A 49,773-nucleotide genomic window follows, 5' to 3' on the forward strand; every position below is an offset into this window, starting at 1 on the left:
GACATCGTCCGCCGGGCGATCGAGGCACCTGTGCGTCAGATCGCTGAGAATGCCGGCGCCGAAGGCTCGATTATCGTTGGCAAGCTCCGGGAAAAGACTGATCTGTCATTCGGATGGAACGCGCAGACCGGCGAGTACGGCGATCTCTATGCCCAGGGCGTCATCGATCCGGCGAAGGTGGTTCGCACTGCCCTTCAGGATGCGGCCTCTGTTGCCGGCCTCCTGGTGACAACGGAAGCGATGATCGCCGAAAAGCCAAAGAAGGACGCCGCGCCCGCCCTGCCCGCCGGTCCGGGCATGGACTTCTAAGGAAGTTGTGGCCCACCCCATTTGTGGGGTGGGCCATTTTTTGGGGAGATAAAAAGTGCTAGCACCGATCTCGAAAGAAGATGCGCGCTTTTGTGCGGGTGTGGTCAAGGAGGTCGCGCGCGCTCAAGGCGTCGTGCGGGATCCAGCTGCGATCGGCAGGCTGACTGCAGTGGTCGCAAAGCTATATAACAGAGGCGTGCATGATCGCGACGAGCTTCACATGGCGGCCGCACGGTCTATTCAGATAGAACTAGATATTCCAGTGGAGCCTAATGAGAAAACGACCTGAGGGCCTGCCCCCAGGCGTATGCACCGGAGCGAAATGAGCTAACGCTACCATCCTAAGCTCTTTTCACAACGACAGATTCTGCACTTCGAAAATTGGGCGCGTCGCAGACAGCCTCGATATTATTGCCATCTGGATCCAGCACAAAGGCCGCGTAATATCTATCGTGGTAGGGCCTTAGACCAGGCGCTCCGTTCGACCTGCCCCCGGCTCTTAGGGCGAGCCGGTGAAATGCGTTGACGTCATCTTGCGACCGAGCCTGGAAAGCGAGATGAATTCGAGACACATACTCATCGGCGGCATCGACATAGATCTCGTCGATGATGAAGTGATCAGCCGAACTCTGGAAAACTTCTTCTAGATGGAGCGCGTCACAGACGGCTCGATAAAACCGCCGGCTCCTTTCGAGATCTGACACCCGAAGATGCACATGATCAATCACGCGGCCTAGATGATACATCATCGTCCCCTGAAGCTAATGGATGAGGCGTTCATCGCGCTCATAAATCCACTATGAAAAGCCTGGATCATGCCAAAGTTCCTTCGGGGCGGTCAGGATGGCTGTCTGCGGCCGCCGTCAAAGATCGGTGCGGTGTCGAAGCCTTGCGTTCTACCATTGTTTCAAGAACTATCATTAAAGTATTGGCCGATCTTCCGCCTTGGAGTGGCCGCCGCGGCATAGGCGTTCAGCAATTGATAACCTTCTTTATTACGCCCCTCGTTAAATACTAGGTGTGGTGCCTGCCGATGTCAGGGCGGTTAAACTTGGACATTTCTTCCTTACCCCACGGAACTACCCCAGTTTGGATTAGTTACTGATCGCCCACCTGTTCGGGCTATGGAGACGAGGGCTCGCCATCTACCCTGGACGAGCCTTTGCCTTCCGAAATTAGCCCAATGTTTGGGCTGCCGAAACCGCAGGCCCAAGGCTTACCCCTCTGCGGGAGAGGTCAGCGCTCCGACCCGCCGTCGTCGCTGGCCTCGTTGTAGGACGTGGATGTAAGGGAGAATGGGGCGCCCCCGCTCAGTGCAACTACGCCCCCGCGCTCCATCACCGGGAGCATCCAGAACGACCGTGACAGCGATCTGAAACTAGATACGCAGCTGGGCGGCAAAGCCATGGCGGACAACCAGGAATAATGATGATGTCCGGACGGTGTTGCTTTGAACAAACGGATAGCTAGCACGTAGCGACTGTGCGAATGATGATTTTTATGGAGACTCCCATGCGCATTCCTGCACTCCTTGCTATCTTGGCAACTGCGACTCCTGTTGTAGCAAAAGATCCAGCCATAGAAGTGACGCAGACCGACGGGGTTGTGCATTCCTTCCGGGGTTTGTCCCTGAAGGGTGACAGAGTGACTTACGCAGTTAAAGCGTCAGATACTGGCTCGATACGGTTTGAGTTTGGCGGGAACAATGAAAATTGCGGAGCTGAAATCCAGACCACTTCACAGCTAGGGTACCTTCCTAAATTGGATCGCTTTCCAAGTGAGAGAGCTTTCAAGACGATCCATGGGGAGACCTTCACTCTTTCCTTCTTCCAAAACCGCATTGCCCGGATGAACGGAGTCGAGTGTGCATTTTCTTTCTCTGTTGAATGAGAAATCACTCGCTCTGATCGAGACCCTCCGGGCGGTGGGCTACTTCACATCGGAGCCCCAAGCTTATGGCCGATGTATCATCTGCGACATACCTGGTCGTGCCGGCCGCGCCAGACGCCATCCGCACGAATACGGAGGGAATTTCCCGGATCGTCGCATTGTAGCGATGCGGATCGCGACGCACCCAGAAGCCGTCGGGGATCAATGTCGATGTGGCGCTCTGATGAACCTGCGCTGTGCCATCGTCGCCAGTGGTTCTTGCGATCGCGCCGGTAGGAGCGGGTGCCGTCTATCGTGGTTGCGCTTCACGGTCTCGATTGTTGATGTCCCAAAGGGAGCGGGTTGCCGTGGTGCGGTATACGGTGTTTCGCCACCAGGATGTTCGGATCATTGTTGGTCCCGGCGCATATCTCGCCTGAGTGCTGGTAGGTAGAGGTCGCGAAGGCCTAGCGCCTAAGCCTTCCCATCTGGCCGTCTTGCAGGCTTGCCACGGCGGAGTGTTGCTACGGTACTTGTGTGGGCCTTCTCGCCGGTCTGCCGATCAGCGGCTTGATGGCAACGAGCGGCTTAATCGTCCTGAGCTTCGTCAACGACGATCTCGTTCTCGATAGTGAGCGGTGATGCTTGGTGGCTCGGAACACTAACGAGAAACCAGCGGCACGAAACTGACGGCTGACGCATTAACTCCTACGCTTCTCTAGCCGTGAACTTTGCAGTCGCTGATCAGTTAGATTCTTCTTCTAGGAGGAGACCGCGATGAAGCTCGCTCTGGCAATATTGATCTTAGCCGTACTCGTTTCAGCAGTCATAAAGTTCGGGCTACCGGACCATGAGGCAGAGCAGCAGCCATCGCCTCGTGCGATCGACCAAAACAGATGACCAGCTGAAGTGCTCTCGTTCGAGCTCTTACGGAGAATGGCACGGCAACGTTTTCAAACAGATTGTGACGTCCACTCCCCATATGGTTGTCGGCAACACTCCGCAATTTTTCGAGCCTCCCGACGATTCTGAAAGACGAAGCCCTGATTGCAATGGCTGCGGAGCAAACGCTTGCCGATGCGCAAGTCCGCGAGCCGAAAAGCCTAACATCCTGCGCTGGGGCGATGAAGTGGCTGGAGAGCACCAATATGCCGGATGTCGCCGTCATCGAACTTTTCTTGCGAGAAAGTGAATGTGATGAGGTGGCAGAGATCCTCGTGGGAGGTGGTGTCCAGATGATCATTCACGCTGGACGCAAAGCCACGGCGAGCGACAGCGATCGCGTATTCCTCAATGGGACCCGGATCTGCAAACCCTGCTGAGCCCCACAAAACCTGGCAGCAGCTGTGAAGGCTGACTTCAGGGTTCGCCTGTCGCCGCAGCTTGAGCGGTGCCCTAAGACGGCCAGCGTCATCCCCGGACCTTTATTAGGGCTCGTAACGCCTCATGCTCAGGCCCAATAGGTCTAAGTTCGAGGAAGGCCTCGACGGCGCTGGTTGTCTCGTGTCCGCCCGACGCAGGATTGGAACGATGCAGCACAAAGCGGCCACCGTGCTTGCCGTCCCCGCACAAGAACCAACGGTCGCCGTTGGAGCTCGCTGCAAATTCGATCTGCGCTTTCGATTTTTCGCTTTCCGACACAGGATCGTTCAGCGAAGGCGCCTGCTCGGACGAGATCGTTACTTGATCCGTCGGCTCACTTTTCAGGCCGGTGGTGCGGGCGGCCGGGTAGTCCTCCAGCGCGATCATCCCAGACCGGATCTGCTCGATGAGAACGGTCTCGGCTAAGTGGTTCGTCCCCACCTCGGGCTTCAGGTCGAGCGTGGCATAATCCGCTCGCTTCAGAAGCCTTCGCAAAAGCGTTTGCTTCAGGTCGGATATGTTCACCAAAGCCAGCCCTCCCCCATCAAGAACATGACAAAAACAAAGCTGATCACGGTGACGGCTACTGGAGCGGCATTGGAATAGCCAGACAGAAGATTTGTAGGAGTGGCAGTCATATCCGATCCTTCCGATTTATGCGCCGAGACTGCACTGGTCCGACCAAAGCGGTGTTGCCACCAGCTCCGGTCAAAGGTTGCAATCAAGCCGCTATTGCTGTCTTTCGGCGTCGCGTTGGGCGGACCGGCTTCGGCTCGATCGGCTGCGCCTCGCGCAACTGGCGCAGACGCGCTGTTTTCCGGGTCCGGTCGGCCGCTTCCGTTTCGATGATCTGGCGAGCGACCTCACTCGTGGTCGCGGCCTTGTCTCGTGCGGATATCTTTTCGGGCTTGAAGAATGCCTGCTTCGTCATAGTCATGATGATCTTCTTTCGGTCTGGTCCTCGGACGCATCCAAGAAGCCGGGTAGCATCAGACCCTTGGCCCGGTCCAAAAACAAAAAAGGCCGGGCGCTAACCCGACCTCTCACAGTCACTCAGCTCTGCTGCCAGTACATCCGTGGTCAGCGGGGCGAATGAAAACTTTAAGCTGCCTGAAGATTTTCGGCGGAGCTTTTCCCGGACTTGCGGTCGGCGCGCTCGACGGCGGATGAATGGACGAACACGTCCGTGCTGCCATTGTCAGGTCGGATGAAGCCGAAGCCCTTGGTGGTATTGAACCATTTGACGGTGCCAGTAGTCATGACGATTTACTTTCAGAACAATCGTTGTGGTTCCCGAGATGCTTTGCGGGATAAGATCGATGATTTGAGAGGAAATCCGACGGGAGCCAAGCTCCGGACCAACGTCACAACCAATGGTCGATGATCAATATATAGGCACAGGTTCTGGTTTTACAAGGGACGCATCGGATTTATATCCGGTTCGCGTATATCACAGCATTTCCGCCTGTCGTTCAGGTTTCATCAGCCAATGAAGGCGATGTCCACGGCGACGTCCATCGATTGAAAGGCGCCCGTGGGGCCGATGAACGTTCCCGAAACCGGTATGAGCTGGGTGATGTCGCGCGCGACCGCCACGGGGATCAGGTTAGCGCTGCCCATGCTCCTATTTGTCGGGTCGAAGGCGATCCATCCCGCACCCGGAAGGAAAACTTCAATCCATGCATGGGTCGAGCCTCCCGGCGACGAACCGACGAGGGTGTGCGCCGGGTCGTAGAGATATCAGGACACGATCCTCGCCCCGAGGCCAGAACCCGGACACTTTCGGCAAAGAGCGTCGCAAGATCCTGACAGCTCCCGCACCGCAATGAGATGGTCTCCAGCGGAGGCTGCGTTTCTCCTGTATCGCGCGCATTATGGGCGACACCGTTCGAAACCCCGGCACTAAGATCCTTCAACAGCGACAGCGTATCGGTCGAATTTTCCATGACGAAGCCCTTGACCCACTGCTGCAATTCGCCAAGGATCGGGATACTGGACACCCCTGAGGGCGCCAAGGTCTTTCCAATCCTATCCTCGTAGCGGAAGGGATAGCTTGCGCCCGACGCAGCGATATCGAACACGGGCCAGGCTGGTGATTTCAGATCGACATCCGCATGGCTGACGATCTCGAGCTGTTTGGTCGGCTCCGAGAACGTCACGGTCGCAACTGCGTTCCCGAACACATCGGTTGTCCAGAAAACCCTGTTTCCGGGAGAAGCTGCAATCTGGTGCCTTTTCAGCAAGAGCTCCGGCCCCTCGCGCGGTCGCAGCAGTAGTCGGTAAGGAGAGAGCTGAACAGGGCTACGGTAGCTGTAAGTCGTCCGATGGCGTATGGAAATTTTAGGCATTTCCGCTCCCCATATGCACAAACCCGACGGGTATGTTCAGGTATCGCTGGTTCGTTGCGCCGCCAACAAGCTCATCTCAGCCTCCCTAAAGGAAATCAGCCGCTGCCTTTTCTCATCCCAGAGAACAAGTTTGACGCAGGCCAGGCTGTCGCGAATGCTGATGCGGCCGACATCTGCAAGCTTGGGATGGTCTCGAAGCACCTCAGGCAGCCGATAGAACGGCACCCGGCTAGAGAGATGATGAATATGATGCATGCCGATGTTGCCGCTCATCCACCGCAAGGGGCGCGGCAGATCATAGTGTGAGGCTCCATGCATGGCAGCGTGAGGGAACGCCCAGTCCGGCGGTCTCGACCAGTGCGTTTCCTCGAACTGGTGCTGAACGTAGAACAGCCAGACGCCTGCGGATCCGGCAATGAGGACGATCGGCAGATGGATCAGGAGGAACGGGATAATCCCGACGGTCTATATCAAAAGTGCCGTCAACACGGTAACGGCGATGTTTGTTGCTATGGTCGAGACCCAGGGCAGTGCGCCCGAGCGCATCATCCCGAACGGTAGCCTCTGCTTGAGGAGAAACAGAAAGGCGGGGCCGATTCCGAACAGCACGAACCTATTTCGTTCTTGGGATAAGCGCCGCAGGCAGCAAAAGCCGGGAGACGGGTGATTACTTGATGCGGCGTGCCAGCGGATATGCCGGCGCGTCGTAAAGCGCCCGGATCTGTCTACGGTCGAACCGTGCCTCGTCGACTTCGAGGAGAGAACCCATATGCTGTGCGCCGGGCATGTCTTCAACCGCGAAACGCAGAGCCTCGGCGGCCGTCTCAAAACGTCGGTAGCGTGGCCACCTGCTCCCGCGGAGAGATTTGCCCGAATACAGGCCTCCCACGCCTGTCTAGTCGAACTGGGTCAAGGGGTTTTCCTCCACGTTGCGGAAGGAAACTGAGCATTGACCCGGCTGGCTTCCCTGACGGTACGCTCTGTCTCTCGCAGCTCGCGCCGTCGCAGCTGCATTCCCTTTCGCAGAACCGTGAGTTTTTCAGCGTTTGAGCCTGCCTCGGCAGCGCGAAAAAGCTTGTCCGCAGTTTGGCGGAATGTGGAGTTCATTATGAATCCTTCATTCGTGAGCAGGGCCTGCGGCAACAAATCTCCTGATCTGCTGCTATTTCTGCGGGCCATTTACGGCTTTGTCAGCTTGCTGCTCTTTGATTTCGTCTGTTGAGAGGTTGCGCATTCCGGTCTGATTTTAATGCCGTCGTCGGCGTTCGGGCTTTCCACTGAGACGTGGAAGAGGACCTCGTGCTCGCCAGAGGCAGCTTTCGCACGGTGGCCATCGTTAACACACAGTCAGCGATCACTGTGCGTTCATGATAGCCGAATGCACTTGTTCGCACCAGGTTTTGCGAGACACACGCGGGATAGTGATTGGAAGACATTTTGTCCTCCTTCTGTTTGGGGTAAGGCCGCTGAAGAATATGACGCGTACGGGAACGGCTAGGCCCGGCGTGTCTCCGGCGACACTTGCCGGACAGATCGATCTTTTGAAGGGAGATCCAGGCGGAGCCCTGCGCCCGCTCGACATGACAATCATTGGTCGACTAGAGATATGTAGTTACAATTCCCGCTTTAACAAGAGCTTCAGTTACGTCTGCTCTTTTGAAGAGAGCAAAGTCAAAGCTCAGGACGTCGAAGCGATCCTCGAGGCACCGGCAACCCTGGCGTCATTGGCGACGCGCCGCCTGCGCGATGGCCCTTCTCTTTAACTTGTTGATGGGCCAATTACTCGCCTGACGCTGCAAACCGATGCGGTAAACATGTCGGTGCTACTTGACGTCCTTTACGGGGCGGCCGTGCCGGTCTCGGCCAAACTCGGCCAAACTCGGCCTGGGAAAGCCAACAGGTACTGTAACAAGTGCTCGCTGCGAGTTACCAGTGAAGCCTGTCGTGGGCGTTATCTAGGGCATGATCCTGGTCAAACGCGTTTTTCTCCCCATATAAGGTACTCGCTGTTCTTGAGCATTAGCAACGCCCTCGTGAGCGGATGCTGGCGGTCCCACGAAACCTCGTCTGGACTGGCGCTCGGCACAAAAGAGAATAATCCATGCGTATTGCGCAAGTGGCACCCCTAGCGGAATCCGTTCCGCCTCAACTCTATGGCGGCACCGAGCGTGTCGTCTCCTGGCTCACCGAAGAACTTGTCGAACAGGGTCACGATGTCACGCTGTTTGCCAGCGGAGACTCGGAAACCTCTGCTGAACTCGTACGGGCTGTCCCCCAGGGTTTGCGACTAAGAGGCATTCGGGATCACACTGCTAGCCTCCTCGTGATGCTGGACGAGGTTCGCCGCCGGGCATCGTCATTCGATGTCATCCATTTCCATGTTGATCTGCTTCAGTTTCCTGCTTTTCGGGATTCCTCCACACGCTGTCTAACGACATTACACGGCAGGCTCGATCTACCGGATTTTCACCCAGTCTATCGCGCATTTACAGAAATGCCGCTCGTTTCCATCTCCAATGACCAGCGTTTGCCGCTTCCCAACGCGAACTGGTTGGCCAACATTCAGCATGGTCTTCCAGAAGGGCCTGCGCCTTCCAATGCGCATAGGCGTGATTACCTAGCCTTTCTGGGCCGCATAGCGCCTGAGAAACGGCCGGATCGAGCAATTGAAATTGCCAAGCGGACGGGCATTCCGCTGAGAATCGCTGCAAAAATCGATCCAGCGGACCAAGACTACTTCGATCACGTGATTCGTCCGCAGCTTGACGACCCGCTGATCGAGTTCATTGGGGAGATCGGCGATCACGAAAAGCGCGACTTCCTCGGAAACGCGATTGCTCTCCTCTTCCCGATTGATTGGCCCGAGCCATTTGGCCTGGTCATGATCGAGGCCATGAAAGAAGGCACGCCCACCATTGCTTGGCGTCGGGGCTCGGTTCCAGAGGTCTTGGATGAGGGGGCGTCAGGGTTTATCGTGGAGTCAATCGAAGAGGCCATTGTAGCAGTTCGCATGGCTGCTATTCTTGACCGCAAGACGGTGCGACAACGGTTTGAGGATCGGTTCACGTCCACTCGGATGGCGTCGAATTACGTCGCCGAATACGAACGCCTGACGGAACAGTCAGCGACGATTCCACATCACCATCGGGTTGGACACGATCTCTCTATACCTTTAGCGCCACTGCCTTCTACCATAAAGTCTACTGGTGGCGTGAGCCTATCCTCAGTTCATAGGTCCATCTCATGACGGTAGCTAATGTTGCATTAAACGATGGAGCGCACGCCTTCGACACCGCTCGCTACGATATTGAAGTGGAGACCTCGCTTGTCGGTGGGTCGTTACAAAACCTTAAAGACGGGAATAGCTTTGCCGTCCTGAACAGCCACGGCGATATTGGCGGTACGAATGCTGCAGAAGGCTTGTTCTACCGCGACACGAGATTTCTGTCGAAACTGGAGCTTCGTTTTCAGGGACGGAAACTTTTACTGCTCAATTCGTCTAGTCACGACGACAAGGCGGCGCTTTCTGTGGATCTCACGAATCCTGAAATCGATCAGGATCTAGAGGTTGTCCCACGAGAAGCAATCTTTCTCGAACGCACCAAATTTCTGTTCGAGGGGGTGTGTTACGAGCGGCTCAGCGTACGAAACTTCACGGCCTCCCATCGCACGCTGACAATCGACTATACTTTTGATGCCGACTTTCGCGACCTGTTTGAAGTTCGCGGCATGAAGCGGGAAAAGCGTGGGCAGGAGACGTCCCAAGTCGTCGCGCCGGATAGAGTTGAGTTTCAGTACACGGGCCTCGATGCGGTGAAACGGCGAACCTCGATCGTCTTCGCACCAGTTCCGAAACGTCTGGAGCAAAACCGTGCGACGTTGGAGCTTGTGCTCGGACCGGGTGAAAAGACCTCGATCTTTATGACTGTTGCTTGCGAGGAAGGCGGGCAGGCGCTAGTGCTGGATTTCTTCCGCGCCTATCGTGCTAGTCGTCGCGCCCGACGCACCCAGACGCGACGTATTGCGACGGTGGAGAGTTCAAGCGATCTCTTCAACGAGGTCGCGTGTAGAGCCACCTCCGACGTCTATATGCTGATCACCTCGACCCCACTAGGCTTATATCCGTACGCGGGCGTTCCGTGGTTCAGCACGATTTTTGGACGCGACGGGATTTTCACAGCAATGTTCATGTTGTGGATGGACCCGACGATTGCCAAGGGCGTCTTGTGTACGCTTGCTGCGATGCAGGCCCAGGAAGTTGATCCCGCAGCGGATGCGCAACCGGGCAAGATCCTTCACGAGATGCGCCATGGCGAGATGGCAAATACTGGCGAGGTTCCTTTTGGCCGCTACTACGGCAGTGTCGATTCAACACCTCTTTTTGTTATGCTGGCGGGCATGTACCTGGATGCGACTGGTGATTTGGAGACGATCGCCGAGATCTGGCCGAACATCGACGCTGCGCTGCGCTGGATGGACGACTATGGCGATCGCGACCGCGACGGTTACGTTGAATATCAAGCCGAAACGAACGGCAGCCTCAAGAACCAGGGCTGGAAGGACTCCCACGACTCCATCTTTCACGAAGATGGTACCGACGCAGTTGGATCGATCGCCTTGTGCGAGGTTCAGGGGTATGTCTTTGCAGCCAAGCGGTTTGCAGCGCAGATGGCTGAGAGGCTTGGGCACCACGTTTTGGCAGGAAATCTGAAACAAGGCGCCGAAGACTTGCGTCTCCGGTTCGAAGCCGACTTCTGGGACGAGGAGCTAGGGACTTATGTTCTGGCGCTCGACGGGATGAAAAGACCTTGTCGCGTGCGCAGCTCTAACGCCGGGCATGCCTTGTTCACGGGTATCGCTTCGCCGGCAAGGGCGAAGCGGGTCGCGGCCGCACTTCTGAGCAAGGAAGGATTTAGTGGCTGGGGCATCCGAACCCTTGCCCAGGGCGAAGCTCGGTTCAATCCAATGTCCTACCATAACGGCTCTGTATGGCCGCACGACAATGCCGCCATCGCCATTGGCCTCGTGCGTTACGGTCTTAAGGAAGACGCGGCGCGCGTTTTCCAAGGTCTTTTCGATGCGGCCAAAGAGCAAGAGATGCGGCGTCTGCCAGAGCTGTTCTGCGGCTTCATCCGGAAGCCGGGTCGAGGTCCGACGCCATATCCGGTTGCCTGCTCTCCGCAGGCATGGGCCGCCTCAGCTATCTTCGGCGTTCTGGGGGCGTGTCTTGGTCTTGAGCAGGCTCACAGCGATGATGAGATCCGTTTCCGCAATCCGATCATGCCTGCATTCCTCGACGAGATCGTGCTGCGGAACATACAGATAGGCTGCTCTCAAGCTGATTTTCGGATGCATCGATACGGGAATGACGTAGCGACGAATGTTCTGAACCGAAGAGGAAACGCCAGGATCCTCATTGTGAAGTAAGCCGAGCAAGTTTTATATTAGGCTCCCCAGCCGCTGGCGCGGCAATAGGAGCATCGCTTCAAAGGCAGTCCTTGCGGCGGTGGAGCAGTAGAGCAGGAGCCAACCATGACCAAACCCTGCTTCCGCTTGGTGCGGGTTCTGGATTATCCTTCAGATCCGAGCGGCCTGTGGTAAACGACGCCTTCCCGACGTAGCCCCGCTTTTTGGATGAAGATCGTGGCCATAGAATAATCATCACGCACGAGTCCGTGCTAGTACAATTTTGCGTTAAAGGAGATTAAATCATGGTAGGCAGATGGGATGTTTCTTTTGAAGAGTGGCACGCTCTTCTGCATCTTTTCAGAGCTGAAGACGTGGCGCTCTCTACGGACAGCGAACAAAGGCTCCTTAGTCTCGGGTTGATCGATCAAGGCGACGGCACCGGACTCAGCGCGGCTGGGAGGACGCTTATAGAGCACGAGCTTCTGTTGGAGCGGAGAAACCGCCTTCAGTACTGATTGCGGTCTGGTCTGAGCAAAAGTTCCAACCGCCTGAAATCTATGTTCGATGGCGACCAGCGATCGCTCGCCCCTCCCATCAAGAGGGGACGCTTCAAAGCATTCAGCTATGACCAGCCGCTAGAGCCCAGCATTCGCACCATTCCAAGCCCCGGCCATACGCCGTGTCATAGTTTTTTCGCCGTCGAAAGCGAAGGACAGAAGCTGCTTTTATGGGGCGATGTCGTGCATGTCGCGCCGGTATTGTTTCCCGATCCGGCCGTCACCGTCGCCTATGACAGTGATCCGGCTGAGGCAAGTGCGGAGCGAGCGAAGATCTATGCGGATGCGGCGCGTGAAGGCTGCTTTATTGGCGCGGCACATGTCTCCTTACGGGCCTCGGCCATGTCGTGGCCAACGATGGTCACTTCCTCTGGCTTTCGGGGAAACTATTCGGCAGCCCCGATAAAGACCGACTGACAAGTGGGAGCTAATACGTGAATGGCGAAAAAATACTGTCGCCATTTGGGCCAAGCAGGTCTTGAATAGACACGAACCTAAGACCCTTCAATGCCGATTTTCACTTAGTGCTTGATTGGCTATCCTGGAATTTGTTCCCCTCTCAAAGTGGTATCATCGCCTATATTCGGTCGTGACTACAGACGTTGTGAACCGCGACATGGCCCATTGCCTGTGAATACTGTTTATAAAAATACGGTAGCGCACAGAGATGTGCTTTCAGACGTTGAACCGCTGCAGCTACCGTCGCATTCGATTGGCCGGCAAGCCCTTTCCCGGAAAGCACCCCAGATTTGACGCCGGCACTTAACAGCACGCTTAAGGTTACGCCAACCATATCGGCGACATCAGAGGCGACATAAAGAATCTTATAAAAACTACCCTGTAGGCTTTGACGTAAGGCAGGCAGAGCAATGCAAATCGATTTACAAACCCTTTGGTACCTAACCGTCGGAACGCTGCTGGTGTCAGCGTCGCTTCTCCTTTGGGAAAGGCAGGCACATCCAGGTCGCGCACGTGTGCTCGGTATTTTGGCCGCGGCACTCTTCGCGTTCGTTCTCGGGTGCGTGCTTGCAATGAACCGCACCCACTTTGAGGCCGCGCTCGGCATGGGGGCGGTCAACATCCTAATGATGTTGGGCTACCTTCTGGTCCTTAACGCCGTCGCCGGCCTCGACGGTCACCGGTATCTCTGGTCGTCAGTCGCAGCCCTAAGCTTCCTAGCCACCGCCTGGGCGATCGCTGGCACGCACTTCCCGGCCGCCTTCTGGAACCATGTCTCGTCTATTCCCATCGCGCTGACCTGCGGCCTGACAGCATGGATACTTCTGCGCAGCCGCACAGCCCAGCGATTGCGCTCACGTCCGATCGCAGTATCGATCTCGGCCGTCCATGCCGTGTTCTACCTCGGCCGAGCGTTCATTGCCCCTGTTCTCCTTCAGCGGTACGGGCAAGATATTATCTCCATCGTCGGGAAGGCGACGATGTACGAGGCCGTCTTGTACTCGGTAGCGATGCCGATGTCCTTTCTGATGATTATTCGAGAGGAGGAAAAGCTCCATCTGCTCCGCATGTCACAAACCGATCAGTTGACCGGGCTTGTAAACCGTCACGCCTTTTTTGAGCAGGCATCTCGGATCCTCCGGGCGCGGCATTGTGACCCCGTCTCATTGCTCGCCTTCGACCTCGACCACTTCAAGGCGATTAACGACCGTCATGGGCACCCGACCGGAGATAACGTTTTGCAGCTGTTCGCCGAAACCGCCCGCGAACAAGCGGGGCCCGACGCGCTTATTGTCCGGCTGGGCGGTGAGGAATTCGCTGCGCTTCTGCCGCGGTGCGACCATTCCCAAGCTCTCAGTCGCGGCTCGGCGATCGCAAGCCGGTTCGCCGACGCAGCCGCTCGGGCAGAGGGTTTGAAAACCGGGGCCACCGTCAGTATCGGCCTTGCTGCACCGGACTGCCACGACCTCGCCGGGATGCTTGCAAGCGCCGATGGCGCGCTGTACCGGGCGAAAGCCCTTGGGCGGAATCGCGTTGAGACCGCACGGCCAAACGAATTGCCGCTGCACCCTTCAGCCGATCCCTCGCATCATCAGTTGCGGGTAGCGGCGATGGGGGCGTCCTGATTCGTAGCGTTTTTGGACAAGCGCGCCTTGAAGGTATTGGAACCAATGACCTGCAATTCCCTCGATTAGATGAGGCGTAATGGTTCGATTGTTCGCGCTTGGATGTATTTCAGCAATGTTATCCGCACCAGCTTTCCGGCGGTCAGCGGCAGCGCGTGGCGATCGCTCGCGCCCTCATTGTCGAACCAAAAATCCTGCTGCTCGACGAGCCGACTTCCGCACTCGACGTCTCCATTCAGGCCGAAATTCTGAACTTGCTCAAAGACCTGCGGGAACGCGAGAAACTAACATATATCCTCGTCAGCCATGACCTTGCGGTCGTCGCACATCTCTGCGACAGGGTTGCGATCATGCAGAGTGGCGGTTTTGTGGAGATTGCCACCAGGCAGCAACTGCTCGAAAATACGGTGCAGCATCCCTATACGCGCGTTCTGATGGACGGCAGTCGCGGTTACGTGGCGACAAACAGGCAAGACCAGTCTCAGCTCCGCTCGCAATCCCCGGTGAGGACCTAGATTTTGCCCACAGATTGCCGCCCGCCCTGGCGCAGCTCAAAGCTGATTTCTCCTGATCCGTTAACGAATGAACCAGAACCCAATCCTTCCCGATTTTCACCCCGACCCTTCGATTTGCAGGGTGGGCGATGACTATTTCATCGCGACATCCACCTTTGAGTGGTACCCCGGCGTACAGATTTACCGCTCGACGATCTCCAGTCATGGGAGTTGGTAAAACGTCCTCTTGAGCGCGCAGACCAACTCGATCTGCGCGACGTAGAGAATTCGTGTGGCGTCTGGGGCGCCGTGCCTTACTCATAAAGATAGCCGCTTCTGGGTCATCTATACCATGGTCAGGCGCAAGTCCGGTTCGTCAAGGATTGTCACAACTACCTTGTCACCGCAGAAACGATCGAGGGGCCTTGGTCGGCGCCGATCTATCTCAATTTCTCCGGTTTCGATCCTTCACTGTTCCACGACGACAATGGCCGCAAGTGGCTGCTGAACCTGACATGGGACTACCGCGCACGGCCGACACCGTTTGGCGGGATCGTGCTTCAGGAATACGACGCGACACAAGGCAAGCTGGTGGGACCGATCACCAACATATCCCAGGGATCGTCGCTTGGTCTTGCTGAAGGTCCGCATCTTTATCGACGAGATGGTACCACCTGTTGGTCGCAGAAGGCGGAACCGGTATGCGCCATGCAGTCACCATGGCGCTATCAAGGGAGATAACAGGCCCATACGAGGTTCATCCTGACACTCATGTCTTCACAAGCCGCTTCAACCCGGACGTCGTTCTGCAGCGCTCTGGCCACGGTGACATCGTCGACACCCCGGACGGTGAAACCTACATGGTACATCTTTGCAGCAAACCACCGCCGGGCGTCAGGCGCTCGGTCCTCGGCCGAGAGACCTCCATCCAGTAATGCGTCTGGGGTGAAGATGGATTCGCCTACACGCAGATCCGATTGTTCCGGAAACATCAGTGCCAGGCCCCGTGGATTGAAGGCGAGTGACGCGGAGGCGACTCCAGTTCGCTATACTTTCGATGCGCCACAACGACTGCCAGCCGATTTCCAATGGTTTCGCAGCCCCCTGCCCGATCGACTGTTTTCGCTTTCCGATCGTCCGGGCCATTTGCGGCTGACCGGGCATGAATCCATCGGATCAACGTTCGAGCAGGCACTTGTGGCACGCCGTCAGACCGACCTCGACTTCGATGTCGAAACCGACGTTGACGCCGAACCCACCAGCTATCATCAGATGGCGGGACTGGACGACTACTATAACGGCTTTGCATACCACTACCTCTGCCTTACCCATGATGAGGAGTACGATCGATCGCTGCAGATACTTTCCTGCCCGGGCGGATGGCCCCAAGGCAACACGGAACTGATGCTCGAGCAATCCGTGGCAGCACCGCAAGGACCTGTCCGCATGAAGCTTGAAGTCCGCGGCGCCGCGTCACGCTTCTACTACTGGCATGACGGCTGGACAAGAATCGGCCCTGTTCTCGATCAGTCTGCGTTGTCCGACGAAAACGGCGAAGGTGAATACGCCAACTTCACCGGCGCATTTTTTGGCATGGCCGCAAACGATACGAGCGGTCAGGCAATGCACGCGGATTTCTCGTATTTTTCTTACTCGTCTTGGTCTTGAGCGGAATGGAACTGGTGACCCGTGTTTTGCGAGCTAATTCTTAAGCATTACATCGGCTTTGGGCCTCCGCATCGTGCTGTATTGAGAACAGCTTTTGCCAAGTTTCAACCTCAGCCGCTGAACCCTGCGACCGCCATAGGTCAGCGGCAGGTCTGTTGCTGACATATCGCTAAGCGCGATTGAGAAAAGCGTTGAGCATGCTTATTGCTCCAAGAGTTCAATGAAGGGTCGCGCCGACGGGATAGCCCGGATAAGGCGATGTGGTATCTCGAGAGAAGCTCAATTGCTGTGGCGGATACATCTTCTGCGATAGATAGCTCAGACTGTGCAAGATCCCCCGCGATCGTCAGAATAGCGGATCCAACTGCGCGCATTGTCTCTTTGACCAGCCCTTTATCTTCCTGCGCGGCTCCGCTCTGTGAGGTAAAGCCGCTTTCTTGCGAAAACTCATCAATCAGCCCGGACTCATCACCGACATTTTTCTCAAACCTCATGGAACCATCGGGCCGCAAGCGCGTTACGCGCCGTGATGTGAGACATTATCAAGAAAAGATCGGCATTTCGAATGTTGCAAGCGAACCCGGAATACGGGAAAAGCATCCGTATTTCCAGGAGCGCTAGCCTAAGGCCAGTACCGCACGTCGATACAGCGAGACGTTCATTCGTTTACGCTAAAGCCACCAAATCATCTCTCATTAGCCCCGCTCGACACAGGTTCGGTTCCTGTATCAACTTGACGGGCCAGGGATCAGGCTCAAGAGCCCCATGATCCGCAATATTTACTCCCAATCGAGAAATACATGACAACCTACGCCACCGCGCCCTCCAAGCGAACCCTAGGTCTCGACCCTTCGGTCGCCTTCAGTCTGGCTGGTGCACTGGCGTTCTTCGTCATCAGTGCCGCCGTTTCCTGGTATAACGTGCAGGCATTGCGTTCCAACAATGAGCGTGTCGTCCATTCACACGAAGTCATCGTCGGGCTTTCAGATCTGCTCTCCCTGATCCAGGACGCAGAGACAGGGCAGCGTGGGTTTGTTCTAACCAACAGCGAGCGGTATCTTGAGCCATATAACGCGGCGATCACCGCAATTCCCAAGCGTGTCGAGACAATCGGGGACATGATCAGCGACAATGCATCTCAACAACAACGTTTGGCGATGCTCCGGTCTCATGTCGATGCAAAGCTCTCCGAACTGCGCGAGAGCATCGACCTGAGACGGACACAGGGCGTCGATGCGGCTCTTGCTGTAGTCAACTCCGACCGCGGCAAGGCCGAGATGGATGCGGTTCGCGCTCAACTGACTTCCATGCGGCAGGAAGAAGCCCGCCTGCGAGCTCAACGTTTAGCCGAAATGGAAAGTGCCTACACGACGGCTTTTGCCAGCAGTATTCTTGCTGGCCTCCTTGGTATACTTCTTACTCTGGCGATCGCCGCCCTGATGCGCCAATCAACCCTTTCGAGAAGACGTCAGGACTGGCTACAGGCTGGTGAAGTTGGCCTCAATGCCGCGGTCACCGGTGATCGGCGCATCGAGGAGCTCGGCGACAACATTCTGGAATTCCTTGCTCGCTATACAGGTGCCGTCGCCGGCGCAATCTTCGTCCAGGGCGAAGATGAGTTTGAGCTCGCCTCCACTTGGGGTGTTCGGGAAAACGCAAGCGTGCCAGATCGATTCAAACCGCGTGAAGGCCTTTTGGGGCAGGCGGTTTCGGGAGCCAAACCGATCTTGGTCTCCGACGTGCCAGACGGCTATCTCACCTTCGGATCAGCACTCGGGACCAACAAACCCAAGCATCTCCTGATTTCGCCTGGCGGTGTCGATGGGGCAGTAAACTCCGTGATTGAACTGGGCTTCTTGCGCGCAATCGATGAGAAGATCCTTACCCTTCTCGATCAGGCATCTGCGTCGATTGCCACTGCTGTTCGCTCAGCGAAGTACCGCAGCGACCTACAGAATTTGCTGCGCGAAACGCAAAGGCAAGCCGAGGAGTTGCAGGTCCAGGGCGAGGAGCTACGAGTCTCCAACGAAGAGCTGGAAGAACAGGGCCGGGCGCTGAAGGAATCGCAGGCCCGGCTAGAACAGCAGCAGGTGGAACTCGAGCAGACCAATTCCCAGCTCGAAGAACAGGCCCAGCAGCTGGAAGGTCAGCGCGACGATCTCGAAAAGGTCAATGCCTCGGTTCAGCTGAAGGCGCGCGAACTCGAGCAGGCGAGCCGTTACAAGTCGGATTTCCTCGCCAACATGTCTCATGAGCTGCGCACGCCGCTCAATTCCTCACTGATCCTGGCCAAACTTCTCGCCGACAATCCGGACGACAACTTGACCCAGGAACAGGTCAAATACGCCCAGACCATCCAGTCTTCCGGCAATGACCTGCTGACCCTGATCAACGACATCCTCGATCTGTCGAAGATAGAAGCCGGTCATGTGGACATCACTCCGGAGCCGGTTTCCCTCGAAAGGATGGCGGGAAGTATCCGACAGCTGTTCGATCCCGTGGCCAGGTCGAAGGAACTCGAGTTCGATATCGAAATGACCCCGGAGGCACCTGCGGTCATTGAAACCGATCCGCAACGGCTCGAGCAGGTTATCAAGAACCTGCTGTCTAACGCCTTCAAGTTCACCGAAAAGGGCAAGGTCACCCTCGCCCTTCGCAGGGCTGGCGACGGGCAGCTGGCACTGGCTGTATCGGATACGGGCATCGGCATTGCCGAGGAGCAGCAGAACAGCATTTTCGAAGCCTTCCATCAGGCAGACGGAACAATCAGCCGCCGCTTCGGCGGCACGGGATTGGGACTGTCGATTTCGAGAGAACTTGTCCGGTTGCTCGGCGGCACCATTCACCTGACCAGCCGTCACGGCCAGGGAAGCACGTTCACCGTCATCGTGCCAGTTTCCTATGATCCCTCCCGGGTTCTCCCCCGGAATATTCGAACGGCCGAAACGATCGCCGCACCACGGCCTGTTGTCGAGGAAGCACGCCCATCCAGCATCAGTCGCCATGAGATCGTCGAGGACGATCGGGCAGCGCCGAGCGATGGCAGGCGTACCCTGCTGGTGATCGAAGATGACGATACGTTTTCGGCGATCCTCCGTGACCTCGCCCGCGAAATGGGTTTCCGGGCGCTTGTTGCGGGCACGGCCTATGACGCCCTGGACCTTGCAAGGCAGCATATGCCAAGCGCCATCGTCCTAGATGTCGGTCTGCCGGATCAGTCGGGACTGTCGGTGCTCGACCGGCTCAAGCGCGACGTGCGCACACGCCATATTCCAATCCACATCGTCTCCGCCGACGACTACGCCGAGACCGCACTGTCGCTTGGCGCTGTCGGCTATGTCATGAAACCGGTTCAGCGCGAACAGCTCGTCGAGGTTCTGCAGAAACTGGACGCTAAGCTGTCGCAAGGTGTCCACCGCGTTCTGATCGTCGAGGACAACGAGGTGCAGCGGCAAGCCGTGGCGAAGCTGCTCACCTCCCATGATGTCGAGACGATCGGGGCGGGCACGGCGGCCGAATGCCTGACGCTTCTGAAGGAGCAGACGTTCGACTGCATGGTACTCGACCTCTCGCTACCGGACGCGTCCGGCTACCAGCTTCTGGAAACCATCAGCGCCGACAGCAGCCATTCCTTCCCGCCTGTGATCGTCTATACCGGCCGGGTACTGTCTGCAGACGAAGAACAGCGACTGCGCCGCTACTCAAAGTCCATCATCATCAAGGGTGCGAAATCACCGGAACGGCTTTTGGACGAGGTCTCGCTGTTTCTGCATCAGGTGGTTTCGGATCTGCCCGATGAGCAGCAGAAGATGATCCGCAAGGCGCGCAGCAGGGATGCGTTGCTGGAAGGCCGACGGATCCTGATCGTCGAAGACGATGTTCGCAACGTGTATGCTCTGACCAACATTCTCGAACCGCGCGGAGCCGTCATAGAGATCGCCCGCAACGGCCAGGAGGCGCTCGACAAGCTTGGCCAGTCGCAGGGCGATGCGGCCAAGGCCATCGATCTCGTCCTGATGGATGTCATGATGCCCGTCATGGACGGACTGACGGCTACCCGCACGATCCGAAGAAATCCTGACTGGAAGAAGCTGCCGATCATCACGCTCACCGCCAAGGCGATGCCTGACGACCAGCAGCGCTGCATCGAGGCCGGAGCCAACGATTACATGGCAAAGCCCCTCGATGTGGAGAAGCTGCTCTCACTCGTACGTGTGTGGATGCCGCGGTGATCGAGACCTTCGAAAAAGTCGAGGACATTGAAATCCGGCTTCTGCTAGAGGCGCTTCATGTCCGCTACCACTATGACTTCCGCAACTATGCGATGGGGTCGATCAAGCGTCGGTTGAGGCAGGCCCGTGATCAGATGGGTTTTGCGACGATCTCGGCCCTGCAGGAGCGTGTGCTGCATGACGAGACGATGCTTCCGCGTCTCCTTGGCTATCTTACGGTCCAGGTCAGCGAGATGTTTCGAGATCCCGGCTATTTTCGCGCCATCCGCGAAGATGTCGTTCCCCATCTAAGGACCTATCCATCGCTGAAGATCTGGGTTGCCGGCTGCAGCTGCGGCGAGGAGCTTTATTCGCTGGCGATCCTGTTTCGCGAGGAGGGTCTTGAAGACCGGACCATCTTTTACGCCACCGACATCAACCAGGATGCGCTGCGAATGGCCGAGGCCGGCGTCTATGAGTTGGACCGGATCCAGCTGTTCACGGAGAACCATCGCAAGTCGGGCGGCAAGTCCTCACTTTCCGACTATTACAGCGCAGGGTACGGCCGGGTCTCCTTCGACCGAACGCTTCGAGAACGTGTCGTTTTTTCCGACCATAGCCTCGTCACCGATGCGGTATTCGGCGAGATGCACCTAATCTCCTGCCGCAATGTGATGATCTATTTCGACCGGCCGCTGCAGGATCGAGCGGTCGGTCTTTTTAAAGATTCGTTGGCGCGCAAGGGTTTCCTGGGGATCGGCGCGAAGGAAAGCCTTCGATTCTCGGCGCATGGCGAAGAGTTCAAAGAATTCGTGCGCGAGGAAAAAATCTATCAGAGGGTGAGCAGATGAGCGCTGCCTGCCCAAGGGCAATCGTCATTGGCGCTTCGGCTGGAGCACTGGAGGCGCTTACCGCCATCCTGCCGGATTTGCCAGGCGATTTTCCGTTGCCAATCATTATCGTCGTGCATATCCCGCCCGACAAGCGCAGTGTTCTTGCCGAGCTGTTCGGGGCGAAATGCCGGATCGGGGTAATCGAGGTTGAGGACAAGGAACCATTGCGGGCCGCGACCGCCTATTTTGCACCGCCGGACTACCATCTGTTGGTCGAGGACTTCGAAACGCTGGGCCTCACCAATGAGGAGCCGGTTCTTTTCTCCAGGCCGTCGGTCGATGTCTTGTTCGAAAGCGCCGCCGACGTCTTTGGTGCAAGTTCAGTCGGCATCCTGCTGACCGGCGCCAATCAGGACGGCGCAAGGGGCCTTTTGGCGATTGCGAACGCCGGCGGGCACGTGATCGTCCAAGACCCTGAAACTGCTTTTGCTGCTGCCATGCCCGAGGCAGGCCTGGCGCTCTGCCCCAATGCGACAGTCATGTCGCTTGACGGAATATCCCAATACTTGAGGAGGATCGGCTGAAATGAGCCAGGTTTCGTTTCTGTTGGTCGATGATCTCGAAGAGAACTTGATCTCTCTCGAGGCCCTGCTGCGCCGGGAAGACCTGAACCTGCTCAAGGCTCGCTCCGGCGATCAGGCATTGGAGCTTCTCCTAGAGCATGATGTCGCGCTGGCGCTGATTGACGTCCAGATGCCAGGCTTGAATGGCTTTGAGCTTGCCGAACTGATGCGCGGGAATGAGCGCACACGCCGGGTGCCGATTATATTCGTCACGGCCGGCAACACAGCGGACAGCCGCTGGCGGTTTCAGGGATACGAGGCGGGCGCCGTCGATTTCATCCAGAAGCCGATCGAACCTGATATCCTTCGCAGCAAGACTGAGGTTTTCTTCGAACTCTACCTACAGCGGCAACAAATCGCCGCCCAGCGTGACGAACTGCAACTGCAGGCCGAAGCATTGAAGGATGCCGATCGACGCAAGAACGAGTTCCTGGCAACACTTGCCCATGAACTGCGCAACCCGCTGGCTCCCCTGCGCAATGGGCTAGACATTTTGAAACGCAACCCGAATGGTGAGAATGCAGGCGAAATCCGCAACATGATGGACCGACAGTTGGTTCATCTCGTTCGGCTGATCGATGATCTTCTTGACGTGTCACGCGTCAGTCAGGGAAAGATCGAACTTCGAAAAGCTCCGGTCAGGATCGACGAGATCGTCAACTCCGCGACCGAAGCCAGTCGTCCTCTGATCGACGGGGCAAGGCACGCCTTGACGATCGATTTGCCGGTCGGCGCGCAATGGGTTGATGGCGATCAGGTCCGCCTGTCCCAAGCCCTGTCAAACCTGTTGAACAATGCCGCCAAATACACTCCGCGGGGCGGGAAGGTCACCCTCACCGTGCGAACGGAAGGCGACCAAGTGGTCATCGTGGTAACCGACAACGGGGTCGGGATTCCGGAAAACATGCAGGCCAAGGTCTTCCAGCTTTTCACCCAGATAGACGACCATCTAGAACGCTCCCAGGGCGGGCTCGGCATCGGCCTTGCCCTCGTCCAGCAGCTCGTCGAAATGCACGGTGGCTCGGTGGAGGCATTTAGTGCGGGGCCGGGGACCGGCAGCCGTTTCACGATCAGGCTCCCCTCGTTGCCTGCATCGGAACTTCCCGCAGAAACGGAACAGCTATCGACCGGCATCCCTTCGTTCAGACCGCTGAAGGTGCTTGTCGTTGACGACAATCCGATTATCGCGGACACGTTGGGGATGATGTTGGAAGATATCGGCCACGAATTCGAGGCAGTCCACGACGGTCGGGAGGCGCTTGATGCAGCCAGGCACTACCATCCTGACGTCATTCTCCTCGATATTGGTCTCCCCGGCATGAATGGCTATGAGGTTTGCCGCGCGTTTCGCAGCGAGGCTGAGTTTCTGACCACGCCCATAATCGCGCAGACCGGCTGGGGCCAGGATCGCGACAAGGAACTAGCGTCCGAGGCCGGCTTCAATTTCCATCTGACGAAACCCGTCCCACTGGAACAGTTACAGAAGGTGTTTTCGAGACTTGCAAATTAGTTGGAGGCATCACCCGCAGAATAATTGCAGGTCGTATTTAATCTCTTGATGAAGATCGAAATTTTGGCCCACCTATTCTTCATGAACTGAGAGGTAGAGGATCGGTGCCTTCGCTCAGGATTGCAAGATACCGTCTATAACTAAACACACGGGCACGCTTGCGGCCAGTGACCTCATCAACGATGCCCAATCGCTCCAGGTCTGCGAGCGCGGCGTTAACCGTTGGTGCGGACAGACCTGATTGGCAGTGTCGGCGACGCCTGCGAGGAAGAAGTCCAACCAAGCTTCCCAGTTTCCGTTTTCGCGAACCTCCTGCAGCAACCGATAATATTATCTCCGATGGGACTTCAGATAGAGGCTGAAGGTAGAGAAGCGGCTTTTGCAGCACGCCGTTCATGCAAAGATACAGGGTTACAAGCCCGGCGGCCGATACGACCATTACCATCGAGAAACGGATGGATTGTGTCGAATTGCACATGCAACAGGCCAGCCTTTATCAGCTAAGAGATCAGATTGGATGAAACGCATGCCGCCCCCGCGGAATAATCTGATCGATCATCTTTCTATCGACAGCGCGGACACAAATCCAATAAATGGGAGTAGCAATTTTCAGAAGTTTAAAGTCTGAAATGAGACCTGACAGCAATGAGCGACCCAAAGCCGATGACGACCACAGGCAGACAACGTGCCACCAATTTCGAACTGAGGCATTTGAGATACTTCATCGCTTTGGTTGAGGAGCGAAATTTCGAGCGCGCGGCAGCAAGGCTCGGCATTGCACAACCCGGACTCAGCCAGCAAATCATCGCTCTGGAGGCAATCGTAGGCCTGCCGCTGCTCGATCGCACCAAGCGCGCTGTCAAACTGACCCCCACCGGGAATGCACTGTTCGAGGACGCGGTGAAGATCGTGGCGCAAGCCGATGAAACGCTTTCCCAGCTCAAGCGCCTCGGCCGCGGCGAGACGGGCAGGATCACCATCGGCTACGTCGCGTCTGCGGCCTATTCTGGCATCCTGACGGACACGCTCGCCTCCTTCCGGCGTGCCCTGCCGGATATCGAACTCCACCTACTGGAACTGGAAATGCGCCAGCAGCTGGAGAAGATTAGGCAAGGCGAACTCGATTTCGGCTATATCCGCCCGCCCGCGCCAATCCCTTCGGAACTCAACGCCACGGTCGTCCTGAAGGAGCCACTGGTCGCCGCGCTGCCGGCCACCCATCCACAATCATCCAGGGCTGCAATCCGCCTTCGCGATCTTCAGGAAGAAACGTTCATCACGCCGCGCCAGCCGAGCGATATCGGCTTCCATGCCAATACGCTTGATGCCTGCGGCGAGGCGGGTTTCAAGCCGAAGATTAATTCGAACGGCCGCGACTTCACGACCATCGCCAGCATGATCGCCGTCGGTATCGGCATCGCGCTGGTGCCGAAGAGCATGGATTGCTTTCGGCTTCCCGGCCTGCGCTACGTGCCGCTGATCGACAATGACGTGACGACCGATCTCGCCGTCGTGTATCGAAAAAGCGACGTCAATCCGTCGGTTAGGGCTTTCATCGCCCACCACAGAAGTCTTATGCGCAGACAGGGGAGTTCTGGGGACCGTAGTGAGGATTAATGCTCTTGAGCCAAACCGAACCTTCGACCCGACATCGCAGATCTGCTAAGTATCTGCAAATTTCTGAATTTAGAGCGAAAACAGGACTCGGCGTAAGGCATTTTTATGAGACCTCAAGGTCTCGGGAGCAGACGTTGCAGACTGACTTCTCAACGAACCGGTCATGGCGCGTCCTTGACTGTGTAATTAGACTGGTTTGACGCTCACCAATCACTCCGTTCCGGGCATCACGGGCCTAGCTGCCACCCTCACTTTATGAGGGCGGCAGCGATGACGGAAGCCTCGTTCGACGTTGCGTCGAGGACGCATGGTGTCATCAGCGCGGCCAGAATGAGGGGGGCAGCCATCAGCATACTTGTCAGAGGATGATCAATCCTCATGCGAGATTAAGCTCTACGTCGATATTGCCACGAGTGGCCTTCGAATAGGGGCAAAGCTGATGGGCATCATGAATGATCGCCTGTGCGACATCCCGATCCATGCCCGGCAGGCTGACATTCAGGCGGGCCTGCAGAAAGAACTCGCCCTCGCTCGTCCCGAGGTGAACCTCCGCATCGACGGCGACATCCGCCGGCAGCCGCAATTGCCGCGTTCCGGCAGCGCGGGTCATGGCGCCGATGAAGCATGCCGACCAGCCGGCGGCGAACAGCTGTTCCGGGTTGGTACCGGGGCGACCGCTTCCCGGAGAAGAAAGCTTTACCTCCAGCGCGGCATCGTCGCTGCGTGCGAAACCTTCGCGTCCACCCGTGGTGTGGGTCCGTCCGGTATAAAGAACATTGTCGATCTTCGGCATGGCAAAACTCCTTTTAAGCCAGGCCAGCGTTGTTCGCTGACAGGGAGGTTTTTGGCCCGCTGGAGTATCTGCGCTGTTTCAGGACAACCGGTGAAATGTAACAAACAGTATATGGGACCCGGCAGATCCAAAAATGAGCGCCGGAACACCGGCGCCAGTCATCATCGCAATGTCAGTTCCACGGCAAGCCCGCCGCCGTCGCGATTATAAAGCTTCACTTTGCCGCCAAGGGCCGTGGCCAGTTGCTGGGCGATCGCAAGCCCCAGTCCCGTGCCGCCGGTCTCGCGATTGCGGGACTGTTCCAGCCGCACAAAAGGCCGCATAGCGGCCTCCAGCATCTCGTCAGGTATGCCCGGCCCCCGATCGAGAATGCTCAGGACCGTTTCGCCATTTTGCTTCCGCTCGACGCTCAGCTCCGCCGCACCGGCAAACTTGACCGCGTTATCGATGGCATTGGTCAGGATACGTCGCAACGCATGCGGCTTGGTCGTGATCGTGCCCTGTACGGGGCCGATCACTGTCACCGCCTTGCCCGTATCCTGATAATCATAGGCAATGCTGTCGATGAAGGACGAAAGGTCGATGCGCGACGTCTTCTCGCCATTGCCATGCGAACTTCGCGCATAGGCGATCCCATCTTTTACCAGCATTTCGATCTCGCGCAGGTCGCTGACCAGCTTGTCGCGTTCCGGGCTATCATCCGCCATGTCGACGCGCAGCCGCATACGGGCGATCGGCGTCTGAAGATCGTGGGAAATGGCTGCAAGGATCTGCACCCGCTCCTCGAGATGATGGGCGATCCGGTCGCGCATGGCGTTGAATGCCCGCGCCGCATGGGCCACCTCGCGCGGACCGGTCTCGCTGATCGGCTTGCCCTTGGCATTCGGATCAAGCGCATCGGCGGCGGCGGCGAGATCGCCAAGCGGCCGGAATGCCTGACGCACAACAAGCCAGGTGCAGAGGACGAGCAGCAGCATCTGCACCGTAAAGACATAAGGCAGCCAGCTGGCCAGCGGCATCACACCGCGCGGTGTCACGTCGATCGTAAGCGGGGAACCGTCGGAAAGCGTCAGATGACCCTGTAGCCTGCCATTCTCACCGGGAATGGCTTGTACGGTCAGTGGGAATTTTTGACCCGCGGCGTCCTCGATCCGAGCGGCGATGTCGGCTCCACGTCCCGACATGTCGGGAACACCAGGAACACCGGTTCCAAGCTCCAGCCGATAGTTTCCGCGGCTGAGACGATCGAGCCATGCCGGACGTTCTGCCGCCGGCAGCCGGTCGATCACCGCGATCGAGGTTGCAAGGTCGCTTTCGAGCGTACCGAGCATCACGGCCTTGGCAGATGTATAGCGCTCGAAAAACAGGATGCTGAAGGAAAGGCCGTACGCAATAGCAAGGCCTGAAAAGAGGATGAGAAACAGGCGCGCGCGCAGGGTGCCCGGCCAGAAGGCGAAAGACCGGCTCGCCTTGTCCGCCGCCGGCTCTGTCATGTCCTGGGCTCCGAAATTTCCACCGGCACCGCAAAGACATAACCTTCTGCACGTATAGTCTTGATATAAGTCGGCTCGCGCGCGTCGTCGCCCAGCCGCTGGCGGACGCGGCTGACGAGAAGATCGATCGAACGGTCAAACAGTTCCGCATCGCGGCCCTGCGTCAGGTTCAAGAGCTGGTCGCGGTTGAGAACACGCTGCGGATGGTCGATGAAGACGCGGAGCAGCCGATATTCGGCACCGCTCAGGGCAATCTCCGTGCCTTCGGGATCGAGCAGATGGCGGCCGACGGTATCGAGGCGCCATGTTCCGAAGGTCAGGATCTGGCCCGCCTCGCTGATCTGCAGGTTTGGTGGCAGCATTCTCGTGCGGCGAAGAACGGCCTTGATGCGGGCCAGGAGCTCGCGTGCAGCAAAAGGTTTCGGCAGATAGTCGTCCGCACCCATTTCCAGCCCGATGACACGGTCCATCTCGTCGTCGCGGGCGGTCAGCATCAGGACCGGCGTCGCCTTGTGCTTGCCGGCCCGCAGCTCCCGGCAGAGAACAAGCCCGTCATCGCCCGGCATCATCACGTCGAGCACGATCAGATCCACCGCATTGGCATCCAGGAAGCTGCGCATCTGCCGGCCATCGGCCGCGACGCTGGTGCGCAGGCCGTTTTTCTTCAGATAGCTCGACACCAGTTCACGGATCTCGCGATCGTCGTCGACGATCAGGATATGGTCGATATGCTCCATCTCGGGTTCTCGCATCCTCTGTCTTTGCTGCGTGTCGAGGCATTCCCATTTAGCGCTGGATGCGGCCGCCGCGAAGCCGGGAAATGCACCGCAGCAACCTGTTCAGCCGGAAATTCGTGGCGTCTAGAATTTCGCGACGTCGAGCACCGCGCGGGCGAATTCCGCCGGCGCTTCCTGCGGCAGGTTGTGACCGATGCCATCGCCGATCGTGCGATGTTCGTAGCGTCCTGAAAACCGGGCGGTATAGGCGGATGGATCAGGATGCGGGGCACCATTGGCGTCACCTTCCATGGTGATGGTGGGAATGGTCACGACCGGTGCCTTGGCAAGCAGCGCCTCATAGGCATCGTATTTCGCCTCGCCCGCAACCAGTCCGAGCCTCCAGCGATAATTGTGGATGGTGATATCGACATGGTCGGGACTGTCGAATGCGCTGGCGGAGCGGTTGAAGGTTTCGTCATCGAACTTCCAGGTGGGCGACGCCGTCTGCCAGATGAGACGCGCAAAATCATGGGTATGCGCGGCGTAACCGGCACGGCCGCGTTCGGTGGCGAAATAGAACTGGTACCACCAGGCAAGCTCGGCCTTGGGCGCAAGCGGAGCGCGATTGGCTTCCTGGCTGCCAATCAGGTAGCCGCTGACGGACACTAGCGCCTTGAAGCGTTGCGGCCAGAGCACGGCCATGATATCCGCAGTCCTCGCACCCCAGTCATAACCGGCAACGATCGCGGTCTCGATCTTGAGCGCGTCCATCAGCGCGATCATGTCGACCGCAAGTGCAGCCTGCTGGCCATTGCGGGGCGTTTCGGCAGAGAGAAACCGTGTCGTGCCATAACCGCGCAGATAGGGAATTATGACCCGATACCCGGCATCGGCAAGGATCGGCGCAACATCGACATAGCTGTAGATGTCGTATGGCCATCCGTGCAGCAGCAGGACGACGGGACCATTTGCCGGGCCATCCTCTGCATATCCGATATTGAGGACACCGGCATCGACCTGCTTCAGGGCAGCAAATTTCGTATGGCCACCCGGCCTGCCTTGCGAATTGCCAGATGATTCGGCTGCGGCGGATTGAGCATTGGCCAGCGAAGTGGCGCCGAGCTCGACGGCTGCGACGGTCATGGCTGCCAGGCCAAAGAAGCGGCGGCGTTGAAGCTGAAACATATCGGTCATGGGTTTTCTCCGGTTCGCGTTGATGACGATCCCCAAGAAACAGCCCGTATGTATTGTCGATATGTCCTGCGACCTGCTCAACTGCAAGCAACTGTAGCGGCACGCCGCCGAGATACAGTTCGATACAAAGACCTCGCCTCGCCTGCGCGAAAAGACGACGAGATGGCCGGTCCCGCCCGCCTGATCGTTTCTTATTATGGCGGCGGGGTCGCCTCCTACACTCCGATACATTTCTCCCTGAAGCCGGACACATCCCGGATACCTGCGCCCGACCAGATTGGCGCAGTTGCCGATCACGCCCATGTCGGCGGCGCCAAGATCCACCAAGGGCTTCAGAGGACATGATCATGACGCTTCTCGTCATTGCCTATCTCGGAGGGGCGCTCACCATCCTGAGCCCCTGCATCCTGCCGATCCTTCCCTTCATCTTTGCCCGTGCGGGACAGCCGTTCCTGCGCAGCACGCTGCCCATGCTGGCAGGCATGACCGCGACATTTTCGCTCGTCGCGACACTCGCTGCGATCGGCGGCGGCTGGGCCATCGAGGCCAATGAATTCGGGCGGCTTGCCGCGCTGTTGCTGCTTGCGCTGTTCGGCCTCGGCCTCATCTCTCCCCGCATCGCCACGCTCCTGAGCCAGCCTGTGGTCGGACTCGGCAACCGCCTGATGAACGCGGCCGGAAAGCCGGGCAGCGTTCCCAGGGCCGCGGGCTCTCTGCTTCTGGGCATTGCCACAGGCCTCCTGTGGGCGCCCTGCGCCGGGCCGATCCTCGGTCTCGTGCTGACCGGTGCCGCCCTGCAGGGTGCCAATCTTGAAACCACTGTCCTTCTCGTCGCCTATGCTGCAGGGGCTGCGACCTCGCTTGCCCTCGCACTTTTCGCAGGCGGGCGGATCTTTGCCGCCTTGAAGCGGTCTCTGGGTGTCGGCGAGCGTATTCGGCAAGTCCTTGGCGCAGCTGTCATAGCAGGTGTCGGCGTCATTGCGCTCGGCCTCGACACCGGCCTCCTCGCCAAGCTTTCATATGCCAGCACGTCTTCCTTCGAACAGGCGGTTCTCGATCGTCTCCACACCCGGCAAGCCGAAGGCGGCATGGAGGTCGCAAGCGCCGACAATTCCATTCTCGCCCGCAACGGCAAGCTGTTTCACGCCGACCTTCCCGTCGAGGGACGCGCGCCTTCATTGGGCGGCGCCGTGGAATGGCTGAACTCGCCGCCGCTTTCCGCGGAAGCTCTGAAGGGCAAGGTCGTGCTCGTCGATTTCTGGACCTATTCCTGCATCAACTGCATCCGCACCATTCCCTATGTCCGCGCCTGGGCCGAGAAATACAAGGATCAGGGTCTCGTCGTGATCGGCGTGCATGCGCCGGAATTTGCATTCGAGAAAAAGATCGACAACGTCAAAAAGGCGACGTCCGACTTCAAGATCGGCTATCCCGTCGCCATCGACAATGATTACAGGATCTGGCGTGCCTTCAATAACAGCTACTGGCCAGCCAGCTATCTGATCGATGCCAAGGGCAATATCCGCTACCACCATTTCGGCGAAGGCAATTATGGTCGGACCGAACAGGCGATACAGGATCTGCTAAGAGAAGCCGGCAGCGACGTAGCCACCACTGCGCCCGTCAAGCCTGAGGCAAAAGGCGCAGAAGCGAGTGCCGACCTGAAGGATATCCGCTCCGGCGAGACCTATATCGGTTACCGGCAGGCCACCGGCTTTGCCTCGAACGAAGGCCTTCGTCCCGGCTCTTCCGGAACCTATTCGATTGAAACGCCAAGCCTCAACGAATGGGGTCTCTCCGGCAGCTGGACTGTCGGCGCGGAAGAAGCGACCCTCGACAAGAGCGACGGCGCCATCACCTACCGGTTCAGCGCCCGCGACCTGCATCTCGTGCTGGGGTCGGACGGCTCTGGAAAACCGGTGCGTTTTCAGGTGACGATCGACGGCCATGCGCCCGGCGCCGACCACGGCACGGATACCGATGCCGACGGTAATGGCACGGTCACATCCACCCGCCTCTACCAGCTTGTCCGTCAGTCTGGCGACGTCACGCCCAGAACCTTCAGCATCCGCTTTCTCGATCCGGGCGTGCAGGCCTACGCCTTCACCTTCGGCTGAACCCTTTCCCTCACCTATTCCAACAACAAAGGATCACGACATGAACCGCCGTTTTATCTCCATGGCAGCCATCGCATTTGCCACCAGTGTCATCGCCTTCGCCGCGCAGGCTGCAGAGGTGAAGAACATCGTCATCGTGCATGGCGCCCTTGCCGATGGTTCCGGCTGGCGCAAGGCAACCGAAATCCTTGTCGACCGCGGCTTCAACGTCACCATCGTGCAGGAGCCGATCACCTCTCTCGCCGATGATGTCGCCGCCACCAACCGCGTGCTGGATCTTCAGGACGGACCGTCGCTCCTCGTTGGCCACAGCTATGGCGGCATGGTCATCACCGAGGCTGGCAACAATCCCCATGTTGCAGGCCTCGTTTATGTGGCGGCCTTCCAGCCCGAAAAGGGGGAAAGCCTGTTCGATCTTGCAAGCTCCAAACCTGGCGGCGGAATGAACATCCGCGAAACGAAGGATGGGAAAAATCTCTATCTGGACCCCGCAGCGTTCGCGGGTGACTTTGGCGGCGACCTTCCGAAGAAGGACGCCGAATTTCTCGCCAGATCGCAGGTCTTAGCCGCCAAGCAGGCTTTCGCGGCGAAAATCAGCGAGCCGGCCTGGAAGACGCGCAAGAGCTGGACGGTCGTCGCCACCCATGACCGTTCGATCAATCCCGATCTCGAACGCGACATGGCGAGGCGTGCGGGCAGCGATGTGACCGAGATTGCGGCAAGCCACGCCGTTTTCGCCTCTCAGCCCGAAAAAGTTGCCGGTGTGATCGAGAAGGCAGCAAAAGCCCTTTCACACTAAGGCCCCGCAGATCTCCGATCAAACTGAGCCGCGCCCAAAAAGGCGCGGCTTTTTTACGCTCCACGCGGCGCGCCAAGCAGAAAACGCCGGGTGATGCCGATGGCCTCGAGAAAGCCTCGTCATGGCTGACCACCAGAAGCGCACCGTCATAGGCGACCAGCCCCGCCTCCACGGCGGCGATGGAGTCAAGATCGAGGTGATTGGTCGGTTCGTCGAGAACAAGCAGTTGGGGCGGCCTTTCTCCACCGAGGACACGGGCCAGGCCGGCGCGCAGCATCTGCCCACCCGACAATTGTCCCACTTGCCTGAGGCTGGCATCGCCACGAAACATGAAGCGGGCGAGAGCCGCCGGCAGGCATTTTCGCTGGCTCCCGGATTGAGCCGCATGAAATTGTCCCGGATCGACAGCTGCAGGTGCAGCAGGCTGACTTCTGGTCGATAAAGGCGCATGGCAACTCGACCCTGACGGACCCTGAAAACGGTGCCAGGCCTCCAGTGATAACGGACAGCAGCCTCGTCATGCCCGTGCCGACCGAGCCGATGACGGCAAGCCGCTCGGGACCAGTCATTGTCAGCGAAACATTGGAGAGGACTGGGGCATCGCTTGCATAACCCGCAGTCACCTTGTCCAGCCGCAGCACCGTCCTCGACGCCACAAGACCCGTGGATGGCAGCGAAACCTTGAAGGGATCGAGAACCTCCAGGCGGTCGCGGGCAGCAGACACATCGGCCCTCGCCTCTCGCGCCATTCGGCTTGCGGCCTCGGCTTTTTCGCCACCAGTCTGCTCCGCACGCATGGCGCGGCCGGCAGCCGAGTTTCGCGGCATGCCGCCCTCTGCCGCCTTCCTTTTTCCTGCGCAATCGCGACGCGCCTGCCGCTCCGCTGTCTCCTGTGCCTTGCGCTCGACGTCGCCGAGCCGCTTCTGTGCGTCGGCCAGATCATGCCGGGCCGCGGCAAGCTCAAGAGCCTTGCCTTCCCGGTAATGGCTCCAGTTTCCGCCATAACGGCTGATGGCGAGCGATGTCAGCTATACGATCGCATCGACAGTTTACAGAAGCTCCCGATCGTGGCTGTCGACGATCGCGCCCTGGCGCCAGCCGGCGAGAAGTTCGATCACTGCCGCCCGCCGTCCCGGTCGAGATTGTTGGTCGGCTCGTCGAGGATCAGGAAATCAGGTGCGTGATAGACCTGGGCAGCCAGTGCGGCACGGGTGCGCTGGCCGCCGGAAAGCCGAGCGAGCGACGTCGACAAAGGAATGGAGAGGACGAAACGCGCAAGCGCCGCTTCGATAGTCGGCTCCAGCATCCAGTCGTTATCGGCCAATTCCTCGAGCGTTGCGTGCCTGCCTGAGCGCGCTCGAGTAGTGCCAGCGCATGACGGACACCGAAGAGATCGGCGACGGTGGCCCCTTCCGCGACCTGTACGCTGTGACGCAAGATGTGGATGCCTGCGGATGCCGTGACAGATCCCGAAGCCGGCGGGAGTTCACCGGAGATCAATTTCAAAAGCGTCGTCTTGCCGACACCATTGCGGCCGACGAGCCCGGCCCGTTCGGGACCGAAAACGATATTCAGATCGGAGAAAAGCGGACGACCGTCAGAAGTGGACCAGGACAGATTGGAGAGGATAATGGAATGCGGCATGGACAAGGTTTTCCCGTATGGCAAGGCAAAGCGGCGTTGCGATCGGGTTGAAATCCATTGTCGACCATCCTGTTGGTGCTGCAGGCGGTGGTGATCTAGCGCGTAAAGACGGTGGGTTCACGGTATACGGCGACGCTAGTCCCAGGCGACCTCCCTGACCAGATCGACCAGCGCCCGCAGCTTGGCCGGAATATGGCGCCGGCCGGGATAATAGAGGCAGAGACCCGGATAGGGAGCGATCCAGTCGTCCAAAACCTCAATCAATGTGCCATCAGCAAGGTCCGCGGCGACCTGCCACGCATTGAGATAGGCAAGGCCGGCGCCTTCCCGTGCGGCCCGCAGCATCAGGTCGCTCTCGTCAAGCGTCAGCAGGCCCGGAACATCCAAGGTGAAGGCCTCGCCGTGCCGTTCGAATTCCCAGTGATAGAGAGAACCGCTCGCCATACGCGCCCGGATGCAATCATGGTTCTTCAGATCGGCCGGCACTTTCGGCCTGCCATGCCGCTCGAAATAGCCGGGAGAGCCGACGATAACGGGGCGAACGGAGCGGCTGATCGGCTGGATGATCATATCCGGCGGCACGGTCTCGCGAATGCGAATACCGGCATCGAAGCCCTGCGCATTGATATCGACCAGCGCGCCCTCCGTGACGATTTCGACCGCCATTTGCGTATGGCGCCGCCTGTACTCCAGGAGAACTGGATTGAGCACCATGCGCGCCGCACCGACGGAGGTGTTGATCCGCAGGGTGCCGCTCGGCTCGGTGCGATGTTCATCCGCCAGATCGACCGCCTTGCGGATTGCCGCCAGCGCCGGTGCGATCTCGGCCACGAACTGCTCACCGGCGGAAGACAGGACTACGCTGCGTGTCGTCCTGTTGAATAGCCTCACGCCGATGCGGGCTTCCAGAACCGCGATCTGCTGGCTGAGTGCGGAGGAGGATATGCCCAGTTCACGCGCTGCGGCGCGAAAACCGCTGTGCGTGGCCACAGCAACGACCGCCTCGAGTTCGGCCAGTGTCCCACGCAGCATTGTCCGCTATTCCTTATCAGATTGTCCTTTATCGCCCAGCTTATCAGATCAATGACGAACCGCCAGATTAAGCCCATCATTTTCAAGGAGAAGACGATGCGTATCATCGACAAGATCTATATCGACGGCCAGTTCATAACCCCGCATGGCACGGAGATCGCCGATCTCCAAAATCCTTCGACGCAGGAAAAGATCGGCACAGTGCGTCTCGGCGACGTCGAAGATGCCAAGGCCGCGATCGCCGCGGCAAAGCGCGCCTTTCCGGCCTTTGCCCGGACAGGCAAGCGGGAGCGCATCGCCATGCTTGAACACCTGAGCGACGCCGTTGCCGCACGAAATGCGGAACTAACTGAGGCGATGGCGACGGAATATGGCGCCCCGCAATATTTCACCGGTTTTGCCGTCGTTCATGCAGCATCCAGTTTTCGGCACATGGCCGAGGTGCTCAAGGATTACAAATTCACGCGGCGGATCGGACGGGCTGAGGTCACAATGCAGCCCATCGGAGTAACGGCCGCGATTACCCCCTGGAACAGCAATTACGGCTTCATCTGCGCAAAACTCGCAACCGCAATCGCGGCCGGCACGACGATCGTGATCAAGCCGAGCGAGATGAGCGCGGTCCAGACCCAATTGCTCACCGAATGTCTTCATGAAGCAGACCTTCCGATGGGTGTCTTTAATATCGTCAATGGTCGCGGCGACGTTGTAGGAGCGGAATTCAGCCGGCATCCCGATATTGCCAAGGTGACGTTCACCGGCTCGACGGCCGTTGGTAGACAGGTGCTGCGTGCCGGTGCGGAAACCCTGAAGCGAGTGACGCTTGAACTCGGCGGCAAGGGGCCAAATATCATCCTTGACGACGCGGATCTCAACCGCGCCATTCCCACGGTCTTGCGGGTTGGCCTGATGAACAGCGGCCAGGCCTGCATTGCCGGCACCCGCGTTCTTGTGTCGGAAGCAAGAAAGGCCGAAGTGATCGAGCGACTGCGGGTAGAGATCGCAACCTTCAAGCCGGGTATGCCATCCGATCCGGCCGTGATGATCGGCCCGATGGTAAGTCAGAAACAGTATGAACGGGTACAAGCTTATATCAGACTGGGGGTCGATGAAGGAGCAGAGCTCATCGCCGGAGGCCCCGGCCGCCCACAGGGCATCAGCCATGGCTGGTTTTCGCAGCCGACGATTTTCGCGAATGTGACGAACGATATGCGGATCGCTCGCGAGGAGATCTTTGGACCGGTGCTTTCTGTCCTGTCTTACCAAGATGAGGAAGAAGCAATCCACATCGCCAACGACACGAGCTACGGGCTTCAGGCATATCTGCACGGCACGGACATGGAGCGAATGCAGAAACTGGCTAGCCGCCTGGATTGTGGCCGCGTCGTCATCAATGGCGCGCCCCACGAGCCGTTGGCCCCGTTTGGCGGTATGAAGCAATCTGGCATCGGCCGCGAGTTTGGCTCTTTTGGGCTGGATGCTTTTCTGGAGCCGAAGGCGGTATTGACTTAAGGCCGCACGGCGATTTTGTACGGCAGAAGCACCACTCGGTCGGTTGGCCCGAGTGGTGCTTCTCTTTGGCCTTGATAGGAATCGAACTCTATTTCCAGAACGATATCAGGTAACTTATTTGTTTTGGCGATGAAATGAGCTAAGGACAGTAATTTATATGACTTTCAGCGCTGTGAACTCACAAGGTTCGCCGCGGCTTCGTTGGCCGCAAAAAGTGCTGTTTTGACCGAATTTTCCTGAAGCAATCTTGCGGCCAATACGCCGATAAATTCGTCGCCTGCGCCATGCGTGCTGACCAGTTTGACTTTGATTGCCGGGATCGACGCCTCTTCGCCGCCGCGCATCGCGTAGGCAACGCCCGCTCCGCCAGCCGTCACAACGGCAACCGGAAATGATTTTGCAAGAACGCGCGCTGCCGCGATCGCAGCGTCGAGCGTGTCGACCTCGGCATTACCGGCCAGCGCTTCCGCCTCGACCGCGTTGACCACCAGAACGTCGATCAACTCCGCCAGTTCAGGCGACAGGTCCCTCACCGGCGCGGCATTCAGAACAACCTTACCGCCTGCTTTTTTCATCGCTGAGGCAGCAAGCACATTTGCCGGATCCGGCACTTCGTTCTGCAGAACGAGGATATTGCCCGCCTGAAACAGCGATGCAGCCTGCTTCACATCGGTTTGCCCGAGCTGAAGATTGCTGCCCGAGACGATGACTGCGCCATAATCCCCTTCGGAATCGAAAATTGCCACGCTCATGCCAGAGGCGGCGCCTGCGATCACCCTGACATGATCCAGTTCCACCGCGTTTGCGGCAAGATTGGCGGTCAGAGTGCCGCCAAAATCATCGTCACCCACGGCACCGATCATTACAGACCGCACGCCGGCCTTCGCGGCAGAAACCGCCTGGTTTCCACCCTTGCCGCCGCAGGCCGGGTTCCAGGCGGAACCGGTCACCGTTTCGCCCTTGCGCGGGCGCGCCGGACCTTTGACGATGATGTCGTAATGCAAGCTGCCGAAGACGACGACGGCGGGGATGGATGCAGTCATAGGAATTTGTCTTTCCGTTTGGAGGCGACGGCCGCCATGGTCTTTTCGAGATGGTTTTCTGCAGCGGTGTAATCGCGCTGCGCAACAGCCACGAATACGGCGTCGAGAATATTGAGCTGGGCGATGCGGGCGGCGGCGTTCTCGCCCATCAGCGGCGAACCCTGTGCTGTCGAACAGAGAACGACGTCGGCATGCTGCGCCAGCGGCGATTCATTATAGTTGGTGATTGCAATCGTGCGGGCACCGTTGCGTCTGGCGATCTGCATCGCCTCGATAACCGCCATCGTATTGCCGGAATGCGAGAACCCGACAGCAATATCGTCATTGCCGAGCAGCGATGCGGACATCAGCATCATGTGGGAATCGTCATAGACGCTGGCGCGCACGCCGATCCTCAGAAACTTGTGGGCCGCATCGCGGGCGATCTGCGCCGAACCGCCGACACCATAGAAATCGCGCTGACGCGCACCATGAATCAGGTTTGCAGCACGATCGAACGCTTTGACATCCATGATCGACAGGGTTTCTTCCAGCGCCTGGATCGACGTCCTGAACACTTTCTGGATGATTTCCTGGGACGTGTCCTCGATGGACAGTTCCTGGTGCATTTCCGCCGTTGGCAACCGGTTATACTGGGAAACCGCATTGCGGAATTCGCGATAACCCGCGAATCCCAGTTTCTTGGTGATCTTCACGACCATGGCTTCCGAGACGCCGGCATCGGTTGCGATCTCCTTCAGCGACGTGTCGTCATTGAAGCTGCGCAGTGCAAAGACGGTCTCGACCACCCTTGCTTCCAGCGGCGTCAGCAGTGGCAAGCGCATGCGAATGCGCGGGCCCACTGCCTTCGGATCCATGTTGTCGGAATTCATCCCCGTCCCCTTGTCGCGCGATCGATCATCATTGCGACAAGAATTATAAGGCCGGTTGCGAGAAGTTGATAGAAAGCCTGAACGTTCGTCAACGTCAAACCGTTGCGCATGGCACCGAGAATGATGGCGCCGAGGATGGTGCCGACGATCGATCCCTTGCCACCCATCAGCGACGCACCACCGATGGCGGCAGCCGCAATCGCATCGAGTTCCCACAGATTGCCGAGGATAGGCTCTGCCGCGCCAAGGCGGCCGATCAGGATGAAAGAGGCCAGCGCGGCCAGAACACCGGAGATCACATAAGCGGTAATCTTGGTGAGCGCGATCGGCACACCGGCGACATAAGAGGCTTCTTCGTTGCCACCGACGGCGAGAAGATATTCACCAATCGGCGTCTTCTTGAGCAGGACCCAAGCGCCGAAGGCGACCACCGCAACGATGATGACCGAGTTCGGGATGCCGGCGACATTGCCGTTGAACAAAGACCGGAAGCTCTGCGGCACGCCGAGAACCGGATTGCCGCCCGTATAGATCAGCGCGATGGCGCGGTACGTGCTGAGCGTTCCGAGCGTGACGATGAACGGCTGAAGGCCGACATAGGCAACCAGCACGCCGTTGACGAGACCGCAGAAGGCACCGATGCCGAGACCGGCAAGCAGCGCCACCGGCACGGGCACGCCCGTGACAAGAAGAGCGGCCGTCAGAACGGCGGAAATCGCAGCCGTCGGGCCGACTGAAAGGTCGATGCCGCCGGAAATGATGACCAGCGTCATGCCGAGCGCGATGCAGGCATTGATGCTCGACTGCTGCAGGATGTTGATGAGGTTACGCTCGGACAGGAAGCCCGGCACCAGCGCCGCAAACACTGCCATGATGATGATCAGGCCGATGAGCGTACCGGCATCACGCAGCGAGAACGAGCTGAAGAGTTTCGAGGAACGCTTGGGCGTTTCGGCGGCGATATCAGACATGGGTGTGCTCCTGCGTCGAGGAATAGGTATTTGGCTCGGCATCGCCGACGGCGTGCGAGACGATGGCCTGTTCCGTCAGCTCGTGTCGTTCCAGCTGGGCGGCGATGCGGCCGTTGCGCATGACGATGACCCGGTCCGACAGCCGGATAACCTCGGGAAGTTCCGAGGAGACGACGATGACGGACTTGCCTTCGGCGGCAAGGTTTTCGATCAGATGATAGATTTCGGACTTGGCACCGACATCGATGCCGCGTGTCGGTTCGTCGAACAGCAGGATTTCAGATCCGGCGGCCAGCCAGCGGGCGATGATCGCCTTTTGCTGGTTGCCACCGCTGAACAGCTTGATCGGACGATCGATCTGGAACGGCCGCAGGTTGACCCGCTTCAGCAATGTTTCGGCAGTATTGTTAACCGTCGAATGGCTAACGACGCCGACCTTTGCGAATTTCCGCAAGGACGGCAGCGCCATGTTCAGCGACACCGGGCGCATGGGGATAATGCCCTCGCGCTTGCGCTCTTCCGGCAACAGACCGATCCCGGCAGAGATGGCGGAGCGCGGGTTTGTCAGCTTCAGCGCACGGCCGTCGATGCTGATCTCGCCGGATCCGATCTTGTCGACGCCGGCCAGAAGACGCAGAAGCTCGGTACGGCCGGAGCCGACCAGGCCGGCAATGCCGACGACTTCGCCGCGTCTTACTGTGAAGGAGACGTCGCGGACATGCGTGACCGCGGAGGAAAGGCCCCGCACTTCAACGCGAACGTCCTCCTTCACAAACGAATTATGTTCTTCCTGCATCAGCTCGCGGCCAACCATCATCGCTATCACGTCCGACTGGGCGGCGGTGCGCAGGTTGACCGTGCCAACCACATTGCCGTCACGCATGACGGTGCCCTGGTGGCAGATGCGGAAAACCTCATCCATCTTGTGCGAGACATAGATGATCGCCACGCCGGAGGCCGCCATCTTCTCGATGATAACCGCGAGGCTCTCGAATTCGGCCGGCGTCAGGCTGGACGTCGGTTCGTCCATTGCGACGATCTTGGCGTTTTCCAGCAGGGCGCGGGCGATCTCGACGATCTGCCGCTGCGCCACCTTCAGGTTCTTGATCGGCGTCGAAGGGTCGATCGACGGGTCGATCATAGCAAGCGCTGCGGCCGCGCGCTTTTCCTGCTCGCGACGATTGACCAGCAAGCCGCCGGCAGTCTTCAGCGGATGGCCGAGAAACATGTTCTGCGCCACGGTCAGATTGGGGATCTGCTGCAACTCCTGATGGATTATGGCGATGCCGGCGCGGCGGGCATCCTCGGGGCTCTTGAACGTGGCAAGCATGCCATCGACGTAAAACTCGCCGCTGGTCTGGCGCGACACACCGGACAGAATGCGCAGCAGCGTCGATTTGCCGGCGCCGTTTTCGCCGAGAAGAGCGTGAACTTCACCGGGCTTTATGGAAAAAGTTGCGTCCGAAAGCGCCTTTACGCTTGGAAAGGTCTTGGTGATGCCCTTGAACTTGAGGCGAGCCGTTGTCGTCATCTCGGTGCTTTCATCAAAGGAGGGGAGCCGGTCTCGGGAGGACCGGCTCCTGTTGCGATTACTGAGCGGACGCAGCATCCTTCATCAACACGGCGCGGACATCGACGCCGTCGCCCTTATACTTGGCAAGGTTGTCCTTGGTGATCAGCGCCTGCGGCGTGGCGACGACACGTGCCACTTTCTGGCCTGCGACGAGACGAAGTGCCGTTTCCATCGCCACTTCACCGGTCAGGATCGGGAAGCTGTCGACCGTACCGGTCAGCTCGCCGGCTTCGATCGACTTGTAGGCGTCGGAAATGCCATCGGTGCCGAACACGGCGACCTTGCCGAGCAGGCCCGCAGCCTTGACCGCCTCGATGACGCCGAGTGCCATGCCGTCATTGTTGCAATAGAAGCCGACGAGGTCGGGGTTCTGCTGAAGAATGTTGGTGGCGGCATCGTAGGACTGCTGGCGATCCCAGTTACCCGGAACGCTGGCAACGACCTGGAACTTGGAGTTCTCGCCGATCGTGGACTTGAAGCCCGCCGTGCGCTGGACAGCGGCAAACACGCCGGCCTGGCCTTCGATAATGGCGACCTTGCCGCCTTCGGGACGGTTGTCGATGAACCACTTGGCAACACGTACACCGTTGTCGCGCTGGACGTTGCCGACATAGTGCTCGGCCTGCGGCACGACGGCATCATTCACGTTGACGACGGGGATGTCGGCTTCCTTGGCCTGTTCCATGACCGGCTGCAGGTTGGCATCGGTCTGCGGTGACACGAGAATTACGTTGAAGCCGGTGGTGACCATGCCTTCGGCAATCGTCAGCTGACCCAGCTGATCGCCTTCGCTCTGCGCTGCCTGATAGGCAACGGTCGCGCCAGCCTTCTCACCGAACTTCTCGTAACCTTCGCCGAGTGAACGCCAGTATTCGTTGGTGAGCGTCTTGGAAACGCCGCCGGCGCGCGTGCCCTCCGGAATTTTCGGAAACGCGCCGTATTTCGCTTCAAGCTGCGACCAGTCAACCCGGTCCTTTTCGGTATCCGAGTTGAGCGGTGCAAGCTCCTGCGCGAAGGCCGCGCTTGCCATCAGCGCCAGCGCCATGGCGGCAATGGCGGATTTCAGGTGTCTGTTCATGGTATCCTCCCAGGTGTGGTTGTTGGAATAGAAGATGTCTCTTGGAGCCTCTTCAAGCGACGTCGCCGAGCATTGCCTCCTGAATAATCGACTGCGCGGTGACGGCATCCTGACGGTCGATCGCGCTGCCGAGGCGGTTGTCGCCTTCGAGGCGATCAACGACCTTCAGCATGCGCTTGACGGTCTGAACGTTGACTTCGCATTCATGAACCGGATCGAGGCCGGTCATGTCCGGGAAAGTGTCGAAATAAATCGCACCATCGTAGCCGTCACGACGGATCTGGCGCAGCAGTTCGATGGTCTGGATCGAGTGCACCGCACCGACCATCAGACCGTCATCGCGCTTGGCATAACCGTCATTGAGGTGAACGCCGAGCAGACGGCTGTGGCGGGCGATCATGGCAGCGGCGAAAGCCGGCTGCTCGTCGGCATAAAGCACATGCGCGAAATCGAGCGTGACGCCGAGGTTGGCACATCCGGTTTCTTTGATGGCCAGAAGCGTCGTGGCGCAATCCGGCATCAGGCTGTAGGAGCGCGGCTCGTTGGGCTTGTATTCGATCGAGATCAGGCAGTCGGCGTCGTGCTCGCAAACTTCACGAATTCCGTCGATTTCGTGTTGCCAGATGCGATCATAGTCCGCCTGGAAGGCGTAATCGAAACCGTCTTGGCCAAGCCAGATGGTCATCAGGTTGGAACCTGCTTCGCGGGCGGCATCGATGCCAGCCTTGGTCAGGTCGATCGCTTCACGGCGAACCGATTTGTCGGGATGGGTGAAGGCGCCGAGCTTGAACGCCGGATTGGTGTAGTAGCGCATGGCAAAGCCGTTGATTGCCAGGCCCATGTCTTCGAGCGTGCGCTTTAGCTCAGTCGGCTTTTCACCAACGTGATCAGGATAATTGAGGTCCAGATCCGTCAAGCCATCAACCTTGGCGGCACGCGCTGCCATCTGCAGGACCGTCGGCTTGCCCTTTAGGTCCGGCCATTCGCCCGCAGGGTTCGAAGCGAAGGAGTTGAGGCGGGTGGCAAAACGGAGGTTCGACAATGTCTTTGGCCCTATCGAAAATGATCAGATAGCCAAACTTCACAAATTCATTATGATTTGTAAAGAAAAATAGTTTCTGCAATGCAACATGCGTGTGCGGATTGTATTCTTAAGACGCAACGCATGCCCGCAATTCAAGCAATTATGTGCGGCATTTGACTGTGGTCTTTTCCAGCGAGAGGCTGGTCAACGAGTGGCTGAGCCACGAGAGCTATGCGTTGACGAGATAGTTCCGCTCTTGGACTGCCTACGGAGAGCTTCGCCATGCGGCCTTCAAAGGCTTGCGCGAGTTCCCCTCCACATACCGTAGCGTGATTTGAATGGGGTTGGCTTGAAAACCGGCCATTTCTACGCGCCGCTTAAGGAGTGGCGCTTTGCCACCAACACCTTGGGCAGACGGCAACGGACGATCGAAGTAATGCAGGGCATGCTCAAGTGGAACCCGAACGACAATCAGGGGATTCGCTTTTTGATAACATCAGAGTATCTGCGCGCCGGTGAAGCCACGCGCGCATCCCGTATCCTGAAAAAGGAAGGGGATCACTTCCGCCCTATCAATACGAGGCTGCGCTGATCGAAATCGCTGCCGGCCGCATGGTACAAGCCGCAACGACCCTCAGACGCGCCTTTATTGCCGCCGGCTACATCGCCGAGATTCTCTGCGGGATGACAGACCCATTGCCGCTGGCGATCTGGCATGGCTCGAACCTGGCGGAGCCGGAGGTTGCGCGATCTTATGCCGAGCTTTAGGCAGATCTTTGGCACGTGACCCCCGTCGGCCCTCCAGTTCCTGCGTTGGGTACACATGCATGCCAAGATAATGTCCGAACGCGCAGCAATCCTCGGCATTAAGGAAGCTCTCCTGTGCGAGCGTGACGGAGAAGCGAGACGGAAGCTCCTCGACAGGGAAGACATGCTGCGGGATTGGATTGACGACCGGTTGTCGTTGGAAATCGTTCCCAAGCGGCAAGACCGGCACAATCGGCTCGTAGAACCTTGGGTCTACCAACATTAGAAAATTCGGCCGTGTGTTTTCCCCTGCCTTTCAGAGAAACGAATCCTCGGCTCGTTGTTTGAATTCGCTATGCTTTGATCTGCCTGCTTGACCGTCCATCATCGATCCCTCTCATTGTTGGTGTGACGGCAACACCATGAATGAAAATTGACGCAACGACGATTAAAAGCACGGTCGCCCAGACGGTCTCCGCACCTAGGAATTCCGCATGAGCAGTCGCATAGACAAGATAATAGATAGACTTAAGACCGCGGATGCCGGATACAGCGATTATGATCTCCTCTTCGTGAAATTGTCCTGATCCTATAAAAGATATCCAACCCAACAAAGGGCGAACCAGAACGCGCGAGAACAGCGACAACGATCAGCCGCCAATCGATGGTGAGCCATAAGCCGGCCACGTGCTGCAATGGATCCAAGGCAGACCAGGAGTACCATCATGAGCAATTGCTCGATCTGTTCGGCGAGGTCATGAAGCAGTTAGGGGGAATGCAACGATGCATCTGCTCTCCGTGAGTGTTAAAGGTGATAACTCGGCCTGGACCTCACAAACCGCATCGGTGATCGATGACTATATTTTCCGTCCGACACATCACGTCTTATCGCTATAAGCGGCCGGTCGAGTTCGGAGACCACAAGCTGCTTTTCAGACCAAGGGACAGTTTCGATCAGACATTGCTCAGTTCCCGTCTCCTGATTGACCCGGAACCAAAATACATTCGCTGGATCCACGACGTGTTTGGAAATTGTGTCGCGGTGATCGGGTTTGCGCAGCCCGCAGATGAGCTTCGTTTCGAAACCATCATTCGGCTTGACCATACGCCTTACGTCGCAATCGATCTGCAGATTGACGAGGAGGCTTTGACCTATCCTTTTTCATACGACACAGACGAAGCGCTTGACCTAGAGCGAACCATCCAACGCCACTATGCCGACCCGGATGACCAGGTAAGCAAATGGGCGCGGCAATTCGTGCGGATCGGACAGTCCACCGACACTGGTCATCTACTGATGACGATGTGCTACGCCATTCATGAGGGTTTCGTCTATGCCCGACGACACGAGCATGGAACGCAAGCGCCGACCGAGACACTTAGGCTTCGTCGAGGGACATGCCGCGACTTTGCGCTGCTGATGATGGAGGCCGCAAGATCACTTGGGTTCGCGGCAAGATTCGTCACCGGCTATATTTACGTTCCAGACCGTGACGGATCGACCACTCTCGGCGGCGGCTCCACCCATGCGTGGTGCCAGATTTATTTGCCCGGCGCAGGTTGGGCGGAGTTTGACCCCACCAATGGTATCGTCGGCAACCGTGATCTCATCCGTGTTGGCGTGGCGCGCGATCCGAAGCAAGCGATGCCTCTGTGGGGAAGTTACGACGGAACAGCCGCCGACTACGAGAGCATGTCCGTCCAAGTCAATGTCACCACGGACGCTCGTATCTTAGCCGAGATCAGCTGATTGGAACGCATTGCTCACCCCAACGTTGCAGCACAACCAAGTCTCACGGCAATTCGCCGGCGCGAAGGGATTTTATGATGAAAATACGTGCCGGCTTCCATCTTGGATATGAGTGCGACCGATCCACCCCAATGTTACTCGTCCTGAATATTCATCCGTCCCGGCGCGCGGATCTACTGACCGAGCAGACATTGAATTTCGACCGAGCGATCGAGGCATGGGGTTATATCGATGGCTTCGGCAATGCCTGTAGCCGAATTGTTGCGCCAGCCGGGCTTACGACGATATCGACTGAGTTCGAAATCTATGACGGCGGTCTGCCGGATCCCATTCCACAAAACGCCTGCCAGCATGAGATCAAGGATCTGCCCGACGACGTCTTGGTCTATCTACTTGGCAGCCGCTATTGCGATACCGATCATCTGGCTGACTTTGCGTGGGCGCAATTTTCTTCCACCCCGTTCGGCTGGCCACGAGTGAAGGCAATTCTCGATTTCGCGCACGGCCATATCAAGTTTGATTATAAGAAAGCTGATCCCCTTCGGACGGCTTTTGGTGGATATACGGACCGCGTGGGCGTTTGCCGTGACTTCGCCCATCTCGCCATAACGCTGTGCCGTTGCATGAATATACCAGCCCGTTACTGCACCGGATATCTCGGCGATATCGGCGTGCCAAAGGACCCGAATCCGATGGATTTTAGTGCCTGGTTCGAAGTTTACTTGGGTGGACATTGGCATACAGTCGATGCCAGACATAATACGCCGCGCGTCGGCCGAATTCTGATGGCGACCGGTCGTGACGCAACCGACGTGGCACTTACAACCGCGTTCGGAACAGCGAAATTATCCCGTTTCGAAGTTAAAGCCGAGGAGGCTCTCTGAAGGTGAGCAGACATAATATAAAATCCTGGTTGACCGATATGGACGGCGTACTGGTGCATGAAAACAAGGCAATCCCAGGCGCGGTCGAACTCATACAGCACTGGCGAGCGACCGATACACCGTTCCTGGTCCTGACCAACAATTCGATCTATACGCCTCGCGATCTTAGTGCCCGGTTGCACAACAGTGGACTGGAGGTGCCGGAAGAGCGCATCTGGACCTCGGCGTTGGCAACGGCTGCTTTTCTTAAGGACCAGACCCCTGCCGGCAAAGCATTTGTTATCGGAGAAGCCGGGCTGACCACTGCCATCCACGAGGCGGGCTTCATCATGACCGACACCGATCCCGACTATGTCGTGCTTGGCGAAACCCGTTCCTACTCGTTCGAGGCAATCACCAAAGCCATTCGTTTGATCAATATGGGTGCCCGGTTTATCGCAACAAACCCTGATGCCACAGGACCGAGCGCCGAAGGCGCTCTTCCCGCAACGGGCGCCGTCGCGGCACTGATCACGCGTGCGACCAGCCGCGAGCCTTATATAGTCGGCAAGCCAAACCCTATGATGTTCCGTTCTGCCCTCAACAAACTCGGCGTGCATTCAGAAGGTACCGGCATGATTGGCGATCGCATGGATACGGACATCGTTGCCGGCATCGAGGCAGGCTTGCACACCGTGCTCGTCCTCAGTGGCATTGCCGACAGAGCAGAAATTGCGCGCTACCCGTTCCGGCCAAAGCTAGTGATTGATTCGGTTGCGGATTTGCTCGCCCACGTCTCGTAGCACGGGATGGGCACGCGTCTAATAATAAAGGGTTCATCCTCACTTTCTGCAATTCAGCGGCATCATTCTCGCCCTCATCAGTTCCGGGCCGGCGCGACCGTACATTGCTCGCTTCAGTACCTTGAGGCGGTTGATCTGACCTTCGGCTTGACCGTTGCTCCAGGGGAGTTCGATTGCATTTTTTACGGCATCAATATCATGGCGCAAAACGCTGGCGAAACGCATGATTGCCGTGAGCTCGGTGTCGACGGCATCGTCGATCCATTCATCCAGTGCCTGCGAGCTCGTGCTGCGCAAGATGCCGTTGAAGCGCATAGCCAAGCCACGCATAATCGCGAACGCTCGAGAGCCCTGCTTCAATGCATTGACCTTTCTGGCCTGAAGATCTGTCAGCAGGCCGCGCGGTTTTATGCACAAAGCTGCGGCCACCACGGAGGAAATCATATGGCCTGTATCAGGATCGCGGACGGGTTCTGAAACATCCATTTCCGGAGGCGGCTCGTCGAGTTGAATGTTTTCGACTTCACGCCACACTTTCAGCAAGCGCTCGAGATTTGAGCGGCTGCCGGTATAACCGCGGTTCTTGATGTCGTAAAACAGATGGCGCCCAACCCAATTTCCATCTTTCCAGCATTCAGCCAGGAAAGCTTCAAAATAGAGTGGCGATGTCTTATTCAGCGCTGCCCGGTTTCTGTCTCGAGGTGCGCTGGAAGTAAGCCAATTCGCGATGCTGCGACGCTCATATCCGGTCCGCCTTGCGATCTCGCTGTAGGTGAGGCCCTGCTGCCGCAAAGCTTGAAGCATCTCGAATATCTCCTGACGAGATTGCCTGTGCGCCAAGCGGGCACGGCGTTGTTGTGACCTCGCGCTGGCGATAGCATCTTCGGAGAGTATCGGCCTAACATGGGCGTGACCATAAACGCTGATCTGCTCCTTGATTGCCTCCTTCAGATTTTGAACCAGATGAAAACGGTCAGCCACCTGGCGGGCCTGAGGCGCGCCCTCTCGCGCTGCCTGAGCATACAAACCACAGCGATCTCGGCTCACGACCTTGATTGTCGGACGCTCTTGCAACCAAGATCTTGCGCTCTCGACGCTGCGGTCTTCCAAAACATCGACAACCGAATGACGCTGAACAGCGACATCTTTGAGAAACGAATTCACAGAGCCATCACTAAGGACTATATTATCTTCGCGAAAATAGTATAGCTTGCGCCCAGATATGGGCTTCCCGCGGCCGGGTGCGCGCAAGCCTCACTATACTAGAATTGCATAAATGATATAAAGGCAGCACCGTGAAACAAATCGACATGGTCTTCCGCACTATGATCGCGGAGCTTCAACAAAGAGCGTTCGACGACGCCTGGTCCGAGGATTTCCCACCAGTTGGTCGTTTCGTCTCCGTCAAAGTCGACGATCGCAAATACTGGTATTTCGATCAACCAAATGGTGAGGGCGGGCAAAAAAGAAAGTACGTAGGTCCCGCCGATGATCCCGACATCTCGGCGCGGGTTGAAGACTTTAAAAGAGAGAAAGCCGACTACAAGGGCCGCCGAAAGATCGTGTCCGTTTTGACACGAGATGCGGGTTTGATCGCTCCGGATCCCTTCACTGGTGATGTCGTTGAGGTGCTCGCTAAAGCCGGCCTATTCCGACTGCGAGGTATCCTCGTTGGAACAGTCGCGTTCCAGTGCTATTCATCCTATCTGGGTGTCCGTCTACCAATGGCCTCAGTCCTTACCGGCGATGCTGACATTGCCCAGGATTATGCGATCTCCGCGGAAGTCTCGGACACGCTCCCCCCAATCCTTAGCCTCCTGCAAGATCTCGATCCCTCATTTCGAGCCGTCCCCCACATCTCTGGTTCGCCGCGATCAAATGCTTTCCGAAACCTGGCCGGCTATCGCGTCGAGTTTCTAACGACAAACAGAGGGAGCGAGGAATATGCCGACGAGCCGGCAAAAATGCCCGCCCTCGGGGGCGCCGCGGCGGAACCTTTGAGATTCATGGATTTCCTGATCCGTGATCCGGTACGCTCAGTCCTTTTATACGGTCCCGGCATCACGGTCGTTGTCCCATCGCCCGAGCGATATGCCGTGCATAAAATGATTATTGCAGGTCGGCGCCAAAATGATGCTGGTGGCGAAGCAAAGCGCCAGAAAGACATCAAGCAGGCTGAGCTTTTGCTGCTTGGTATGCGACAATTCTACAGGCGGGACCTCATCGCGACGGCATTCGGTGAAGCCTGGGGGCGGGGTCCGTCATGGCAGGCGGCAATCATCGAAGGCATGGGCATGATGACGGAAGAAGCACAGCTTGTAACCCAGTTCAATCTGAAGCACGGGCGGGAAATGTTAGCTTCGCCAGAAGCCAGGGAACGCTATGGCCTCGGGCATGATGAGGATTGACCTTAAACCAAGCCAGCAAGACCGCTGGCTTCTTCGTTTCAAGTGAAGCCGGACATCGGCTGCTGGGGGTCGGGGACCGCGCAGGTACCCGTCGCATGGCCAACCGACACTACCAAGCTTTCCGCTATTAGAAATCCTCCCTTCAGCCCGCATGTCTCATAAGCGGGCGATGTCACTTTAACTTGAATTCGGATGCGTGGGAGACTTCTGCCTTGAGGATCGATCTCAGGCCATGGCTTCGGCTGCAACTTTCCACTCTGCGATCGCCTGGATACGGTGAACGCGGTTTTGGAATGCGGAGCGTTGCGAAAGGGTTTGGACGAAGTGGTTACGAACGGCGGAGAAGACAGACACGAAGCGCTGAAGGCCTCCTGGTGATCGGAAACCCTGCATCATCCGCTCCCGCTTTCGCAGCGGCACATGAGAATTCTCGGCCCGGTTGTT

The 49,773-nt window shown here is 57.9% G+C and carries 43 protein-coding genes and 5 pseudogenes; 25 read left to right on the forward strand and 23 right to left on the reverse strand.

Going from position 1 to position 49,773, the window contains the following annotated elements; translation table 11 throughout:
* Positions 1-309, forward strand: a 309-nt coding sequence (locus JZX87_RS27685; RefSeq protein WP_286195124.1) for a TCP-1/cpn60 chaperonin family protein, incomplete at its 5' end; no start/stop codon positions are given.
* A 341-nt stretch (positions 310-650) separates the two neighbouring features.
* Here the strand turns inward: JZX87_RS27685 and JZX87_RS27690 are convergent.
* On the reverse strand, positions 651-1,058 hold the full coding sequence (locus JZX87_RS27690; protein WP_148147895.1) for a VOC family protein: 408 nt from the start codon (positions 1,056-1,058) through the stop codon (positions 651-653).
* Between the two features lie 763 nt (positions 1,059-1,821).
* On the opposite strand from JZX87_RS27690, the gene JZX87_RS27695 reads away from it, so the two are divergent.
* Complete coding sequence (locus tag JZX87_RS27695; RefSeq protein WP_183686984.1) at positions 1,822-2,199, forward strand: hypothetical protein; 378 nt, start codon at positions 1,822-1,824, stop codon at positions 2,197-2,199.
* A gap of 1,031 nt (positions 2,200-3,230) precedes the next feature.
* Positions 3,231-3,500 (forward strand): response regulator, encoded by a 270-nt coding sequence (locus JZX87_RS27700; RefSeq protein ID WP_206829041.1) that lies wholly within the window; start codon positions 3,231-3,233, stop codon positions 3,498-3,500.
* Between the two features lie 88 nt (positions 3,501-3,588).
* Here JZX87_RS27700 and JZX87_RS27705 read toward each other — a convergent pair whose 3' ends face one another.
* From JZX87_RS27705 to JZX87_RS27725, 6 genes and pseudogenes are all read right to left on the reverse strand, one after another.
* Positions 3,589-4,065, reverse strand: a complete 477-nt coding sequence (locus JZX87_RS27705) for a hypothetical protein (RefSeq protein ID WP_148147898.1) — start codon at positions 4,063-4,065, stop codon at positions 3,589-3,591.
* Between the two features lie 196 nt (positions 4,066-4,261).
* Entirely contained in the window at positions 4,262-4,477 is a 216-nt protein-coding gene (locus tag JZX87_RS27710; RefSeq protein ID WP_183686980.1) for a hypothetical protein, read from the reverse strand.
* A 164-nt stretch (positions 4,478-4,641) separates the two neighbouring features.
* A complete protein-coding gene (locus tag JZX87_RS27715) occupies positions 4,642-4,800 on the reverse strand; it encodes a cold-shock protein (RefSeq protein ID WP_206829042.1) in 159 nt (52 codons plus the stop codon).
* Between the two features lie 222 nt (positions 4,801-5,022).
* A complete protein-coding gene (locus tag JZX87_RS31575; protein ID WP_286195125.1) occupies positions 5,023-5,160 on the reverse strand; it encodes a hypothetical protein in 138 nt (45 codons plus the stop codon).
* Positions 5,142-5,888: a transglutaminase N-terminal domain-containing protein gene (locus JZX87_RS27720; protein WP_286195126.1), complete on the reverse strand. Its 747-nt coding sequence runs from the start codon at positions 5,886-5,888 to the stop codon at positions 5,142-5,144. Before JZX87_RS27720 ends, JZX87_RS31575 begins: the two co-directional genes overlap by 19 nt.
* A 36-nt stretch (positions 5,889-5,924) precedes the next feature.
* A pseudogene (locus JZX87_RS27725) lies at positions 5,925-6,509 on the reverse strand (fatty acid desaturase family protein); the annotation flags it as partial.
* Between the two features lie 1,480 nt (positions 6,510-7,989).
* On the opposite strand from JZX87_RS27725, the gene JZX87_RS27735 reads away from it, so the two are divergent.
* The 8 genes and pseudogenes from JZX87_RS27735 to JZX87_RS32100 all read left to right on the forward strand — a co-directional run bounded on the left by JZX87_RS27735 (position 7,990) and on the right by JZX87_RS32100 (position 16,100).
* Positions 7,990-9,135 (forward strand): glycosyltransferase family 4 protein, encoded by a 1,146-nt coding sequence (locus JZX87_RS27735; protein WP_206829044.1) that lies wholly within the window; start codon positions 7,990-7,992, stop codon positions 9,133-9,135.
* Complete coding sequence (locus JZX87_RS27740; protein WP_148147904.1) at positions 9,132-11,315, forward strand: amylo-alpha-1,6-glucosidase; 2,184 nt, start codon at positions 9,132-9,134, stop codon at positions 11,313-11,315. Before JZX87_RS27735 ends, JZX87_RS27740 begins: the two co-directional genes overlap by 4 nt.
* Positions 11,316-11,854: 539 nt before the next feature.
* A complete protein-coding gene (locus tag JZX87_RS27745) occupies positions 11,855-12,271 on the forward strand; it encodes an MBL fold metallo-hydrolase (protein ID WP_206829045.1) in 417 nt (138 codons plus the stop codon).
* 452 nt (positions 12,272-12,723) lie between these two features.
* Positions 12,724-13,938 (forward strand): GGDEF domain-containing protein, encoded by a 1,215-nt coding sequence (locus JZX87_RS27750; RefSeq protein WP_206829046.1) that lies wholly within the window; start codon positions 12,724-12,726, stop codon positions 13,936-13,938.
* A 107-nt stretch (positions 13,939-14,045) separates the two neighbouring features.
* Positions 14,046-14,453 (forward strand): annotated as a pseudogene (locus tag JZX87_RS27755) (ABC transporter ATP-binding protein); the annotation flags it as partial.
* Positions 14,454-14,520: 67 nt separating this feature from the next.
* Positions 14,521-14,670: a family 43 glycosylhydrolase gene (locus tag JZX87_RS32090; RefSeq protein ID WP_502711344.1), complete on the forward strand. Its 150-nt coding sequence runs from the start codon at positions 14,521-14,523 to the stop codon at positions 14,668-14,670.
* 200 nt (positions 14,671-14,870) lie between these two features.
* Positions 14,871-15,367, forward strand: a pseudogene (locus JZX87_RS32095) (family 43 glycosylhydrolase).
* Between the two features lie 76 nt (positions 15,368-15,443).
* Positions 15,444-16,100 (forward strand): beta-xylosidase family glycoside hydrolase, encoded by a 657-nt coding sequence (locus JZX87_RS32100; protein WP_502711345.1) that lies wholly within the window; start codon positions 15,444-15,446, stop codon positions 16,098-16,100.
* 140 nt (positions 16,101-16,240) lie between these two features.
* Here JZX87_RS32100 and JZX87_RS27765 read toward each other — a convergent pair whose 3' ends face one another.
* A complete protein-coding gene (locus tag JZX87_RS27765) occupies positions 16,241-16,594 on the reverse strand; it encodes a hypothetical protein (protein ID WP_206829047.1) in 354 nt (117 codons plus the stop codon).
* Between the two features lie 306 nt (positions 16,595-16,900).
* Here JZX87_RS27765 and JZX87_RS27770 point away from each other — a divergent pair, with 306 nt between their 5' ends.
* Genes JZX87_RS27770 through JZX87_RS27785 form a run of 4 tightly spaced genes read left to right on the forward strand, consistent with a single transcriptional unit; the run spans position 16,901 to position 23,277 of the window.
* Positions 16,901-20,332: a response regulator gene (locus tag JZX87_RS27770; protein WP_206829048.1), complete on the forward strand. Its 3,432-nt coding sequence runs from the start codon at positions 16,901-16,903 to the stop codon at positions 20,330-20,332.
* Entirely contained in the window at positions 20,329-21,162 is an 834-nt protein-coding gene (locus JZX87_RS27775) for a CheR family methyltransferase (protein WP_353654275.1), read from the forward strand. The genes JZX87_RS27770 and JZX87_RS27775 overlap by 4 nt, the downstream gene beginning before the upstream one ends.
* Positions 21,159-21,728 (forward strand): chemotaxis protein CheB, encoded by a 570-nt coding sequence (locus tag JZX87_RS27780; protein ID WP_206829050.1) that lies wholly within the window; start codon positions 21,159-21,161, stop codon positions 21,726-21,728. Before JZX87_RS27775 ends, JZX87_RS27780 begins: the two co-directional genes overlap by 4 nt.
* Position 21,729: 1 nt before the next feature.
* Positions 21,730-23,277 (forward strand): response regulator, encoded by a 1,548-nt coding sequence (locus JZX87_RS27785; protein ID WP_206829051.1) that lies wholly within the window; start codon positions 21,730-21,732, stop codon positions 23,275-23,277.
* A 79-nt stretch (positions 23,278-23,356) separates the two neighbouring features.
* Here JZX87_RS27785 and JZX87_RS27790 read toward each other — a convergent pair.
* Positions 23,357-23,777 (reverse strand): annotated as a pseudogene (locus JZX87_RS27790) (Fic family protein); the annotation flags it as partial.
* Between the two features lie 145 nt (positions 23,778-23,922).
* Between JZX87_RS27790 and JZX87_RS27795 the strand changes: the two are divergent.
* Complete coding sequence (locus JZX87_RS27795) at positions 23,923-24,894, forward strand: LysR family transcriptional regulator (protein WP_286195127.1); 972 nt, start codon at positions 23,923-23,925, stop codon at positions 24,892-24,894.
* 376 nt (positions 24,895-25,270) lie between these two features.
* Here JZX87_RS27795 and JZX87_RS27800 read toward each other — a convergent pair whose 3' ends face one another.
* The 4 genes from JZX87_RS27800 to JZX87_RS27815 form a co-directional block, all read right to left on the reverse strand.
* Entirely contained in the window at positions 25,271-25,687 is a 417-nt protein-coding gene (locus JZX87_RS27800) for an organic hydroperoxide resistance protein (RefSeq protein WP_148147914.1), read from the reverse strand.
* A 161-nt stretch (positions 25,688-25,848) separates the two neighbouring features.
* Positions 25,849-27,180, reverse strand: coding sequence for an ATP-binding protein (locus JZX87_RS27805; protein WP_206829052.1), 1,332 nt, complete (start codon positions 27,178-27,180; stop codon positions 25,849-25,851).
* Positions 27,177-27,917: a response regulator gene (locus tag JZX87_RS27810; protein WP_206829066.1), complete on the reverse strand. Its 741-nt coding sequence runs from the start codon at positions 27,915-27,917 to the stop codon at positions 27,177-27,179. Before JZX87_RS27810 ends, JZX87_RS27805 begins: the two co-directional genes overlap by 4 nt.
* 123 nt (positions 27,918-28,040) lie before the next feature.
* Positions 28,041-29,093, reverse strand: coding sequence for an alpha/beta fold hydrolase (locus JZX87_RS27815; RefSeq protein ID WP_206829053.1), 1,053 nt, complete (start codon positions 29,091-29,093; stop codon positions 28,041-28,043).
* Positions 29,094-29,255: 162 nt separating this feature from the next.
* Between JZX87_RS27815 and JZX87_RS27820 the strand changes: the two genes are divergently transcribed.
* From JZX87_RS27820 to JZX87_RS27830, 3 genes are read left to right on the forward strand one after another with little or no spacing between them, the layout of a single operon-like run.
* Positions 29,256-29,438: a hypothetical protein gene (locus JZX87_RS27820; RefSeq protein ID WP_148147917.1), complete on the forward strand. Its 183-nt coding sequence runs from the start codon at positions 29,256-29,258 to the stop codon at positions 29,436-29,438.
* Between the two features lie 2 nt (positions 29,439-29,440).
* Positions 29,441-31,210, forward strand: coding sequence for a cytochrome c biogenesis protein DipZ (locus JZX87_RS27825; protein ID WP_206829054.1), 1,770 nt, complete (start codon positions 29,441-29,443; stop codon positions 31,208-31,210).
* A 40-nt stretch (positions 31,211-31,250) separates the two neighbouring features.
* Positions 31,251-32,009, forward strand: a complete 759-nt coding sequence (locus JZX87_RS27830) for an alpha/beta hydrolase (protein WP_206829055.1) — start codon at positions 31,251-31,253, stop codon at positions 32,007-32,009.
* Between the two features lie 53 nt (positions 32,010-32,062).
* Here JZX87_RS27830 and JZX87_RS27835 read toward each other — a convergent pair.
* A pseudogene (locus tag JZX87_RS27835) lies at positions 32,063-33,653 on the reverse strand (ABC-F family ATP-binding cassette domain-containing protein).
* Positions 33,654-33,788: 135 nt separating this feature from the next.
* Positions 33,789-34,685 (reverse strand): LysR family transcriptional regulator, encoded by an 897-nt coding sequence (locus JZX87_RS27840; protein ID WP_206829056.1) that lies wholly within the window; start codon positions 34,683-34,685, stop codon positions 33,789-33,791.
* 96 nt (positions 34,686-34,781) lie between these two features.
* Between JZX87_RS27840 and JZX87_RS27845 the strand changes: the two genes are divergently transcribed.
* The gene (locus JZX87_RS27845; protein ID WP_206829057.1) at positions 34,782-36,197 is read left to right on the forward strand and encodes an aldehyde dehydrogenase family protein; all 1,416 of its coding nucleotides are present in this window, start codon (positions 34,782-34,784) and stop codon (positions 36,195-36,197) included.
* Between the two features lie 164 nt (positions 36,198-36,361).
* Here the strand turns inward: JZX87_RS27845 and JZX87_RS27850 are convergent, their stop codons facing one another.
* The 6 genes from JZX87_RS27850 to JZX87_RS27875 are packed head-to-tail and all read right to left on the reverse strand — an operon-like array spanning position 36,362 to position 42,776.
* Complete coding sequence (locus JZX87_RS27850) at positions 36,362-37,240, reverse strand: ribokinase (RefSeq protein ID WP_206829058.1); 879 nt, start codon at positions 37,238-37,240, stop codon at positions 36,362-36,364.
* Positions 37,237-38,112, reverse strand: coding sequence for a MurR/RpiR family transcriptional regulator (locus JZX87_RS27855; protein ID WP_148147921.1), 876 nt, complete (start codon positions 38,110-38,112; stop codon positions 37,237-37,239). The genes JZX87_RS27850 and JZX87_RS27855 overlap by 4 nt, the downstream gene beginning before the upstream one ends.
* Entirely contained in the window at positions 38,109-39,083 is a 975-nt protein-coding gene (locus JZX87_RS27860; RefSeq protein WP_206829059.1) for an ABC transporter permease, read from the reverse strand. The genes JZX87_RS27855 and JZX87_RS27860 overlap by 4 nt, the downstream gene beginning before the upstream one ends.
* Positions 39,076-40,614, reverse strand: coding sequence for a sugar ABC transporter ATP-binding protein (locus JZX87_RS27865; RefSeq protein ID WP_206829060.1), 1,539 nt, complete (start codon positions 40,612-40,614; stop codon positions 39,076-39,078). The genes JZX87_RS27860 and JZX87_RS27865 overlap by 8 nt, the downstream gene beginning before the upstream one ends.
* 58 nt (positions 40,615-40,672) lie before the next feature.
* Complete coding sequence (locus JZX87_RS27870; protein WP_206829061.1) at positions 40,673-41,734, reverse strand: sugar ABC transporter substrate-binding protein; 1,062 nt, start codon at positions 41,732-41,734, stop codon at positions 40,673-40,675.
* A 52-nt stretch (positions 41,735-41,786) separates the two neighbouring features.
* Positions 41,787-42,776, reverse strand: a complete 990-nt coding sequence (locus tag JZX87_RS27875) for a sugar phosphate isomerase/epimerase family protein (RefSeq protein WP_206829062.1) — start codon at positions 42,774-42,776, stop codon at positions 41,787-41,789.
* Between the two features lie 331 nt (positions 42,777-43,107).
* On the opposite strand from JZX87_RS27875, the gene JZX87_RS27880 reads away from it, so the two are divergent.
* The 4 genes from JZX87_RS27880 (at position 43,108) to JZX87_RS27895 (ending at position 46,921) form a co-directional block, all read left to right on the forward strand.
* The gene (locus JZX87_RS27880) at positions 43,108-43,350 is read left to right on the forward strand and encodes a hypothetical protein (RefSeq protein WP_206829063.1); all 243 of its coding nucleotides are present in this window, start codon (positions 43,108-43,110) and stop codon (positions 43,348-43,350) included.
* A gap of 1,008 nt (positions 43,351-44,358) precedes the next feature.
* Positions 44,359-45,255: a transglutaminase family protein gene (locus JZX87_RS27885; protein ID WP_206829064.1), complete on the forward strand. Its 897-nt coding sequence runs from the start codon at positions 44,359-44,361 to the stop codon at positions 45,253-45,255.
* A gap of 77 nt (positions 45,256-45,332) precedes the next feature.
* Positions 45,333-46,139 carry a transglutaminase-like domain-containing protein gene (locus tag JZX87_RS27890; protein WP_206829065.1) on the forward strand — a complete coding sequence of 269 codons (807 nt, stop codon included), beginning with the start codon at positions 45,333-45,335 and terminating at the stop codon, positions 46,137-46,139.
* Between the two features lie 38 nt (positions 46,140-46,177).
* Positions 46,178-46,921 carry an HAD-IIA family hydrolase gene (locus tag JZX87_RS27895; protein WP_148147939.1) on the forward strand — a complete coding sequence of 248 codons (744 nt, stop codon included), beginning with the start codon at positions 46,178-46,180 and terminating at the stop codon, positions 46,919-46,921.
* 39 nt (positions 46,922-46,960) lie between these two features.
* Here the strand turns inward: JZX87_RS27895 and JZX87_RS27900 are convergent, their stop codons facing one another.
* Entirely contained in the window at positions 46,961-48,106 is a 1,146-nt protein-coding gene (locus JZX87_RS27900; RefSeq protein WP_353654276.1) for an ISL3 family transposase, read from the reverse strand.
* Positions 48,107-48,216: 110 nt separating this feature from the next.
* Here JZX87_RS27900 and JZX87_RS27905 point away from each other — a divergent pair, with 110 nt between their 5' ends.
* On the forward strand, positions 48,217-49,329 hold the full coding sequence (locus JZX87_RS27905) for a nucleotidyltransferase family protein (RefSeq protein WP_148147929.1): 1,113 nt from the start codon (positions 48,217-48,219) through the stop codon (positions 49,327-49,329).
* A gap of 225 nt (positions 49,330-49,554) precedes the next feature.
* On the opposite strand, the gene JZX87_RS27910 is transcribed toward JZX87_RS27905, so the two are convergent.
* Positions 49,555-49,773 (reverse strand): DDE-type integrase/transposase/recombinase (locus JZX87_RS27910; RefSeq protein WP_286195130.1); only part of this gene is annotated, 219 nt, incomplete at its 5' end.

The organism is Agrobacterium sp. Ap1 (assembly GCF_017313375.1).
GTDB classification, from domain to species: domain Bacteria; phylum Pseudomonadota; class Alphaproteobacteria; order Rhizobiales; family Rhizobiaceae; genus Neorhizobium; species Neorhizobium cellulosilyticum.

Coding starts and splice junctions, on each gene's coding strand:
- JZX87_RS27855 (WP_148147921.1), bottom strand. CDS start 38,112: ATGAATTCCGACAACATGGATCCGAAGGCAGTGGGCCCGCGCATTCGC.
- JZX87_RS27800 (WP_148147914.1), bottom strand. CDS start 25,687: ATGCCGAAGATCGACAATGTTCTTTATACCGGACGGACCCACACCACG.
- JZX87_RS27715 (WP_206829042.1), bottom strand. CDS start 4,800: ATGACTACTGGCACCGTCAAATGGTTCAATACCACCAAGGGCTTCGGC.
- JZX87_RS27830 (WP_206829055.1), top strand. CDS start 31,251: ATGAACCGCCGTTTTATCTCCATGGCAGCCATCGCATTTGCCACCAGT.
- JZX87_RS27735 (WP_206829044.1), top strand. CDS start 7,990: ATGCGTATTGCGCAAGTGGCACCCCTAGCGGAATCCGTTCCGCCTCAA.
- JZX87_RS27710 (WP_183686980.1), bottom strand. CDS start 4,477: ATGACTATGACGAAGCAGGCATTCTTCAAGCCCGAAAAGATATCCGCA.
- JZX87_RS27700 (WP_206829041.1), top strand. CDS start 3,231: ATGGCTGCGGAGCAAACGCTTGCCGATGCGCAAGTCCGCGAGCCGAAA.
- JZX87_RS27765 (WP_206829047.1), bottom strand. CDS start 16,594: ATGAGGTTTGAGAAAAATGTCGGTGATGAGTCCGGGCTGATTGATGAG.
- JZX87_RS32090 (WP_502711344.1), top strand. CDS start 14,521: ATGAACCAGAACCCAATCCTTCCCGATTTTCACCCCGACCCTTCGATT.
- JZX87_RS27865 (WP_206829060.1), bottom strand. CDS start 40,614: ATGACGACAACGGCTCGCCTCAAGTTCAAGGGCATCACCAAGACCTTT.
- JZX87_RS27695 (WP_183686984.1), top strand. CDS start 1,822: ATGCGCATTCCTGCACTCCTTGCTATCTTGGCAACTGCGACTCCTGTT.
- JZX87_RS31575 (WP_286195125.1), bottom strand. CDS start 5,160: ATGGGCAGCGCTAACCTGATCCCCGTGGCGGTCGCGCGCGACATCACC.
- JZX87_RS27805 (WP_206829052.1), bottom strand. CDS start 27,180: ATGACAGAGCCGGCGGCGGACAAGGCGAGCCGGTCTTTCGCCTTCTGG.
- JZX87_RS27825 (WP_206829054.1), top strand. CDS start 29,441: ATGACGCTTCTCGTCATTGCCTATCTCGGAGGGGCGCTCACCATCCTG.
- JZX87_RS27890 (WP_206829065.1), top strand. CDS start 45,333: ATGAAAATACGTGCCGGCTTCCATCTTGGATATGAGTGCGACCGATCC.
- JZX87_RS27810 (WP_206829066.1), bottom strand. CDS start 27,917: ATGGAGCATATCGACCATATCCTGATCGTCGACGACGATCGCGAGATC.
- JZX87_RS27785 (WP_206829051.1), top strand. CDS start 21,730: ATGAGCCAGGTTTCGTTTCTGTTGGTCGATGATCTCGAAGAGAACTTG.
- JZX87_RS27770 (WP_206829048.1), top strand. CDS start 16,901: ATGACAACCTACGCCACCGCGCCCTCCAAGCGAACCCTAGGTCTCGAC.
- JZX87_RS27820 (WP_148147917.1), top strand. CDS start 29,256: ATGGCCGGTCCCGCCCGCCTGATCGTTTCTTATTATGGCGGCGGGGTC.
- JZX87_RS27720 (WP_286195126.1), bottom strand. CDS start 5,888: ATGCCTAAAATTTCCATACGCCATCGGACGACTTACAGCTACCGTAGC.
- JZX87_RS27780 (WP_206829050.1), top strand. CDS start 21,159: ATGAGCGCTGCCTGCCCAAGGGCAATCGTCATTGGCGCTTCGGCTGGA.
- JZX87_RS27885 (WP_206829064.1), top strand. CDS start 44,359: ATGACTATATTTTCCGTCCGACACATCACGTCTTATCGCTATAAGCGG.
- JZX87_RS27750 (WP_206829046.1), top strand. CDS start 12,724: ATGCAAATCGATTTACAAACCCTTTGGTACCTAACCGTCGGAACGCTG.
- JZX87_RS27850 (WP_206829058.1), bottom strand. CDS start 37,240: ATGACTGCATCCATCCCCGCCGTCGTCGTCTTCGGCAGCTTGCATTAC.
- JZX87_RS27795 (WP_286195127.1), top strand. CDS start 23,923: ATGAGCGACCCAAAGCCGATGACGACCACAGGCAGACAACGTGCCACC.
- JZX87_RS27740 (WP_148147904.1), top strand. CDS start 9,132: ATGACGGTAGCTAATGTTGCATTAAACGATGGAGCGCACGCCTTCGAC.
- JZX87_RS27690 (WP_148147895.1), bottom strand. CDS start 1,058: ATGATGTATCATCTAGGCCGCGTGATTGATCATGTGCATCTTCGGGTG.
- JZX87_RS27815 (WP_206829053.1), bottom strand. CDS start 29,093: ATGACCGATATGTTTCAGCTTCAACGCCGCCGCTTCTTTGGCCTGGCA.
- JZX87_RS27870 (WP_206829061.1), bottom strand. CDS start 41,734: ATGAACAGACACCTGAAATCCGCCATTGCCGCCATGGCGCTGGCGCTG.
- JZX87_RS27845 (WP_206829057.1), top strand. CDS start 34,782: ATGCGTATCATCGACAAGATCTATATCGACGGCCAGTTCATAACCCCG.
- JZX87_RS27745 (WP_206829045.1), top strand. CDS start 11,855: ATGTTCGATGGCGACCAGCGATCGCTCGCCCCTCCCATCAAGAGGGGA.
- JZX87_RS27895 (WP_148147939.1), top strand. CDS start 46,178: ATGGACGGCGTACTGGTGCATGAAAACAAGGCAATCCCAGGCGCGGTC.
- JZX87_RS27840 (WP_206829056.1), bottom strand. CDS start 34,685: ATGCTGCGTGGGACACTGGCCGAACTCGAGGCGGTCGTTGCTGTGGCC.
- JZX87_RS27860 (WP_206829059.1), bottom strand. CDS start 39,083: ATGTCTGATATCGCCGCCGAAACGCCCAAGCGTTCCTCGAAACTCTTC.